Here is a 55863-nt window from a genome sequence, read left to right on the forward strand (position 1 = left end):
CGGGGCTCCTGGGGACGCGCTTCGTTGACCGTCAGGTTGCGGCCATCAAAACTCTTGCCGTTGAGGGCAGAAATGGCGGCCTGCGCCTCTTGATCAGAACCCATTTCGACAAAGCCGAAACCCTTGGAGCGGCCGGTTTCGCGGTCCATGATCACCTGGGCAGAAGCCACGGTGCCGAACTCGCCAAAAATCTCTTCCAGACGACTCTTATCCACGCTGTAGGCCAGATTGCCCACGTAAAGCTTAGTACCCAATTGACGCGCTCCATGAAATAAAGGCGGCCATGAGAAGGTCCGCGCCTAGACACAATAGCAAGGCATTTCGCGCACGTCGAATGTTTTTGTAATGCACCAGAATGGGGTAATACCGCATCGTTCAAGCCCGCAGGAAAACGGATCCATCGCACCTTCGTTGTGCAGGCGCGCACCCTTCCGTCAGCCCCCCAGGGCAGCCGAAACGAGGATCAGCGCAGGCACCACCACAAAGTACAGGCGCATGGCCAGCCGCAGTCGTGAGCCCGGCTCGGTCAGCCCCATGTAGTACCGGATCACCAGCAAGCCCTTGACCCCGACGATCAGCGCCACGACGGCCGCCGTCAGTCCTGGGGGGAACACCCCCTCACCCAACCACGCGCTGCCCAGGGTCAGAGCGAGGAGCCCGAGCCACACGGTGGTCGCCCGGCTTTCGTCGGTATTCATCTTGGCACCCGGCTCAATGCAGGACATACAACAAGGGGAAGATCACGATCCACGCCAGGTCCGTCGCGTGCCAGTAAAGCACCGCGGCCTCGAGCCCTTCGTGGTCAGCCGCCCCGTAGGCGCCGAACTGCGCGCGCAGGATGGCCCAGATCAGGCCCATGCAGCCCCACACCACATGGACGAGGTGATTGAAGGTCAGGTAGTAGTACATGGCGACGAAGCTGTTGCCCGTCCCCACCACACCGTGTTCGATGTTCCACCTGAACTCGAAGGCCTTGATCAGCAGGAAGGTCAGGCCACCGAGCAGGGCGGCGACCAGCCAGTTACGTGCGGCAACCGCATTGTCACGCCGGATGGCCAGCAGGGCCCGCACTGCAAAATAGCCGCTGGTCAGCATGACTGCCGTATTGGCGACCCCCGCCCCGGCATTGAGCATGGCCGGGCCGGCGCGAAAATCCTCGGGATGCCCATGGCGGAACCATGCCCAGGCCAGGAACATCAGCGCGAACTCGCTCATCTCGCACAGGATGCCAACCCAGATTCCCCGGTTGCCCGGTACGGCGGGCGCGTCCACCGGGGCCACGTTTGCTGCGAGATCCATCGCTTCTTCTCCTGCCCGTGTCGAGACGCCGTTGACTCACCCGGGGCAGGGATCCGGACGGCACAGCGCACCCGCATTTCGGGCGACACAGCGTCTCTTTCAGGCTTGAGCCGGATCAATGCCCCGACACACGGCCCCTACTCTCAGCCCCCGGCCAGCAGGGCCTCGCAGGCTGCAATGTTGTCCAAGTGGGACACACGCATCTCCACAAGCATCTCCCGGGCGGCGTCATCCTTCAAATCGGGCAAGACCTGATCGATCTTTCTGACCACCCAGGCCTGCCCCTTGTTGAGGAACGCGAGGCGCGCGTCAAGGCCATCGACGGCCAGGGTCTTGTGCACGAAGGCCCCCGTGTCATGGGATGCCACGCCGCCGAGCCGGCAGATGGTCTTGTAGAGGCGCACCGCATTGGCCCCTTCGTCTTTTTGCAGGCGCTCCAGCAGCGGGCGCTGGGCCGATCGGGTATCCAGCCCGTCCCGCAGGATGGCCAGCACCTTGGCACCGGCACGCTCCGCTTCCAACAGGGCATTCAGGCCATCGATGACGACCTGACTGACCGCCTCGGCGCCCTCGCCGAAATAACCGGGAAACTCCGCCGCATAGCAGGGTGGCGAAGAACAGGCCGACGTTGGAGGAAGGTCCGCATCAGCGGGTTTGGATGGCATGTCGGGCCTCCTGATCAGTCCACATGACGAATGACAAACACCTCCGGGTCGTCCCCGTGCTCGAGCAGGATGCGACGCACCCGATCCTGCCACAGGCTGCCGAAGAGCCGCCGTTCATCCTCGTCCGCGGCACCCGCCAGGCAACGCTGCATCAGCGGCATCATGTGCGGATCGGCTGGCACTGCGCGCAGATTGACAGCCGCATCCACGCTGGCCCCATCATCGCACCGGGTGAAACGCAGCTCCCAGGCCTGCTCGACACCGAAGGCCAGCAACCCACGCCGCTCGAAGCGGCCGGCCAGGCCCTTGAAGCCGGTCTCGGCGCACGCTCCGGTCAGCAGGGACACGACACTGGCGACCACACCGGCCACCCCCACCGAGGCATCGTCCCGCAGCGTGGCCCGCACGCATCCGCGCTCGGCCATCGCGGCACCATACAGGGCACCAAGGGCCAGACGGGTCAGTCCATAGGCGCCCGCCACCGTCGGGCAGGAATGCCCGGCAAGGTGCACGGCATCAAGATAGCGATACTCAATGACGCCCCCCTCGATCGCGCCGAGAAACTCGGCGAGGGGGTCGCGCACACGCACGCGGGGTACGGCATCAAAAAACGGGGGGTAGTGCACGAGCGGCTCCTCCAACGGAATACAGGCATCTTCGATGCACCCTACGCCTGCTGAGGGGGTCGTTTCCTTGACCCGCGATAGGCCGATCAACCCGACCGCCTCTGCCCATCGTGCCCTTCAGTGCTCCCGACCGTCCATCCGCGGGGCCAGCAACCGTGGGGTCAGCCGAACACCCAGGATCGTGAAGGCAAGCAGCCACGCCCCTGCGGCCAGATGGATCCAGTGGGAGTAGGCAGCGGGAAACACTTGCGGCAGCACAATGCGCACCAGAAAGGCCAGCAGCATGATCCAGATCACCAGCCGGTCGCCCCTGTCGAACACCACCTTGCGCCCGGTATGCCCGAGGGAGATGCGCACCATCATGGCCGGGATGATCAAGCCCATCGCGCCGAAGGTAAACACATGCACCGACAGGCTGCCAATCCACCCCTGCACGCCAAGCAGCGCCAGGATCTCAAGGAGTAGCTGGAGCACGATGGCCAGATAGCCCAGGTACATGATCGCCAGTTCCAGGCGGTGGAAGCCCAGGTCCGGCCGCCACCAGGCAAACCGGTAGAACAACAGGGCGGCGAGAATCACCAGCAGCACCAGCGCCAGCGCGGGGGGCATCCATGCCTGGAAGACGAGCGTGGCGGCACCCAACTTGATCGCCAGGTCCAACCGCGGGCGGCGCAGGACGTCCACCTGGAACGCCCCCTTCATGAACTGGGTCAGGGTGCGCTCCAGCATGACCAGAAAGGCCATCCGGAACAGGCCGAGGCTCATGCTCGCGCCGGCAGCAAAATAGGCATCGGAGAGCAGCAGGAGCTTGGCCGCCAGGAAGGCCGGCAGCACCAGGAGAAAGAAGTAGTTGTCGGCAAAACTGTCCTGGCGGCGGTAACGCAGCAGCGTGACCAGCAACATGACGACGATGCTGCCGAGAAAGGCCAGGTTCGACACCCAGAACAGCGCCGTCGGCCAGCCGCCGCCCCAGGCCATGCCGATGCGCTCGACACACCAAGCCAGCGCCAGCCCGACCAGCGCCGCGCCGTGATAGCCCCGGACCTGCACCCAGTTCTTGGTGGCGGTCAACAGAAAGCCGCCCAGTACGGCCCAGCCAAAGCCGAAGAACATCTCGTGGGCATGCCACTGCACCGGGCTGAAACGCCCTGCCGGCGGCGCCAGCCCCCCGGAGAAGACCAAGGCCCAGAGCATGGGCAGAACCGCGCCGGCAGCGCAGGCGAGGATGAAGAAGGGGCGGAACCCGACGAGCCACAGGGGCTTGGCAGAGAGAGTCATGGCGGCGCTGCGGGAAAAGGAAGGACAGTATCGATCAGTTCTATCCTAGCGCTGCCGCCCCCGCGGCCGCCTTGATCGGCGACAGCTTGTGATGGCCCCCGCCGCCCGCGTCAGCCCCGCCGTCTCGGCGCAGCGGCCAGACGCTCCAGGATCACCGGCCCAAGCCGCTGGGCTGCCAGAAAGCCGGCGGCAATGAACACCTTGCGCGATGCAAAATCGGTGCTGGAGATGCGCCCCACATCCGGGCGGATCGCAATATCGGCAGTAGCCACCTCGTTGGTGCGCAGGGACTGGCTCATGATCTCGAAGGAGCGCTGCAGCAGTTCGAACAAGCCCCCCTGCTGATCGCCACCGGGATCGGCCCCCCCCACGTCCACGGCCACCACCACGTCCGCCCCCAGCTGGCGGGCAGTGCGCACCGGCACCGGGCTGATCAGCCCGCCATCCAGGTATTCCTGCCCTCCCTGGGCCGCCGGCACGAAGACCCCCGGGATGCTGCACGATGCCCGCACCGCAAACCCCGGGTCACCGCTGCGCAATACGGCCAGATCACCCGCCGGATAGCGGGTGGCAACTGCCGCGAAAGGCGTCGGAAAGCTCTCGATGGCACGGCCGCGCAGGGCCTGATTGACGAAATTCTGCAGGCTCTGCCCGGTCACCATGCCCCGGGGAGAATTTCCCTGCACCACATCGATGATCTCGCTGTCGCGCACCCGCAGGGCCAGCTCTTCCATGCGGTCGCCCGAAAAGCCCGCTGCCCAGAACGCCCCCACCAGACTCCCCGCGCTGCAGCCGACCACCAGATCAGGGCGGATGCCATGGGCCTCCAGCCCCTTCACCACGCCAATGTGGGCAAACCCCCGGGCCGAACCCCCGCCCAGCACCACCGCCAGACGCGGCTTTCGCGCCACCGGGCGTTCCGCCGGGGCCGCCCCCAGGGGCATGGCCATCGCCGCAAGCCCCCCAAACACCAGGGCCCTGCGCCTGGAGAAGCCGGACTCATTCTTCATCGCGCCTTGTCCTTCGCCAGAAACAGCTTGTCGAGTTCCGCCTTGAGCTTGCCGAAGGCTTCTTCAAACAGGCCGGGGGGCTCACCACGGGTCAGGTTGTCCACCTTCTCCTCAAGGATGATGATCTCGACCCGCCGGTTGAGACGCCGCCCCGCTTCCGAATCATTCGGTGCAATGGGCCGGGCATAGCCAAAGCCCACGGCGGTGATGCGGCCCTCGGGCACCTGGCGCTCCACCAGGGCCTGACGCACCGCGGTGGCGCGGGCAACGGACAGCACCAGATTGGCGTTCTCGGTACCGATGGAATCCGTGTGGCCCTCCAGCGACACGGACTTGGTGGTCTTCTCCTTGAGCAGCAGGGCAACACGGTCCATGTAGGGCGCCGACCGGACCGGGTCGAGAGTGGCCTTGCCGAAATCAAAGAGGATGTTGTCGGGCAACCATACGAGGACGCCACGATCCGTCTGGCCAACGGCGAGCTTGACAGGGGGTTCCTTAGCGGGGGGACTGGCACACGCGCCCAGGACAAGGGCGGCGCAGGCGCTACACAGCAGGGCGGACATCCGCCCGATCATTGGGGACATGTCGTCGATTCCATTCGAATGATGATGCCCGGCAAGGCCCTGACACGGGCACCGGCAAGATCTCAATGACTGAATGCCTAAAGATAACGCAAGTCCCCTGCATTCTCACACCCTCCGGCAACAACGGGCGCTCACCGCAACAAATCATGATTTTCGTGAGGCGGAGACAGACTGCACGCGGTATGTTCAGCCCCCTCGGGCCACCGCCCGGACCAGAACAAGACATTGGAGACAGTGAACATGCCGCCCCGCTTCACCCTGCACCCCCTCGCCTTCGCCCTTTCCGCCGCCCTTGGCAGCATCAGTCCGGCCCAGGCTGCCGACAAGGCCAGCCTCACCCTCAACCCGGTGGTGGTCACCGGCAGCCGCGCCGAAGCGGCCAGCTTCGACATGCCGGCCGCCATCGACGTCCTCGACCGTGAGCAGATCACCGCCGGCCAGCCCCGGGTGAATGCCTCCGAAGCCCTCATCGCCGTGCCCGGCGTGGTGGCCAACAACCGCCAGAACTACGCCCAGGACCTGCAGATATCCACCCGCGGCTTCGGTGCCCGCTCCGCCTTTGGCGTGCGCGGCGTGAAGCTGATCGCCGACGGCATCCCCGCGAGCATGCCCGACGGCCAGGGCCAGGCGGCCACCTTCAACCTGGACGTGGCCGAACGCATGGAAGTGCTGCGCGGCCCCTACTCCGCCGTGTATGGCAACCACTCGGGCGGTGTGATCCAGCTATTCACCCGCGAACCCGAAGACCGCCCCAGTGTGGAAGGTGGCTTCGCGGCCGGCAGCTATGGCACCACCAAGGCCGACCTGGGCGCCCAGGGCAAGGCCGGTGGGCTGGGCTATGTGTTCAGTGCCTCGCGCTTCGACACCAACGGCTACCGCGACCACTCCGCCGCCACCCGCGACCAGGCCTTCCTCAAGCTCACCGGCAAGCCCGATGACGTCAGCAAGCTGACCTTCACCGTCAACGGCATGTGGCAGCACAACACCCAGGATCCGCTAGGCCTGTCCTGGAGCGCCTACAAGAGCAATCCGCGGGGCGTCGATCAGGCTGCGCTGGACTACAACACCCGCAAGAGCATCGACCACCTTCAGGCCGGCGTCGCCTACGAGCGCCGCATCGGCCGCGACACCCTGCAACTGTCCGCCTACAGCGGCCAGCGTAGCGTGATCCAGTATCAATCCATCCCCCGCAACGTGCAGGCCAATGTCCGCCACTCCGGCGGCATCATCGACTTCGACCGCAGCTTCTACGGCATCGGTGCCCGCTACATCGCCGTTGGCGATCTGGCCGGCGGCAGACTCACCACCACCTTCGGCGTGGACCTGGACACCAGCACCGACGTGCGCAAGGGCTACGAAAACTTCGTGGGCACCACCCTGGGTGTCAAGGGCCGCCTGCGCCGCAACGAGACCGACAGCGTCGAAAGCCTCGACCCCTACGTGCAGACCGAATGGGCGCGGGGCGACTGGGCGCTGACCGCCGGCGTGCGCCACAGTCGCGTGAAGTTCAAGGTGGACGACCAGTACATCGTCGGCGTCAATGGCGACGACAGCGGCCGCAAGGACTACAGCAAAACGACGCCGGTGCTGGGCGTGGTCTACAAGCTCAACCCGGCAGTCAATCTCTACGCCAGCGCCGGCCGCGGCTTCGAGACCCCGACCCTCAACGAGATGTTCTACTCGGGCACGGGCGGCAGCTTCAACTTCGGCCTCAACCCGTCGAAGAGCGAGCACTACGAGATCGGCGCCAAGGCCTTCGTGGGCAACAGCAGCCGCCTGAACCTGGCCCTCTTCCAGATCAACACCGAAGACGAGCTGGTGGTGGATGCCGCCACTGGCGGCCGCACCAGCTACAAGAACGCCGGCAAGACCCTGCGCCAGGGCGTCGAAGCCTCCTTCGACACCGCCTGGCGACGTGACCTGAGCAGCCGCTTTGCGGTGTCCCACCTGCGCGCCATTTACGATGAAGACTTCCGCACCGGCAACGCCAACACCCTGGTGTCGGCTGGCAAGCTGATGCCCGGCATCCCCCGCACCACGGTGTTCGGTGACCTGGCCTGGAAAGTCACCCCATCCATCACCGGCACGGTAGAAGGTGTGTATCGCAGCAAGATGTACGTGGAGGACACCAACGGCCAGCTGCCAGCCCCGTCCTACTTCATCGCCAACCTGCGCCTCACCGCCCAGCAGCAGGCCGGCGCCTGGCGCTTCACCGAGTTTGCCCGCCTCGACAACCTCTTCGACCGCAACTACGTGGGCTCGGTGGTGGTCGGCGACGCCAACGGCCGCTACTACGAGCCTGCCCCGGGCCGTAACTGGATGGCCGGGGTGAATGCCCGCTACACCTGGTAAAGCGGGCGTTTCGTGGGGTCGAATTCATTGGCTATGTTCGCGTTAGGTGTGGAAAGCGCTTCCCGCATTTTTCACGAACGTAGTCAGTTCACTCCCTTCGACCTTGAACCGGTGAGCCCTTACGGACGGCTTTCCGTTGTACTACGTCACATTGGCCGGGGACTCGCCCCCGCCGGGCGACCTTCTTTCTTGTTGTACGACAAGAAAGAAGGCAAAGAAACGTACCCCGCTGTCGCGCCCCCTTCGGGGGTTCCCTCCTTCCGGCAATGCCGGGCGGGGTCTTCGCAAACTCGCCCTGCGGGCTCAAACATGCGAAGCCCTTTTTCCGCCCGTCATCACCTCCAGTCGGCACGCCAGAGGGGAGAGGAAATGCAGGTGATCAACGGCCAGTACCCGTCCCCATTTCCGTAGAGGCTCGGTGCGTCCGAAAAGCCCGTTCCGACCCCGCCGAGCAGCGCAGCAGCGGGCGGGGAAGTCCGGTGCGGCTGTCTGAGCCGGCGTAGCCGGCGAGTTCCGCGCCGGCCGCCTGCTGCGAGCAGCGCAGGGCAGTCGGCCGAAGGCCGACCGGGGGTGGCGGGTCGCCTTCTTTGCCTTCTTTCTTGGCGAAGCAAGAAAGAAGGTCGCCCGCCGGGGCGAACACCCGGCCAACGTCACGCCAAACAACGGAAAGCCAGCCAGTAACGGCCACCCCACCGGGCATCGAGATGCCTTACCTGCCGAGGGTGAAAACGCTTTCCATATTTAACGTGAACATCGTCAATGAATTCGACCACCCGCGCGCTCTAATAACCACACGGAAGGATGAGGCCTTTCGTATTGCACGCTACAGAATATACAAAGCCATTTTTATTGGTTTGGTGCGCTGCGGTGCCTCCTTAGACTCGGAGTCCATTCGAAAAAGGAGATCCCCATGTCGCCGATTCGCGCCACGCTTCGTCCCATCCTTGCCATCCTCGCCGGTTTTACCGTACTGCAGGCGGCGCCGGCTTCCGCCGACACGACGCTGCTCAATGTGTCCTACGACGTGTCGCGGGAGCTCTACAAGGACATCAACCCGGCCTTTGCCGCGCGCTGGCAGCGTTCGGCCGGTGAAAAGCTGACTGTCAATCAGTCCCACGGGGGCTCCAGCAAGCAGGTGGGCTCGGTGGTGGCGGGGCTGGAAGCTGATGTGGTGACCATGAACCAGGCGCCGGACATCGAGATGCTGGCCAGGAGCGGCCTGGTGAGCGCCGACTGGCGCAAGGCCTTCCCCCACGGGGCGGCACCCTACACGAGCACGACGATCTTCCTGGTGCGCAAGGGCAACCCCAAGGGCATCAAGGACTGGTCCGACCTCATCCGCCCGGGTCTGCAGGTGATCGTGCCCAACCCCAAGACCTCCGGCAACGGCCGCTACACCTATCTCGCAGCCTGGGGCTATGCCCTGCAGAAAACCGGCAATGACGCCGGCGCCCGGGATTTCGTCAGCAAGTTGTTCGCCAATGTGCCGGTGCTGGATGGCGGCGGGCGTGGCGCCACCACCACCTTCACCCAGCGTGACATCGGCGATGTGCTGATCACCTTCGAGAACGAGGCTACCCTGATCGATCAGGAAGTGGGCGGTGACAAGTTCGACGTGGTTTACCCGTCCCTGTCCATCGAGGCGGCAGCTCCGGTGGCGGTGGTGGGCAAGGTGGTGGACAAGCGTGGCACCCGCAAGGCGGCCGAGGCCTACCTCAGCTTCCTGTTCTCGCCGGAAGGGCAGGAGATCATCGCCAGGCACCATTTCCGCCCGCGGGATGCAAGCGTGCTGAAGAAGTACGCGGGCCGCTTCCCCGCCGTGAAGACCTTCACCGTCGAGGAGAGGCTGGGGGGCTGGGATGCGGTGCAGAAGACGCACTTCTCCGACGGCGGCGTGTATGACCAGATCGTGGTGAAACGCTGATGGCGTCGTCCACTTCCTTTCGCGTATTGCCCGGCTTCGGGCTGAGCCTGGGCTACACCCTCGGCTACCTGTCGCTGATCGTGCTGATTCCGCTGGCCGCGGTGTTCTTCAAGGCCGGCTCCCTCGGCTTCGACCATTTCTGGGCCGCCGCCACCTCGCCGCGGGTGCTGGCCTCCTACCGCCTGTCCTTCGGCGCATCCCTGATCGCCGCTGGCATCAATGCGGTCTTCGGGCTGATGCTGGCCTGGGTGTTGGTGCGCTATTCCTTCCCCGGAAAGCGCCTGGTGGATGCCCTGGTGGACCTGCCCTTCGCGCTGCCCACGGCGGTGGCCGGCATTGCCCTGACCGCCCTGTATGCCAAGAACGGCTGGATCGGCAGCCTGCTCGAGCCTCTGGGCATCAAGGTCGCCTTCACCCCGCTGGGGGTGCTGGTGGCGTTGGTGTTCATCGGCCTGCCCTTTGTGGTGCGCACGGTGCAGCCCATCCTCGAAGACCTGGACACGGAATACGAGGAAGCGGCGGTGAGCCTCGGCGCCAACCGCTGGCAGGCTTTCCTCCACGTGGTCTTTCCGACCCTTTTTCCGGCCTTGCTGACCGGCTTTGCGCTGGCCTTTGCCCGGGCTGTGGGTGAGTACGGTTCGGTGATCTTCATTGCCGGCAACATCCCCATGGTGTCGGAAATCACCCCGCTGATGATCATCACCAAGCTCGAGCAATACGACTACGCCGGTGCCACGGCGGTGGCCGTCGTGATGCTGATCTTCTCCTTCCTGCTGCTGCTGATCATCAACGGTCTGCAGGCATGGACTGCCAAACGTACCGGGAGGGCTCGCTGATGGCTGGCGCTGCTGCTGTGCTGCACGGGTCGGCGGATCACGCCGCCCGCTTTGAATCGAAGGCCGCGACCCGCGAGCCGGGGCTGGTCAAGTGGGGGCTGATCGCCATCTCCCTGAGCTTCTTTGCCTTCTTCCTGCTGCTGCCCCTGGTGGCGGTGTTCGTCGAGGCCTTCCGCAAGGGCTGGGAAACCTACTTCAACGCACTGGTCGATCCGGACGCGGTCTCCGCGATCAAGCTGACCCTGCTGGCTGCGGCGATCTCGGTGCCCTTGAACCTGGTCTTCGGCGTGGCGGCAGCCTGGTCGATCACCAAGTTCGATTTCCGCGGCAAACACTTCCTCATCACCCTGATCGATCTGCCCTTTTCGGTGTCGCCGGTGGTGTCGGGCCTGATCTACGTCCTGGTCTTCGGCGCCCAGGGCTGGTTCGGGCCATGGTTGTCGGACAACGACGTCAAGGTGATCTTTGCCGTGCCGGGGATCGTGCTGGCCACCGTGTTCGTGACCTTTCCCTTCGTCGCCCGGGAGCTGATCCCGCTGATGGAAGCCCAGGGCAAGGAAGAGGAAGAGGCGGCCGTGGTGCTGGGTGCCAAGGGCTGGCAGACCTTCTGGCACGTGACCCTGCCCAACATCAAATGGGGCCTGATGTATGGGGTGATCCTGTGCAACGCCCGCGCCATGGGCGAGTTCGGGGCGGTCAGCGTGGTGTCGGGCCATATCCGTGGCTACACCAACACCATGCCCCTGCACGTGGAGATTCTCTACAACGAATATCAGTTCGCCGCAGCCTTTGCCGTGGCTTCCGTGCTGGCGCTGCTGGCCATCGTGACCCTGGTCATCAAGGTGTGGGTCGAACGCCAGGCCGGCAAGGCCGCAACCGTATCCGAGGACGAATGAGATGAGCATTGAAGTCAAGAACATCCACAAGCAGTTTGGCAGCTTCACGGCGCTGCAGGACGTCTCCCTGGATTTCCCCACCGGTGAACTGGTGGCCCTGCTGGGGCCGTCGGGCTGCGGCAAGACCACCTTGCTGCGCATCATCGCCGGCCTGGAGTCGGCCGATTCGGGCCAGGTGCTGCTGGAAGGGCAGGACGCCTCCGACACCCACGTGCGCGAGCGCCAGGTGGGTTTCGTGTTCCAGCATTACGCATTGTTCCGCCACATGACCGTCTTCGACAACGTGGCCTTTGGCATGCGCATGAAGCCGCGCAGCGTGCGGCCTTCCGAGAAGGCCATCAAGGCCAAGGTGACGGAGCTGCTCAAGCTCGTGCAGCTCGACTGGGTGGCCGATCGCTTCCCGGCCCAGCTCTCGGGTGGTCAGCGCCAGCGTATCGCCCTGGCCCGGGCTTTGGCGGTGGAGCCGCGGGTGCTGCTGCTCGACGAGCCCTTCGGCGCTCTTGATGCCAAGGTGCGCAAGGAGCTGCGGCGCTGGCTGCGGCGCCTCCATGACGAGCTGCATATCACCTCGATCTTCGTCACCCACGACCAGGAAGAAGCCCTGGAAGTGGCCGACCGGGTGGTGCTGATGGACCACGGTAAGGTGGAGCAGGTGGGTACGCCGGAAGAGGTCTATCGCCATCCCGCGTCTCCCTTCGTCTACGGCTTCCTCGGGTCCGTGAACCTGTTCCATGGACGGGTGGATGGCGGCGTCGTGCATGTGGGCGACGATCGTCTGGCCACCGGCAAGGTGGATCTGGCCCATGGTTCCGAAGTTTTCGCCTTCGCCCGTCCCCACGAGCTCACCATCGTGGTCGACTCCCGGGAAGCGGGTGGGGTGGCGGCACGCATCAGCCGCATCCTGGCCTTTGGTGTCACGGCGCGCATCGAGCTGGATGGGCTGAATGGCTCCACCGGGCAGCTCTTCGAGGTGGAGATCACCCGGGACGAGGTGCAGCGGCTGGGTCTGGAAGAGGGGCAGACCGTGCGTCTGGTACCCTCGCGCCTCAGGGTCTTTGAACGTAATGCAGCAGCAAGTGGCGCCAGCCAGGCGCCAAACTGGGTGATCTGATGAATTTCCAGCAACTGCGCATCATCCACGAGACGGTGCGTCGCAATTTCAACCTGACCGAGGTGGCCAATGCCTTGTTCACTTCCCAGTCAGGGGTATCCAAGCACATCAAGGATCTGGAGGACGAGCTCGGCCTGGAGCTCTTCATCCGCAAGGGCAAGCGCCTGCTCGGCCTCACCGAGCCGGGCCAGGAGCTGGTGCACATCGTGGACCGCATGCTCATGGATGCCCGCAACATCAAGAGCATCGCCGAGCAGTTCAGCAACAAGGACCACGGCCAGCTCACCGTGGTGACCACCCACACCCAGGCGCGCTACGCCTTGCCCCGGGTGGTCACCCAGTTCAAGCAGGCCTTCCCCAAGGTGCATTTGGTGTTGCACCAGGCCAGCCCGACGGAGATCGTGTCCATGCTGCAGGACGGGCGGGCCGACATCGGCATCGCCACCGAATCCCTCGCTGGCGTGACCGACTTCGTGTCGTTTCCCTACTACGGCTGGCATCACTCGGTGATCGTGCCGGCAGGGCATGCTCTGGAGTCGGTCGAGCCGCTGACCCTCGAGGCCGTGGCTGACCATCCTGTGATCACCTACCACGAGGGCTTCACCGGCCGCGCACGCATCGATGAGACCTTCGCCAAGGCGGGCCTGACGTCCGACATCGTCATGTCGGCGCTGGATGCGGACGTGATCAAGGCTTACGTGGAGCTGGGATTGGGGGTGGGCATCGTGGCCTCGATGGCCTATGACCCGAACCGCGACCAGGGCTTGCGCATGCTGGCCAGCAGCCATCTGTTCGAGGAGAACGTGACCCGCATCGCTGTTCGCAAGGGGCACTTCCTGCGCGGCTTTGCTTACCGTTTCATTGAGCTGTGCTCGGCGGAGCTCTCCGAAACCGTGGTCCGGGCAGCCCTGCGCCCGGATGCCGAGGGCGATTCATCCTATTGAGAGGGGGGCGGGATCTGCTTTACTCCCGAGATGCTCTGACGGCCGCTGGAAAAACTGTGGGGGCGACTTCAGTCGCCCATCCGCGCGTTGATCACAGGCATGCCGTTGATTGAAGTCCGCGGGCGACTGAAGTCGCCCCTACGGGAGATGTCGCATCTGTTTACAGACGATGCGGCACGCTTCGGCATTCAGGATGAATTCGATCCCACCGCGGCGCCTCAGCGGCGCCGCTGGGCGCCGGGGTGCTTGTGCCATGGCGCCGGGCGGCGGCGTTCGTCCTCGTCCACCTTGGGCTTGGGCATCAGCAGGTTCTTGCCCGGGGCCTTGGCCTGGGCACGCTGGGCCAGTACCGCAGCATCCACCCGGGCGGTGTCCAGGCTGATCGACGGGTGTTCGGCGCGGCCCGGATGGGCGGACAGCTTCTCCCGTACAAAGAACACGCGCTGGGCGGTGTCGCCGCGCTTGGGCAGGGCCGACATGAGCAGTTGCCCCTCGGCGCTCAGGGCCAGGCCGCCGTCCACCTCGCACAGCAGGCCGTGGGCCGACAGGCGCTGGATGCTGTCGATCAGGCGGCCGGTGGAGGGCACCGGCTCCTGCAGCAGGTCGAAGGCGGCGATGACCTCCACCAGCTCGGCCGGGCGGCGCTTGGTGGCCAGCGTGGCGGCCAGCATGAGGAGGGCATCTGCATCGTGAGTCGGGTACATCTCTAAACCTCTTGAAGACCGGCAGGACGTTGATCGTCCGTTCGTGGGACCGGCAGTGTAAGGGTTTCTCCGGCAAATCCCGATTTTTGTAGGGTATTCCGCCGGGCAAAGGGGGCAGATGGGCCTCGCCTGGGGGATAATCCCCGCGCAATCTCCTCTCAGGTGCATTCCGCGCCCGAATTCAGTCCGCTCTCTGCAGGTATCCCATGCGTTCAGAACACTTCATCACCGGCAAGGATGCCTCCCTTGACGTCGCCGCTTACCCCCTGATGCCCGAGGTGCGCGTCGCATGAGGACACCTGCCCGCATCGAACCCCTGGTGGCCGACGGCCTGGTGGATGGCGTGATCCGCCAGCTCATGAGCGGCAAGGAGGCCATGGTCTATGTCGTCCAGTGCGGCGACGAGGTGCGCTGCGCCAAAGTGTACAAGGAGGCCAACAAACGCGGCTTCCACACCGCCGTGGACTACATCGAGGGGCGCAAGGTCAAGAACAGCCGTCAGGCCCGGGCCATGGCCAAGGGTTCCCGCTACGGCCGCCAGGAGCAGGAGGCCGCCTGGCAGCACGCCGAGGTGGACGCCCTGCGCCGTCTGGCCGAGGCCGGGGTGCGGGTGCCCACGCCCTACCAGTTTCACGAGGGTGTGCTGCTGATGGAGCTGGTGGCCGACGCCGATGGCGAGCCGGCACCACGCCTCAATGACGTGGCGCTGGCGCCCGACGAGGCGCGCCGCTTCCATGCCGACCTGATCCGCCAGGTGGTGCGCATGCTGTGCGCGGGTATCGTCCATGGGGATCTGTCGGAGTACAACGTGCTCCTGGACGACAACGGCCCGGTGATCATCGACTTGCCCCAGGCCGTGGATGCCGCCGCCAACCAGAACGCCAGCGCCATGCTGGCACGGGATGTGAACAACCTGGCCACCTACTTCGGCCAGTTTGCTCCAGAGCTGCTCGAAACCCACTACGCGCCGGAGATCTGGGCCCTGTACGAATCGGGCAAGCTGCATCCGGACAGCGTGCTCACCGGCACCTGGACGCCCGATGACACCCCGGCCGATCTGGACGAGGTGATGCAGGTGATCGAGGCGGCAAAGACCGAAGACGCCATCCGTCAGGCCGGACGGGCCGCCGCCGCGGCCGCCGGGGAATGGCAGGCTGAGGAGTAGTCCCCCTCGGTGCCTGCTCAGGGGCTGGGTGAGATCCGGTAGATCAGGTTGTCGGACAGGGAGACGACGTAGAGCGCACCGTCGGGCCCCTGTTCGATGCTCGGGGTGATGCCGAAGCCCTTGCCGATCAGCAGGGTCTCGCTTTCCGTGCCCTCGAACTTCTGCGCACGGAACAGGTTGTCGGCCACCCGGTCGGCCAGGCGCAGGTCGGCGCTCAGATCCAGGTTCAGCCGGTCGGGCGTGAGGCGGAGGCGATACAGGCTGCCCCCGGTGCCACCGACCTGGGCGAAGGATCGGGCCGATCCGATCCACAGGCTGCCGGCGTAGGCGGCGCCCAGGGCCGTGCCATTGACGAAGGCGGTGCCGGAGGGGCCGATCTCATAGCGCCAGCTCAGCTCCGGGTCTTTGTAGACCGCGCCGGGGAGCATCATCAGGCGCGCCTGGGCCAGGGCGGGTGAATAAGCTGCCCGGGTGGGCGGGTAGCGCACCTGCTGCAGGGTCTGGTTGAACTGGGTGGTCTCGATGGTCTTCCAGTCCCGTACACGGCTAATCGGGCCGGCGAACTGGATCCAGCCTCCGTTCATGCCCGGTACCACCCGGTTCACTTCGGAATAGGCGTCGTCCGCGTTTTCCGTCTCCCACAGGTAGCCGGTCTGCGCATCAAAGGCCATGCCGAAGCCGTTGCGGTGGCCGTAGGAATAGATCTTCTGGATGTTCTGGCCCACTTCGCCGCCGAGGCCTGCACCTGCGGCATAGAAGGGGTTGTCCACGGGGGTGGAGCCGTCGTCATTCACGCGCAGGATGACACCGGCCAGGTGGGCATTGTCGGGGGCCGGGCCGCCGAAGGTGTCGTCCACCTGCGGGGCGGTCAGGAAGGGGCCGTTCGCCAGATTCTGCAGCCAGCCGCGCCGGCCCTGATCGCCCATGAACACATACAGCTTGCCATCCGGGCCGAAGCGCATCACCCCGCCATTGTGGTTGCCGGCTTCGTTGGCGTTGTTGGTGCCGGGGTGGCCGGATGTGGCGATGTTGTCGGTTTGGCGGGCACGCAGCCGCATCAGGTTCATGTCGAAGGACAGGGTGCTGCCATCCCAGGTGAAGCGGTCCACCCGGTTGCCGAGCAGTGGGACATCGGCCACCGCGCTCGAATCGACGCCACTCAAGCTTTCGGTCCAGCGTACATAAACATAGGGCTGGGTTGGAAAGTTCGGGTGCAGCACCACACTGAGCAGCCCCCGTTCGGAGGCTGAATTGACGGCAAGATCCAGCACTGGCATCGCCTGGACGACGCCGTTGATCACCCGCTTGATCTGCCCCGAGGACTTCTCGGGCACCAGAAAGTCGTTCCGGCCCAGGAACACGATGCCCATGGGCTGGGTGAGTCCGCTGCTGACCACCGTACTGACCTGCAGGGCTGGATCGAGCAGTTGCACAGGAATGCTGTCGGCCTGGGCGCTGCCTGACCACGTCAGCGTGGCCCCGAAGAGGGCCAGGGCGGTGAGCAGGCCGCTACGGCCGCGACGATACCGGGAGACGGACCGAGTGTGTTTCATCGAGACCTCCACTTGAACGACGGGGCGCGTCGGGCAGTGAGCGCGCCGGGGGAAAGGGCCGGGGAACGCGCCGGAGGCTAGCTGCGCCGGGTGACGGCCAGCGCACCCAGGGCACCGACGAGCAGCAGCACGGATGCGGGTTCCGGCACCGGGTTACCCTGGACCTCAATGCGCACGCTGTCCACGCCCAGCTGGAACACATCGAGGTTGTCGGTCTCTGCAAAGCGCAGGCGCAGGGTTTCGCCGTTGTGGGCGGCGAGCAGGGCGGTGATGTCCTGAGTGACGGTGGTGTAGCCGGAAACGGGCGTATCCCCGACCTGGGTCTGGTAAAGGGTCATCAGGATGTCGCCGGAATCCACGCTGAAGGCATCGGCACCGGCCTTGAGGATGTCGACGCGGGCCTGCTGGTTGATGGCCGTGGTGGCGAAATCCAGGGTGGCAGGGGTGTAGAAATCGTTGGCCCGGTTGCCGATGAAGAGCTCGAAGCTGAGGGTCGCGCCGACCGCGCTGGCCACGAAGTCCTGGTACAGCACGTGGGCCCCGGGGCCGCCCAGTCCGGAATCGCTCATGGCCGCCTGGCTGCCCTCGGGGGGGGCGGCCACGGTGAAGCCGGTGGTCGGGCTGGTGGTGCCGCTCTGCAGGTAGAAGGTGCCTTCGCTGCCGGTCTGGTCCAGGGTGGTCCAGTTGGCGAAGCCCGACTCGAAGCCGCCGTTCATGATGGCTGGTGCAGCATGGGCTGCGGGCAGGGCGCTCAGGCCGAGCAGCACCGACAGCAGGGAAGTGACGAGGCGGGGTCTGATCTGCATGGCGGGGCTCCAGGGCAGGTTTCGTCATGGGGACGAAGGTAACGGATGTAGTGCAGTTGCAAAATTCAAGCCCAAGGCCAAGTTTGTCGTGATGTCAATAAAGTCACCTTTGTTTTCAGTGGCTTGGAAGCGATCGGCCATCAAGGGGGGCATCCAGTTGCGAAATGGATTCCACCATGTGTAAATTTTCCCGACGCGCCCGCAGGGTCAGGCTATCTCCCGGCGGGGCAGCGGGAGGCTGTCACTGCGCCGGGAGCGGCAGGTGATGGTGCCAAGGGGCAGGTCGCCCTGCGCAGCCTGCAGCGCCTTGAAGAGCGCCAGGCCCCGGGGCCAGGCCCCGGGGCCAGGGGCCGTGGCCGGAATCCACGTTTATATGCCCGGCGGCGCCGATGTTCACAAGCTGGCTGCCCCAGCACTGGGCCCAATAGGCCGCCGACGACAGGCGCACCCATGGATCGTTGGTGCTGGCCACCACCAGGCTGGGCGCCCCCAGAGGGCTGCGTGGAATCCAGCGTGCCAGGCTGGGCTGCTCTGGCGCGGTGCGGGCGCCACGCAAGCCCTGGGGCGTGAAACGCTCCGGGTCGGCCGGCGCCACCAGCAGTAGCCCGGCCACTTGCTCCGGTCGGCTGCTTGCCGCCAGAACCGCCGCCAGGCAGCCGAAGCTGTGGGCCACCAGCCATACCGGCCCCGGCGCGTGGTCGATGCCGTCGCGCACGGCCTGGGCCCAGTGGGGCAGCACGGGCTGCTCCCAGTCGATACCCGAGACGCGACGTGTCCCGGGCACCTGCGCTTCGAACCAGCTCTGCCAGTGGGCCGGCCCACTGCCGTGAAAGCCGGGGACGATCAAGGTGGTGTGCTGCATGCTGCGGCCTCCGGGGCGCTGCGGGGGAGGCCTGAGTGTAGGCGCGCAACGCGGCTTACCGAACCAATTAATGTTGCGAAGCTAATTCGTAGGATGGGGCGAAGTGAATCACTTCATATCGTTCTGTCATCAGCCTGGCTAGAGTTATGCCATTTGAGCCGATTGGTATGCCTCCTCATGCGGTGGAGAGCGGCATTGCGATGGCCATTTCTGTTGAAAGGGGGTGCCAGAATGAAGGTGTTGAACAGCAGACGTGCCGCGGAGATTGTCGTCTTGATCGGCGCAGTCCTCATGGCTTCGTGTGGCGGTGGAGGTAGTGGTGGGGGCAGTGGTGAGGCTCCGGCTATCCAACGAGGTTTGTCTGTCGTGACCGGTGATCCGGAGTCCGAGCGAGGACAGATGTTGTCAAAGTCGCAAGACCAGTACTTCACGACAATGACGGTGGCCCCATCGGGTGTGCTGTACCTGGCCTACGACTGTGCAATCAGGCGTGTCGGCCCCGACGGGCTTGTGCAGGACTTTGTGGGTGGCACCTGCGGTTACAGCGATGGCAGCGGGTCGGCGGCCCGTTTCAACAGGATTTACGGGGTGGCGTCGGACGGGGATGGAAACCTGTTCGTGAGCGATACGGGCAATGCGGTCATCAGGAAGGTGAGTCGGTCAGGCGATGTCACCACCGTATCCGGGGCTGCGGGCCAGGCGGCGGTGGTCGACGGCCCGGCCAACTCGGTACGCTGGATGGCGCCCCGCGAGCTTGCGCTAGACCGCGGCGGGAACGTCTTCGTCGTGGACAGCCTAGACGCTCACATAACGAGCGGTCGACAAGTTCGCAAACTGCTGACCTCAGGAGAGGTGCAGAGCGTTGCTGGCGGCTCCCTGGACGAGTATTCCATTCCTGGTCGAATGGCTGTCGACTCGGTGGGGTCGCTCTACCTTACAGTAAAGAAAGGCGGTCTCATGGTGTGCATCGACCAGTGTCGCGGGTTTTTCAACAGCTCTTCAGTGCTTAAGATTGACACCGCTGGCCATGCTTCTACCCTGGCAGGATCAACGACAGTCGGTGCCATCGGTGCAGTGGACGGGCTGGCCAACGGGGCACGGTTCAGGTATGCGCAAGGCATCGACGTGGACGGTGTCGGGAACGTCTACGTGTCGGACGTGTTCAACGAGGCCATCAGGAAGATCGGGCCCGACGGAAGCGTCAGTACTGTGATCGGTGTGCTGCCCGAGAACGTGCCGGATACGAGCGTATCGAGTTTCAGCGCCTACGTCATCGGCGGGACTGTCGCAACCGGGGCATTGCCCGGTCGACTGCGACTGCCCGACGCGCTTGCGATAGGGCCAGACAACTCCTTGTATATCTCAGTGGCTCGATGGAAAAGCTACTATGAAGAGCCATTTTCCGGCGGCAAAGGCTTTGCGGTGCTTCGAGCGGTTTTTTGATAAACAGCGTTGAGCAAGGCACGCAAACATCTGCCCGCAAACAACGGGGGCAGACCGGAATGGCATTCTGCCGCCGTCGCCCAGCCGTCTTCGGCAACCGGGTGCACGGCAACGGCCTTTGACGGCTTTCCCGTGGGCAGCATTGCCCTGATCCGACGTGGCGACTGTACCTTCCCGGTGGAGGCTCGGAACGCCCACCTTGCAGGTGCGAGCGGAGTCGTGATCTACAACAATGTGGCGGGGGAGCTCAGGATCAACCTGCTGGAAGACTTCACCCCGAACATCCCGGTCGTATCGACCTCGCAGGAGGACGGCGAGCGTCTGGCCCGAACGGCCGGGCTCAGGATGCGGCTGGAGGCGCAGACCGTCCGTGGAAACATCCGCACGAGCAATGTGATCGCCGAGTTTGCCGGCTCCAACCCGGGGGGGGTCGTGGTGCTGGGTGGCCATCTTGATTCGGTGAATGCCGGGCCGGGTATCAACGACAACGGGAGCGGCGTGGCGGCGCTGCTTGAAGTCGCAGCGCAGGTGGTCAAGTCGAGGCCTTACGACACCGTCCGTATCGCGCTCTGGGGGGCCGAAGAGCTGGGTGACCTGGGATCGCAGTTCTACGTCGGGGCGCTTTCGCCCGCGCAGAAGGAGGCCCTGGCGCTCTACTTGAACTTTGACATGATCGGGTCGCCCAACGCCGGGTTCTTCGTCTACGACGGCGATGGATCAGGGGGGGGGTGCCGGGCCGTCGGGCTCTGGCGAGATCGAGCGCGTTCTCGAAGACTACTACCGCAGGCACGGGGTTCAGCCGCGTAGCGTGGATTTGAAGCTGTCGACAGACCATCTTTCGTTTGTGTCGGCCGGAATTCCCGTCGGCGGCATCTTCTCAGGCCACGACGGCATCAAATCGGCAGAACAGGCTGCACTCTGGGGCGGAACCAGCGGTGCGGCCTACGACCCTTGCTATCACAAGAGCTGCGATGTTCTCGCCAACGCCGACAACAGCGCGTTCCGCTTCAACGTGCCAGCGGTGCTTGCAGCCTCATGGCACTTCGCCATGAGACCCGATCTGTCCCTGGCGAGCGTGCAGATGGCGGCCGCGCATACCGCAAGCGCTGCCCGCCTGTCTCCTGTGCTTGTCCGCGAAAGGCATGGGCTTGCAGAAGGTACAAGCGTCCAATAGAAGCCCATCCCGGCCGCACGTGTCGCCGCATCGACGGCCAGCGTCCCCGCTTACAACAACCGAAACGCCAGCCCCGCCACCAGCGTCGGGGCAATGGCTGCTGCGAGCAACCCCAGCGGATTCACCGCCTCTTCGCTGAAGCTCCCCTTGAGGATGGACACGCCGGCCGGGTTGGGGGCGTTGGCGATGATGGTGAGGCCGCCGCCTGTCACCGCGCCGGCGACCAGGGCGTACTTGAAGTCGTCGGAGAGGCCTTCGACCAGAGAGCCCAGATAGGTCAGGGCGGCGTTGTCGGTGAAGGCGGTGAGGGCGGTGGCGCCAATGAAGACGGCGTCGCTGCTCATGCTCATCAGCAGGGGTTGCAGCCACCATTGCTGCTGGCCACCCAGCACCACCAGCCCGGCCAGGAAGAAGGCCACCAGCAGGCCTTCCTTGAGAATCAGGCGGTCCTGGTGGCGGGTATAGGCGTGGGCGACGCCGAGGAAGAACAGGAACAGGCCCATGAAGATGGCGGGGTGGTGCGCAAACACCACCACGCCGATCAGGAACACGATGTGCACCAGGGTCAGCACGACGGGCACGCGGGGCGTGGCGTCATTGGTGCTGGCGGGGGCGAGGGCGCCCAGTTCCCGGTGGAACAGCAGGGTTGCCGCCAGGGCGTTGATACCCACCCCGATGGCGGCCTTCCAGCCGAAGTTTGCCAGCATGAAGGCCGTGTTCCAGTCCCACTTGGCGGCCACCATCAGCACCGGTGGCGCAGCGAAGGGCGTCAGGGTGCCACCGATGGAGATGTTGACGAAGAGCACGCCGAGGGTGGCGTACATCAGTCGGGTGGAGAGGCCGCGGGTGAAGAACTGGTCGCGCAGGATCAGGGCGGCCAGGGTCATGGCGGCCGGCTCGGTGATGAAGGAGCCGAGCAGGGGCACGAAGGACAGCACGGTGAAATAGACGGCGACAGAACCGGGCAGGGGAATCGCCCGGGCGAGGAGGCGTACCGCTGCGGAGGCGGCGTGCAGGATGGGCCGCGTGCCGGCGATGACCATGATGGCGAAGACGAACATGGGTTCGGTGAAGTTGCGCGACTCGATGTAGTCGATGGCCGGGGCGGAACCCAGCAGGGCGAACATGGCGATCATCAGCACCATGGCCCAGAAGCCGAACACCACCTCGATCTCGCCCAGCAGGTGCCACAGGCCCGCATGCCGGGGCCCGGCGTGGGCCAGGCGCTCGAAGAACTTGGTGGCGAAGGTGTGCAGGATGGCGATGGCGAAGAGCGCAGCGCCAATGATCTCGATGGGGGTCGCAGTCACGCGGGGCTCCTGGGTGATGGGTGGGGCAGGGAAGTCTTACTCCTGACTCGCCCGTGAAGGGCAAGTTCCAGGCCGGGCGGCTGGATCAGGGCTTCTGCAGCAGGAACTTCTCGACGAACTCCCGGCGTTGCTGGCGCTGGGTCTCGGTCCCCTGACCACGCATCAGGGATTCACTGATCATGTAGCTGTAAAGCACGAAGGCACGCATGCCCGCCTCCTGGAAGTTGAAGCCCAGGGCCACGAAGCACTGGGACACATAGGAGAGGCGTTTGGCGTCCACTTCATCCACGACCTGGCGGGCCATGTCGTCACGACGCGCCCAGGCCCGGATTGCCAGTTCGATGGAGGCCGAGTTGAAGGCGGCCGTGCCGCGGAAGGGAAGGGAGGCGAGCTCCCGCACAAGGGCTTCCGGGTCGGCGCCACTGCGTTCGAAGCGATTGATGATCTGTTCGGTGGCGGCGTCACGCCAGGACTTGAGCAGTTGCTTCAGCAGGTCATCCCGATCCTGGAAGTGCCAGTAGAAACTGCCGCGGGTGACCTTCAACCCCTTGGCCAGCACGTCGACGCGCACGGCGTCGATGCTCTTGTCCACCAGCACTTCAGTGGCGGCCTTGATCCAGTCGGCGGGGGTGAGCTGCACCTTTCCGGGCGTTGTTGAGGGGGAAGCGGGAGGGGCAGGAGAGTCGGTTACTGACATGGGGAAAGGGGGGACAGCGGATGGCGGATTGTATCAGCTTCCTTGTGCATTTCCGGCCTGGCGCAGGGTCGGCCGGCGTTGTCCGGGGGGGGCTGCAGGGGTGATTTTTTGATGTTTATATCAATACAAATGTGTACGGAAGTAATTTGGCTCAAGTTTATCTATGGATGAGTAAGCATTGTTTATGTACGTAAGTTATTGAAAAACAGCCTATAAACTATAAATCTGGTGCTTCCGACTTTTGATCTGGATCAAAAGTGCTTGCCATCTGGGAAAATATCCTTACCATACACATACACATGTGTATTGAACGCGGAGACAAAATGGACAAGCACCCCGGCATTGGCAAGAACCTTCTTGCCGCAGAGCACCAGACCAATTACCTGGAAGAGGGCAGCGGCAAGCCTCTCTTTCTGCTCCATGGTTCCGGCCCCGGCGTCTCCGCCTGGACCAACTGGGGCAAGGTCATGCCCGACCTGGCGCCCCACTTCCGGGTCATTGCTCCGGACATCGCGGGCTTTGGCTTCACCGAATTCAAGGCCGACAGCAAGTACGACATCAAGCTGTGGGTTCGCCATCTCACCGGGATCATGGATGCCCTGGGGATCGACAAGGCCTCCTTCGTCGGCAACTCCTTTGGTGGTGCGCTTTCCATCGGCCTGGCCCTGTTTGCCCCCCAGCGGGTGGACAAGCTGGTGCTTCTCGGCACCCCGGCCGGCGAGTTCGTGCAGACCCCGGGCCTGCGTTCGGCCTGGGAGTACGAGCCGTCCATGGAGAACATGGAAAAGACCATGCGTCTCTTCCCGTTCAACCAGGACATCATCACCGAGGAAATGATCCGTACCCGCTACGAGGCCAGCGCCCGTCCCGGCGCCCAGGATGCCCTGCGCAAGCTGATCCCCAAGCCCAACAGCGACGGCCCCACCCTCGTCAAGGGCTTCCCCGAAGCCTCCGTTGCCAAGATCGAAGCGCCCACCCTGGTCCTGCACGGCCGTGAGGACGGCGTGGTCCCGCCCGAGTGCGGCTTCCTGCTGGCCCGGGCGATTCCCAAGACCGAGCTGCACCTGTTCGGTCAGTGCGGCCACTGGGTGCAGACCGAGCATCGCACCCGCTTCCTGCAACTGGTGCGCGACTTCTGCGCCTGACCCGGAGCTGCCCATGAGCCGCAATGTGCTGGAAAAGCTGATGCACCAGTTGTGCGTTGATCGCGCCGTCAAGCAGCGCTTCAAGGAAGACCCGGAAGGCCTGCTGGCCCGCTATGCCCTCAGTGACGAGGAGCGGGCCATGGTCACCGGCTTTGATGTGGCTGCGATGCAGAAGCACGGGGTCAACGCCATGCTGACCCTCGGCTTCTGGACCGAGAACGCCCCCAATCGTCACCCCGCGGCCTACATGAAGGCCCTGCGCGGTGTTGCCTCCGAAGGCCAGGTGTTCTCGGCCGGCCTCAAGCAATAAGAACTCAGGAGTTTCCCGTGGGAAAAATCGTAGGCGGCTTTCTTGTGCCGCATGACCCGGTGATGTTCGTTGCGCCCGAAGCGCCGGCAGAAGACATTCGCAAGCGCATGTGGGGCGCGTACGACTCCTGTGCCGAGCGTCTGGCCGGGCTCAATGCCACCAGCGCGGTGATCATCGGTGCCGACCACTATTTCAACTTCGGCACCGGCTGCCTGCCCCAGTACCTGATCGGTACCGGTGATGTGGATGGCCCCCTGGACGTGCTGCCCGGCCTCAAGCGCCAGATCATTCCTGCCAGTGAAAAGCTGGCCGGGTTCATCGCCGATCACGGCCACGCCAACGGCTTCGACTGGGCGGTGGCGCGGGCTTTCACGGTGGATCACGCGGTGGCCATCCCTGATCGCCTGATCATCGATCCGGTGCGGGCCCGGGGCCAGTCCATCGGCACCATCCCGGTGTATATCGCGGCCGGTGTTGACCCCTTCATCAAGATGAAGCGGGCCATCGAGCTGGGCGGTGCCATCAAGGCGGCGGTGGAGGCCATGCCCGACGACGAGCGCGTCGTGGTGATCGGCAGCGGCGGCATCAGCCACTGGGTCGGTACCCCGGAGATGGGCAAGGTCAATGAGGCCTTCGACCGGGAAATCATGGATTACGCCTGCACCGGCAACCTGGCCGGGATTGGCGGCCTGTCCGACGAATACATCCTCGAGAACGGCGGCAACGGTGGCATGGAGATCCGCCAGTGGGCGGTCGCCATGGGGGCCATGCCCGGAGCCCGCGGCGAAGTGATCGACTACGCCCCGGTCCCCGAGTGGGTCACCGGTCTGGGCTTCGTGCAACTGTTTGCCTGAGAGTCGCCCATGTCCCAACCGATTTTGCTACTCAAACGTGCCGATCTCGAGCCCGGCAAGGTGCGCAAGTGCGAGGTGGGGGGTGTGGCGCTCGCCGTCTACAACCTCAATGGCACCTTCTACGCCACCCAGGATGGGTGCACCCACGCCACTGCGTCCCTTTCCGAAGGCGACATCGTGGATGACGACTGCATCGCCTGTCCGGTGCACGACGGCACCTTCCATATCCCCACCGGCCAGCCCATGAGCTTTCCCTGCGAGCACCCCATCCGGACCTTCAAGGTCATTGATGAAGGTGAGGACGTGCTGGTGGATCTGGACCAGGAATCCGACGAAGCGGCCGACGCCGTCTAATCACAAAGAGGAGACACAAGACCATGTGCAATACCCAAGGTGACACGCCGATCCGCCTCAAGCGCCGGCCGATTGCCCAGTCGATCGAGAACCTCGATCAGCTCATGAACCTGGAAAAAGGCCGCATGTCCCGCGACCTGTTCTGGGACCGGGACATCTACGAGCAGGAGCTGGAGCGGATCTTCGCCCGTTGCTGGCTGTTTGTCGGGCACGAATCCCAGATCCCCAAGGCCGGCGACTACGTGTCCACCTACCTGGGCGAGGACAACGTGCTGATCGTCCGCCAGAAGGATGGCAGCGTGAAGGGCTTTCTCAACACCTGCCCGCACCGGGGCAACAAGGTGTGCTTTGCCGACCTGGGCAATGCCCGCCAGTTCGTGTGCAACTACCACGGCTGGGCCTTCGGCATCGATGGCGCCCTCAAGGGCATGCATGCCTCCGAGACCTACGAGGCGGCCGGCATGGACAAGAGCGAGCACGGCCTGCATCCGGTGGCCCATGTGGACAGCTACCGCGGCCTCATCTTCGCCACCCTCGACCCGGAAGCGCCGAGCCTCGCCGAATACCTGGGCGACATGCGCTACTACCTGGATGCCGTCTTCAACATGGACGAGGGCGGCACGGAGTTCATCGGCGGCTGCGTCAAGTCGGTGATCCAGTGCAACTGGAAGTACGCCTCCGAGAACTTTGTCGGCGACATCCTGCACGCCGGCTGGACCCACGATTCCGGCGCCAAGGCCATGGTCGGCGGCCCGGTGGCCGAGGTGCACAAGACGCCCGAACAGTCCTACCACGTGAATTTCAACGGCCATGGCTGGGAGTTCAACCAGGACATCGTCGGCAACTGCGCCACCCTGGGCGAGAAGGATCTGCTCAAGTACCTGTATGTGCTGCAGCCCAAGGTGGCGGAACGTCTGGGTGAGCTGCGCTCGAAGATGATCGGCGCCATCTCGTCCTGCACCCTGTTCCCCAACACCTCCTTCCTGCCCGGCCAGAACACCTTCCGTACCTGGCATCCCCGCGGCCCGGGGCAGATCGAATTGCACACCTGGACCTTCGTCAACAAGAGTGCTCCCCAGGAGATCAAGGACAAGTGGCGCAAGGGCACCATGATGACCTTCAGCCCCTCCGGCGTCTTCGAAATGGATGACGGCGAGAACTGGGAATACTCCACCCGCAGCAACGCCGGCTTCGTCACCCGCCAGCAGGATCTCTACCTGGGCCTGGGCCACGACACCCGTGTCGAGGACACCGACCTGCCCGGCAACGTCTTCCAGGGCCAGATCAATGAAGCCAACCAGCGCGCCTTCTACCAGCGCTGGCTCGACCTGATGAAGGCCGATAGCTGGAAGACCGTTCCCCAACGCGACGTGCCGAAGATGAAGGAGGGTGTATGAACGCCAAGACCGCCTTGCCCGAGATCGGGGTGGATGCCGAGACCCAGCGCCGGGTTGAACAGTTTCTGTACCGGGAGGCCCGCCTGCTCGACAACGAGCGCTGGGACGACTGGCTGGCCCTGATGGCCGAGGACATCCACTACTGGATGCCGACCATGGAAAACCGCCGCCGTGCCGACAAGAACGGCACTTACGCGGTGGACCGGGGCGCCCTCTACAACGACAACCTGCTCGACCTCACCCGTCGCGTCACCCGCTTCAAGCAGCCCACCGCCTGGGCCGAAGACCCGGCCACCCGGCATGCCCATGTGGTTGCCGGCATCGAGGTGTATCAGGGTGAGGCCCCCGGCGAGTTCATCGTGCATAGCACCTTCGTCAACTACCGCAGCCGTGTCGAGAAGGACAACGACCTGCTGGTGGGGCGTCGTGAGGACGTGCTGCGGGCCGAAGGGGACAGCTTCAGGCTGGCCCGTCGCAAGATCATCATCACCCAGTCGGTGCTGATGGCCAAGAACCTCAACACCTTCCTCTGAGGCGCGACCATGGGTTGGCTCAATGGCTACGTGGCACTGGTGACGGGGGGCGGCTCGGGGATCGGCCGCGCCGTCGTCAAACGCTACATCGCAGAGGGTTGTGCGGGTGTGGGTGTGATGGTGCGCAGCCATGAGCAGGCCGAAAGCCTGGTCGCCGAGTTCGGCGACCAGGTGGTCACCAGCCTTGGCGACGTGCGCTCCGGCTGGGACAACCAGGCCGCGGTGGACGCGACCGTGGCCCGCTTCGGCAAGCTCGACACCCTGGTGGGCAATGCCGGCGTGTGGGACTTCTTCACCCGGCTCGAGAAGATGAGCCTCGACCAACTGGATGAGAGCTTCGACGAGATCTTCGGCGTCAATGTGAAGGGCTACGTGCTGGCGGCCCGCGCCGCTGCGGCCGCCCTGCGCGAGAGCAAGGGCAGCATGATCTTCACCCTGTCCAACTCGGCCTTCTACGCTGGCGGTGGCGGCCCCCTCTACGTGGCCTCCAAGCACGCCGGGCTCGGGCTGATCAAGCAGCTGGCCTACGAGTTCGCCCCCGATGTGCGGGTCAACGGCGTGGCGCCGGGGGGCACGGTCACGCCCCTGCGCGGCCCCGAAAGCCTGGGCAAGGGCGAGCGGCGCCTGTCGGAGATCCCCAACTTCCAGGAGAACGTCGCCAGCTCGATGCCCCTGAAGATGATCGCCCAGCCCGAAGACCACGCCGGCCATTACGTGCTGCTGGCCTCCCGGGACAACAGCCGGGCCACCACTGCGACGGTGATCCAGAGCGACGGCGGATGGGAGATACGCCCCATGCGATGAGCCCGCCCCGCCCGCGCCAAAAAACATAAGAAACGACGCAGCAAAGAGCACCCAACGGAGGAAGAGATGAGCTTCACGCGTAGCCTGACTGCGCCGCAGCAGGACTTTGTCGACATCATCCAGCGCAGCACCCTGCCGCTGATGGCCGCACCGATGTTTCTGGTCTCGGGGCCCGAGCTGGTGATTGCCTGTGCCCGGGCCGGCATCATCGGCTCCTACCCCGCGGCCAACGCCCGCAACGTGGACACCCTGCGGGAGTGGATGACCCACACCCGCGACGCCATCCAGGCCGACCGCCCCGGCGCCCCGTGGTCCCTCAACATGATCGTGCACAGCAGCTACGACCGCTTCGACGCGGAACTGGCCCTGGTGCAGGAGTTTCAGCCCAAGATCGTGTCCACTGCCCTGGGCAGCCCGCGCCGGGTGCTCGACACCGTGCATGGCTACGGCGGCATCGTGATGGCCGACGTGATCAACCCGGCCCTGGCCCGCAAGGCTGCCGACGCCGGCGCCGACGTGCTGGTGCTGGTGACCCAGGGGGCAGGGGGGCACACCGGCCACTACCACCCCTTCGCCCTGCTCGCCGAAGTGCGCAAGTTCTGGTCGGGGCCCCTCGGCCTGGCCGGCGCCATCACCACAGGCACCGACATCCGCGCCGCCCAGCTGCTGGGTGCCGACTTCGTGCTTGCCGGCACGCGCTTCATCGCCACCCCGGAGAGTCTGGCCGAGCCCGCCTACCGGGATCTGATCGTCAGCAGCGGCCTGGAAGACCTGGTGGCCACCAAGGCGGTGTCCGGCGTGCTGGCCAACTGGCTCAAGCCCACCCTCGACAAGGCCGGCTTCACCCCCGAGCAGCTGCGCGAAGAGAAGAAGATCGACTTCTCCGGCGACATCGTCGACGCCCCCAGGGCCTGGAAGAGCGTGTGGTCCGCCGGCCACGGCGTAGGCGGCATCGAGGCCGTTGCCAGCACCGACGCCATCGTCCGCCAGCTGTACCGGGAATACGCCGCCTGCCTCGACGACGAGCTGGCCGACCTGACCCGGCTGCGCCAGCGCTACCCGGCCCTGTAACTCGGCGCGTCAAGACCGACCCTTTTCCAGAGAGCACATCATGAACCAGGACAAGATCCAGGCCGCCGCCGCGGCCCTGCGGCAGGCCCGCGCCACGCGCACGGCCATCCCCCGTATCTCCGAACAGTTCGGCATCCACGGCGCCGACCAGGCCTATGCCGTGGCCCGCTGCAACAGCGTGCTCGACATCGCCGAAGGCCGCCGCGTGGTGGGCAAGAAGATCGGCCTCACCTCCCAGGCGGTGCAGCAGCAACTGGGCGTGGGGCAGCCCGACTACGGCGTGCTATTTGCCGACATGGAGTTCCTGTCGGGCAGCGAGGTGCCGGCCAGCCGGCTGATCCAGCCCAAGGCCGAGGGTGAGATCGCCTTCGTGGTGGGGCGCGACCTGGACGGCGAGAACCTGAGCTGGGGGCGCTTCCTGCATGGGCTCGAGTACGCCCTGCCGGCCATCGAGATTGTCGACAGCGCCATCCAGGACTGGAAGCTGACCCTCGTGGATACGGTGGCCGACAACGCCTCCTGCGGGCTTTACGTGCTTGGCCTGGAACCCCGCGCCATCGGCACGGTGGATTTCGCCCTGGCCGGCATGGATTTCCGCAAGAACGGCCACACCGCGTCCGTGGGCAGCGGCGTGGCCTGCCTGGGTAACCCATTGCTCGCCGCCTACTGGCTGGCCGGCACCATGCAGCAGTTGGGCGACCCCCTCAAGGCCGGTGACGTGATCCTCTCCGGCGCCCTGGGGCCGATGTTCCCCTTCGTCGCCGGCGACCACCTGCACCTCTCCATCGCCGGCCTGGGCAGCGTGGACTGCCGCACTGCCTAGCGCACCGCAGCCCGCCAGATCACCTGTTGCACCCTGTTTATTGTTGTTACAAGACCAACCCTGAGGAGACGAACACCATGAACCGCCGCCACTTCCTTGCCACCTTGTCGTCCGCCCTGATGCTCGCCTTTGGTGGCGTCAGCCATGCCCAGGCCCAGACCGTCACCATCGGCGTGAGCGTCAGTTCCACCGGCCCGGCCGCGTCCCTGGGTATCGCCCAGAAGAACACCATCGAGCTGCTGCCCAAGACTCTGGGCGGCCTGCCGGTGAACTACGTCGTCCTCGACGATGCCTCCGACCCCACCGCCGCCGGCAAGAACGCCCGCCGCTTTGCCGATGCCGACAAGGTGGACGCCATCATCGGCTCCACCACCGTCCCGACCTCCCTGGCTGTCGCCGAGGTGGCCGGTGAGGCGAAGATCCCGCAGATCGCCCTGGCCCCGTTCCCGCCCAAGCAGATCCAGTGGGTGTTTCCGCTGCCCCATGGCGTGGGCGTGATGTCCGCCGCCCTGTTCGAAGAGATGAAGAAGCGCGACACCAAGAGCATCGCCTTCATCGGCTTCAGCGACGCCTACGGCGAAGCCTGGCTGAAGGACGTGGAGAAGCGCGCTGAAGCCAGCGGCATCAAGCTGGTGGCGGTCGAGCGTTATGCCCGTACCGACCAGTCGGTGACCGCCCAGGCCCTCAAGCTGGTCGGCCAGAAGCCGGACGCCATCTTCATCGCGGCCAGCGGCACCCCGGCAGCGCTGCCCATGCGCGCGCTGCGCGAGCGCGGTTTCAAGGGCCAGTTCTACCAGACCCACGGCGCCGCCAACAACGACTTCCTGCGTGTCGCCGGCAATACGGATGAAGGCCTGATCCTGCCCACCGGACTGGTGCTGGTGGCCGAGCAGCTGCCCGACAGCAACCCCAGCAAGAAGGTCGCCCTGGGCTACCTCAAGGCCTACGAGGGCAAGTATGGCGCCGGTTCCCGCAACCCCTTCGGTGCCTATGCCCATGACGCCTACCTGCTCCTCGACAAGGCCGTGGCCACCGTCGGCAAGAAGGCTGCCCCGGGTACGCCGGAATTCCGTGCCGCCCTGCGCGATGCCCTCGAGAAGACCAGCAACCTGCCCTTGACCCATGGTATCAACACCATGTCGCCCACCGATCACTCCGGTCTGGGTGACGGTGCCCGCGTGCTGATCACCATCGATCAGAACAACTGGAAGCTGTTGAAGTAAGCGGAGGCTGCCATGAGCTTTTTTGATAACCCCGGCATGCTGGCCCCGCCCAGGGTGACCCGCATCGACCTCTCGAGGGGGGGCTTCATCCTGGCCTGTTCCGACCCCCTGGAAGAGGTCACCCGCTGCATCGGTGACTGGCTCGAATACTGGGCTGCCCGCACCCCCAACGCCCTGTTCCTGGCGGAACGGGACGCGGAGGGCGAATGGGTGCGGATGACCTACGCCCAGGTCCGCGAACAGGTCGGCAAGCTGGCTCAGGGTCTGCTCGACCTGGGCATCGGCCCCACGGCGCCGGTGGTGTGCCTGTCCGACAACAGCCTTGACCAGGCCTTGCTGACCCTGGCCACCATGCACATCGGGCGGCCCTTCGCCACTGTGTCCAGCGCCTACTCGCGGCTCGCCAAGGACTACACCAAGGTTGCCACCATCCTGCAGGAGCTGGCTCCCGGTGCGGTGTATGCGGGCGACGGGGCGGTGTACGCCTCGGCGATCCGCGCCAGCGCCGTGTCCTGCCCGGTGATCCTGAGCACCAACGCCTACCAGCTCGATGGCAGCCTGTCCCTGGCGGAACTGATGCGCACCCGGGAAACCCCCGCAGTGATGGCCGAGTTCGCCAAGATCACCCCGGAGACCCACGCCAAGTACCTGCTCACCTCGGGCTCCACCGGGCGGCCGAAGATCGCCATCAACACCCACCGCATGCTCTGCGCCAACCAGAAGCAGATCCAGCAGAGCTGGCCCTTCCTCAAGGACGAGAAGCCGGTGATCGTGTCCTGGCTGCCCTGGAGCCACACCTTCGGTGCCAACCACAACTTCAACCTGGTGTTGTGCAACGGCGGCAGCTTCTACATCGACGAAGGCCGCCCGGTGCCCGGCCTGATGGAGAAGTCGGTGCGCAATCTGCGGGAAGTACAGCCCAATCTTTACTTCAACGTGCCCCGCGGCTTCGATGCGTTGATCGCCTTCCTGGAGCAGGACGAGTCCTTCGCCCGTGACTTCTTCGGGCGCCTGCGGGCAGTGTTTTACGCCGCGGCGGCCTTGCCCCAGTCCACCTGGGACCGCCTGGAGAGGTCTGCCCAGAAGGTGCTCGGCGAAAAGGTCTGGTTTACCTCCGCCTGGGGCGCCACCGAATCTTCCCCCTTGCTCACCAATGTGCACTGGCGCCTCGACGGGCCGGGCTGCATCGGCCTGCCGGTGGCCGGCACCTCCATCAAGTTCCTGCCCAATGGGGACAAGCTGGAGATGCGCGTCAAGGGGCCGCAGGTCTTCCCCGGCTACCTCAACAACCCGGAGAAGACCGCCGAAGCCTTCGATGAGGATGGCTATTACAAGATTGGTGATGCCGGCCTCTTGATCGACCCGGCCCGGCCGGAGAAGGGTATCGCCTTCAACGGGCGGGTGGCCGAGGACTTCAAGCTCACCACCGGCACCTGGGTGTCGGTGGGCACCCTGCGGGTCCGTGCGGTGACGGCCTTCGCGCCCTTTGCCCAGGACGTGGTCGTCACCGGCCATGACCGGGACGAGGTGGGCCTGCTGGTCTTCCCGACTCCGGCGGCCAAGGACGTGCCGACCGAGCAGCTCCATGCCCACGTGCGCGAGGGCTTGCGCAAGCTCAAGGCAGAGGGCGGTGGCGGATCGTCCCAGAGCCCGACCCGGGCCATGCTGCTGGACGAGCCGCCGAGCATGGACGCGGGCGAGATCACCGACAAGGGCTACATCAACCAGCGGGCGGTGCTGGCCCGCCGGGCCGATGAGGTCCTCAGCCTGCATACCTCACCCAAGCTCGACCGGGTGGTCTTCCTCAAATAAACCCATCCAGAAGGACGCAGCGCCCCGGGCCGAAGCCGGCCGGGACGCGCTCGGCCCGGATTTCCCCACGGGAGTAGTCATGAAAAAGAAACTGAAGGTGGCCATCGTCGGTTCCGGCAACATCGGCACCGACCTGATGATCAAGATCCTGCGCCACGGCGAGCACCTGGAAATGGGCGCCATGGTGGGCATCGATCCAGGCTCGGACGGCCTTGCCCGGGCGGCCCGGATGGGCGTCGCCACCACCCACGAAGGGGTGGAGGGGCTGACCCGCCTGCCGGTGTTCGGCGATATCGACATCGTCTTCGACGCCACCAGTGCCGGTGCCCACGTCAAGAACGATGCCTTCCTGCGCAGCCTCAAGCCCGCCATCCGCATGGTGGACCTGACCCCGGCAGCCATTGGTCCCTATTGCATCCCGGTGGTCAATGGCGCCCTTCATGACGACGCCCTCAACGTGAACATGTTCACCTGTGGCGGCCAGGCCACCATCCCCATGGTGGCGGCGGTGAGCCGCGTGGCCAAGGTGCATTACGGCGAGATCATCGCCTCGATTTCCAGCAAGTCGGCCGGGCCCGGCACCCGCGCCAACATCGACGAGTTCACCGAGACCACCTCCAAGGCCATCGAAGTGGTGGGCGGGGCGGCCAGGGGCAAGGCCATCATCATCCTCAACCCGGCCGAGCCGCCGCTGATGATGCGCGACACGGTGTACTGCCTGTCGGAGATGGCCGACGAGGACGAGATTGCCGCCTCGGTGGAGCGCATGGCTGCCGACGTGCAGAAGTACGTGGCCGGCTATCGCCTCAAGCAGAAGGTGCAGTTCGACATCATCCCGGCCTCGCGCCCCATCAACATCCCCGGCGTCGGCCCGCGCATGAGCGGCCTCAAGACCTCCGTCTTCCTCGAAGTGGAAGGTGCTGCCCACTACCTGCCGGCCTATGCCGGCAACCTGGACATCATGACTTCCGCCGCCAAGACCACCGCCGAACGCATGGCCGCCCGCATCCTGGCCACGGCCGCCACCGCAGCCTGAGGAGAACGCACATGAACCCCGACAAGAAGATCTACATCTCCGACGTGACCCTGCGCGACGGCTCCCACGCCATCCGCCACCAGTACAGCGTCGAGCAGGCCGTGCAGATTGCCCGTGCCCTGGACAAGGCCAAGGTGGATTCCATCGAGGTGGCCCACGGCGACGGCCTGCAGGGCTCCAGCTTCAACTACGGTTTTGGCGCCCACACCGACCTGGAGTGGATTGAAGCGGTGGCCGACACGGTGAAGCATGCCAAGGTGGCAACCCTGCTGCTGCCCGGCATCGGCACCGTGCATGACCTGAAGGCCGCCTACAGCGTCGGCGCCCGCATCGTCCGCGTGGCCACCCACTGCACCGAGGCCGACGTGTCGCGCCAGCACATCGAGGTGGCCCGGGAGCTGGGCATGGAGGCAGTCGGCTTTCTGATGATGAGCCACATGACCACGCCCCAGGCCCTGGCCCAGCAGGCCAAGCTGATGGAGAGCTACGGCGCCACCTGCTGCTACGTGGTGGATTCGGGCGGTGCCCTGTCCATGAACGACGTGCGTGAGCGCTTCAGGGCCTTCAAGGATGTGCTCAAGCCCGAGACCGAGACGGGCATCCACGCCCACCACAATCTGAGCCTGGGCGTGGCCAATTCCATCGTCGCGGTGGAGGAGGGCTGTGACCGGGTGGACGCCAGCCTGTCGGGCATGGGCGCCGGGGCCGGCAACGCCCCGCTGGAGGTCTTCATCGCCGCGGCCGACCGCATGGGCTGGAACCACGGCTGCAACCTGTACACCCTGATGGATGCCGCCGACGACATCGTGCGCCCCCTGCAGGACCGTCCGGTGCGGGTGGACCGGGAGACCCTGGCCCTGGGCTACGCCGGCGTGTATTCCAGCTTCCTGCGTCACTCCGAAGTGGCCGCCAAGAAGTATGGCCTGAAGGCGGTGGACATCCTCGTCGAACTGGGCCGCCGCCGCATGGTGGGCGGGCAGGAGGACATGATCGTGGACGTGGCTCTGGACCTGCTGAAGGGCCATGAGCACGAAGCCATGCATGCCATTCCCACCATGAGCGAAGCGGGCTGAGCGTCATGCGTACGAATCTCCTCGTCCGGCTGTCGCCCAACGGCGGCAGCTTTGAATGTGCGCCGGGCCAGACGGTGCTCGACGCCGCCCTGGCCGCCGGCTACTGGCTGCCCCATAGCTGCCGCACCGGCACCTGCAATAGCTGCCACCTGGGCCTGCTGGAAGGGGCGGTGGAACACGCCCCAACCCGTCCGGACGGCACCGACGTGCCGGCCGGCCAGTGCCGCACCTGCCAGGCCGTGCCCACCGCCGAGCTGCTGCTGGACGCGCCCAAGGTACCGGTCGAGCCCGGGCAGCGGGTGGTCACCACCGGTGCCAAGGTGGTGGACGTGAACCGCCCGTCCCACGACGTGGTGGTGATCCGCCTGCAGGTGCCATCGGCCGCCGGCTTCAGTTTCAAGGCCGGCCAGTACGCCAGCGTGATCCTCAAGGACGGGGCGAAGCGCAGCTACAGCATGGCCAACGATCCGGCGGAGGCGGGGGTCATCGAGTGGCACGTGCGCCGCATGGAAGGCGGGCGCTTCTCCACCCACGCCTACGACAAGCTCAAGGCCGGCGGCCTGCTGCGCATCGAAGGGCCCTATGGCGACTTCGTGCTGCAGCCGGGCGACGCGCCCATCGTGCTGTTGGCTTCGGGCACGGGCTACGCCCCCATCGCCGCGCTGCTCAAGACCCATGGTGCGGAGATGGCGCGCCGTGGGGCGGTGCTGTACTGGGGCGGCCGCCAGTGGGCCGACCTGTATGCGGTGGACAGCGTGGCTGCCTGGGAGGCGCAGTACCCGGGCATCCGCCTGGTGCCGGTGCTGTCGGAGGCCGGCCCGGAGTGGACCGGCCGGCGTGGATTCGTGCATGCGGCGGTGCTGGAGGATCTGCCGGACCTCTCCGCCCACGAGGTCTATGCCTGCGGCAACCCGCTGATGATCGACGCGGCACGCAGCAGCTTCACCGCCACGGCGGGGCTGCCGGCGGGGCGCTTCCTTGCCGACGCCTTCGTCGTCAATAACTGAACCGGGCCTGAGGAGACTTTCATGGATTTCGGTATCTTCGCGGTCCTGGCCCAGGACGGGGTCACCAACGGAGCGGTCTACGCCCTCCTGGCCATGGCCCTGGTGCTGGTGTTTTCGGTAACCCGCATCATCTTTCTGCCCCAGGGGGAGTTCATCGGTTTTGGTGCCCTCACCGTGGCGGCCCTGCAGAGCAGCCAGTTTCCCAAGCTGATCTGGCTGCTCATCGGCATCGGCGTGCTCACCTTCCTGGTGGAGCTGGGCTCGGCCCTGCGCCAGCGGCGCTACAAGCCGCTGCCGCGGCGCCTGCTCATGTGGAGTGTCATCGAGAACCTGATCTACCCCCAGTTCATCTGGCTGCTGGCCCATTCCCTCGACTGGCAGGGCATGCCGATGGCGGTGCAGATCCTGTTCACCCTGGCCATCACCGTGCCACTGGGCATCATGATCTATCGCGTCGCCTTCCAGCCCATGGCCGAGGCCTCGGTGCTGGTGCTGCTGATCGTCTCGGTGGGGGTGCACTTCGCCATGCTGGGCATGGGGCTGTTCATCTTCGGGCCGGAAGGGTCGACCACCCGCGCCTTTACCGAGTGGAGCACGTCCCTGGGCGAGATGCCCGTGTCCGGGCAGAGCGTGGTGGTGATGGCGGTGGCGGGCAGCCTGATCGGCCTGCTCTACCTGTTCTTCGACCGCACGCTGTATGGCAAGGCCCTGCGCGCCACCGCGGTCAACCGCAAGGGTGCGCAGCTCGTGGGCATCGGCACCAGCCAGGCCGGGCGCATGGCCTTCGGGCTGGCGGCGGGCCTGGGCACCCTGGCGGGCACCCTGATCGCGCCCCTCAACACCGTGGGTTACGACACCGGCTTCGTGGTGGCCCTGAAGGGCTTCGTGGCGGCCATCGTCGGCGGCCTGGCCAGCTACCCGCTGGCCGCGGCCGGTGCCCTGCTGGTCGGTCTGCTCGAGAGCTATTCCTCCTACTGGGCCAGCGCATACAAGGAGGTGATCGTGTTTACGCTGATCATCCCGGTGCTGGCCTGGCGTTCGCTGACTTCCGGCCATGGAGACGAAGAATGAAGATGTCCACCAAGAAGCTCCAGTGGCTGATGTTCGGCTGGTTTTTCGTGTTTCCCTTTCTGCCTGTACCGGGTTACTGGATCACCATCGGCAACTACATCGGCCTGTACTCCATCGTCGCCCTCGGCCTGGTGCTGCTCACCGGCATCGGCGGTCTGACTTCCTTCGGACAGGCGGCCTTTGTTGGTCTGGGGGCCTACACCACGGCCTACCTCAGCACCACCCTGGGCTGGTCGCCGTGGGTGGGCCTGGGGGCCGGGCTGGTGGTGTCGGGCCTGGCGGCGGCGCTGATCGGCAGCGTCACGGTGCGCCTGTCGGGCCACTTCCTGCCCCTCGCCACCATCGCCTGGGGGCTGTCCCTGTATTACCTGTTCGGGACCATCGAGTTCCTGGGCAAGTATGACGGCCTGTCGGGCATCCCCGCCCTGAGCGTGTTCGGTATCGACCTGTCTTCACCGCGGGTGATGTACGGGGTGATCTGGTTCTGCCTCGGTGGCTGCCTGATGCTGGTGCTCAACCTGCTCAACTCCCGCCCCGGCCGCGCCATCCGGGCCCTGGCCAAGGGCAAGACCATGCCCGAGGCCATGGGCATCCACACCGCCCAGTACAAGATCCTGATCTTCGTGCTGGCGGCGCTGATGGCGAGCCTGTCGGGCTGGCTTTACGCCCACCTGCAGCGCTCGGTGAGCGCCACGCCCTTCGGCCTGCACATGGGCATCGAGTACCTGTTCATGGCGGTGGTGGGGGGCGTCGGCCACGTCTGGGGGGCGATCCTCGGCGCGGTGGTGATGACCGGCCTGAAGAGCCAGCTACAGGATTGGCTGCCCCTCTTGCTGGGCAGCAACGGCAACTTCGAGATCGTGGTTTTCGGGGTGATGATCGTGCTGCTCCTGCTGTGGTCGCGGGATGGCCTGTGGCCCTGGGTGGCCGGCGTGTGGGCGAAGTTTCATCCGCCCGAGCCGGAGGTGGTGGCGCCAGCCATCGCCCCGGAAGGGTACAGCGACCTGCCGCGCCGGACCCGGCCCCAGGCCGGGGCGCTGATCCTCGAGGTCAACGAAGCCCGCAAGCAGTTCGGTGGCCTGGTGGCAGTGAAGGACATGGCCTTCGAGATCCGTGCCGGCGAGGTGGTCGGCCTGATCGGCCCCAATGGGGCGGGCAAGTCCACCATGTTCAATCTGGTGACCGGGGTGCTGCCTGCAACCAGCGGCGAGATCCGCTTCTGTGGCGAGCGCATCGACCAGCTGGATTCCCGGCGCATCGTGCGCATGGGCATCGGCCGCAGCTTCCAGCATGTGCACCTCATCCCGCACCTGTCGGTGCTGGAGAACGTGGCCATGGGGGCGCACCTGCGCGGGCGCAGCAGCCCGTTGGCGGCGGCCCTGCGCCTGGACCGCCACGAGGAAGCCCGGCTGCTCTTCCTGGCCGCCGAGCAGATCCGCCGGGTAGGCCTGGAGGAGCACATGCACACGCCGGCGGGCAGCCTGGCCCTGGGCCAGCAGCGCATCCTCGAGATCGCCCGCGCCCTGTGCACCGATCCGACGCTGCTGCTCCTCGACGAGCCCGCCGCCGGCCTGCGCCTGAAGGAGAAGGAGGCCCTGGCGGACCTGATACGCCAGCTCAAGGGCGAGGGCATGTCGGTGCTGCTGGTGGAGCACGACATGGACTTCGTGATGGGCCTGACCGACCGGCTGGTGGTGATGGAGTTCGGCAGCAAGATCGCCGAAGGCCTGCCCGCCGAGATCCAGAACAATGAAGCCGTGCTGGCGGCCTACCTGGGAGGTGTCGAATGAGCGCCGACAACAACAGCAAACCCGTTCTTGAAACCCGCAACCTGAGCGTGCGCTATGGCAAGGTCGAGGCCCTGCGGGGCACCTCGATCAGCCTGCGGGCCGGCGAGATCGTCACCGTCATCGGCCCCAACGGGGCGGGCAAGTCCTCGCTGCTCAACGCCATCATGGGGGCCTTGCCCAGCGAGGGGCAGGCCCAGGGCGAGGTGCTTTACCAGGGGCAGGACGTGTCCCACCATGCCATCGAGCTGCGTCTGGGCAAGGGCCTGGCCCTTGTACCCGAGAAGCGCGAGCTGTTCACCACCATGACCGTGGAGGACAACCTGGTGCTGGGCGCCTACCGGCGGCGCAAGGCGGGCTGGTCCTACCGGGACGGGCTGGAGGGCATCTACGCCGTCTTTCCGCGCCTCAAGGAGCGTCGCCACCAGCTGGCCGGCACCATGTCCGGCGGCGAGCGGCAGATGGTGGCCATCGGCCGGGCGCTGATGAGCGACCCCAAGGTGCTGATGCTCGACGAGCCCTCCCTGGGGCTGGCGCCGCGGGTGATGGCCGAGGTCTTCCAGGTGATCTCCCACCTGCGCGACACCGGCGTGGCGACCCTGCTGATTGAGCAGAACTCCCGCGCGGCGCTGAAAGTGTCGGACTATGGCTACGTGCTGGAGGTGGGTGACGTGACCCTGGAGGGCAAGGCCAGCGAGCTGGCCCAGAACCCGCGGGTGATCGAAGCCTACCTGGGGGCGAAGCACTGAGATGAGCATCCTGCGTACCGACCTCAGCGTGGACAGCCTCAACCGGGATGCGGCGGAGTGCCTGCCGGGCTTTCTGGGGGTCGAGTTCCTGAGCCTGGAGCAGGGGCGGGCGAGCAGTCGCATGCCCCTGCGACCCATGCACATGGCCCCCAACCAGCGCCTGCACGCGGCCAGCCTGATCGCCCTGGCGGACACCACCACCGGCCATGCGACCATGGCGCACCTGCCGGCCGGCGCGCGCTCCTTTGCCACCATCGAGCTGAAGAGCAACCACCTGGGCACCCTCACCGAGGGCGCCATTGCCTGTGTTGCCACCGCGGTGCACCTGGGGCGCACGACCCAGGTGTGGGACGCGGTGGTCACCGATGAGGCCACCGGCCGCCAGCTGGTGTTGTACCGTTGCACCCAGATGATCCTTTGACCTGCGCCCAAGGCGTCGGCAACAACAAGATGGAGTAACCCCCAATGAGTATCTGGTTTGCCCCCTTCACCCTGGAAGAAGTCAATGCCCGCGGCGCCACCTGTGCCAACGGCCACCTGGGCATGGAACTGATCGAGATCGGCGAGGACTTCCTGCGTGGCCGCATGCCCGTGGACCCGCGCACCCGCCAGCCCGCCGGGGCGCTGCACGGCGGCGTGTCGGTGGCCTTTGCTGAGACCCTGGCTTCCTGGTCTGCCGCCCACGTGGTGGACCCGGCCAAATACCACTGCGTCGGCCAGGAGATCAACGCCAACCACGTCCGTGCGGTGACCGGCGGCTGGGTCTACGGCGAAGCCCGGCCCCTGCACCTGGGGCGCACCACCCAGGTGTGGGAAGTGCGCATCACCAACGAGGAAGGCAAGCTGGTGTGCATCTCGCGCATGACCGCCGCCGTGCTCAGCAAGCCGAGCGAGTACAAGTAAGTAGAGGCGCCAGAACCCTCGCTGTAGCGTCGACTTGTAGGGGCGACTTCAGTCGCCCATCCCCGCATTGATCACCGGCATGCCCTTGATCGGAGTCCGCGGGCGACTGAAGTCGCCCCTACGGTCGCCCCCGACAGAGAGCCTGGTATATGCGTTTTTTCGAGGAGTGATTGATGCACCCCGCCCGTTCAGGACTGATCGATTTCCCCCGCCCCGATGGCAGCCTCTGCCAGGGCCACTTCGCCCACGCAGGCGCCGACCGCCCCGGGGTGGTTGTCCTCCAGGAGTGGTGGGGGCTCAACCCGCAGATCTGCAGTGTCGTCGATCGCTTCGCCGCGGACGGCTTCAATGCCCTGGCGCCGGATCTCTTCCAGGGTCGTGTGACCCAGGATCGGGATGAGGCCAGTCACCTGATGGATGGCCTGGATTTCGCAGGGGCCACCTTCCAGGATATCCGCGGCGCCGTGGCCCATCTGCAGAAGGTCGGCAGCGGGCCGGTGGCGGTGATGGGCTTCTGCATGGGGGGCGCGCTGACGGTAGCCAGTGCCGTGCATCTGCCGGAGGTGGCGGCGGCGGTGTGTTTCTATGGCATTCCGCCCAGGGATTTCGCCGATCCGGCGCAGATCCGCATTCCCTTCCAGGGGCACTTCGCCACCCGGGACACCTGGTGCTCCCCGGTGGCGGCCGGCGCGCTGGAGCAGGCGATGCTCGGCGCGGGCGCCCGTCCCGAGATCCATCACTACGAGGCGGCCCACGGTTTCTTCAACGCCACCCGGCCCCAGGTCTATGACCCGGCCCAGGCGGAGCTGGCCTGGGCCCGGACCCTGGCCTTCCTGGGGCGGCATCTGTAGAGTCTGGCCGATGCGTGATACCGGCACCTCCGAATACCTCGACATCCGCGGCCTGCGCCACCATGTGCGCCACTGGGGCCCGCGGGATGCACCCACCTTCTTCCTGCTCCATGGCTGGATGGATTCCTCGCCGACCTTCCAGTTTCTGGTGGAGGCCCTCGAACAGCCCTGGCACATCATTGCCCCGGACTGGCGCGGCTATGGCGCCAGCGAATGGCTGGACCGGCCGTACTGGTTCCCCGACTACTACGCCGATCTGGACGTGCTGCTCGATCGTTTCTCGCCGGATTGTCCGGCGACTCTGGTGGGCCACAGCATGGGGGCCAACATCGCTGCCACCTATGCGGCGGTGCGCCCGCAGCGGGTGGCGCGGCTGGCCATGCTGGACTTCCTGGGGCTGCGGCCGCCGCCGGAGGTGGATGCGCCGATGCAATTGTTGCAGTGGATGGATGCCGTGGCGGCGAGGCCGCAGGTGCGTCCGTATGTGGATGCGGCAGCCCTGGCCCGACGCCTGCGTATGGTTAATCCGCGTCTCACGCTCGAGCAGGCCGATTTTCTGTCCCGCGCGGTAAGCCGGCCCCGGCCGGACGGGCAGATCGAGATGGCCTGCGACCCCTGGCACCGGGTGCATGGGCCGTCCCTCTACCATATCGAGGATTCCCTTTCGGCCTGGCGCAAGATCCAGGTGCCGGTTCTGTTGCTGATCGCCGACAGGGGCTTCGTGGACGAGCGGATGGGTGACGATCCGACGGAGCTTGAGCGCCGCATCGGCTGTTTCCGCAATCGCCAGGTCGTGATCGTTACCGACTCGGGGCATAACGTTCAGCACGATCAGCCGGTCCAGGTGGCGCGGGCGCTGGAGGCCTTTCTCGCCGGGTGAGTGCCGTCCGCAGGCGCGGACGGTTTGTCCTGTGACGCTCAGGTGCGCAGCGGCGCCCTTATGATCAGGCGGGGGGCCTTGCGGCGGAGCCACATTCTCAGCCCGGCATAGATGAGGACCAGAGTGAACAGCCCGCCCAGGAGTACGCCGATCCGTCCGGGAAGGCCGAAGGCCGTGCCGGTATGGAGGGGCGTCTGCCAGTTGAGATAGCTGTCTCCCGGGCTGCTGCGGGTGGCATCCAGGCTGCGCAGGATCTCGCCGCCACGAACGGCCACCCAGACGGTGCTGCGACTGGTGGTGGGGCGTTGCACCTCGCCGGGCAGCAGAAAGCCGATGGCGTAGCTGTCGTCGGCGCTGCGCGGCAGCCCCACGCGTCGCAGTTCGCCGTCGGGGAAGACCCCGCGGGCGATGCGGACGGCTTCGTCGGCGTCGACGGGAGGGCGGTCGGACGGCGCGGCTTTTGGCGTCCTGCCCTCATCGAGCGGCGATAGGGCGGCGATCAGGGGGCGGACCTCGCCGGGCAGGGCCATGTAGACACCCGTCACGGCCAGGACCAGCAGTACCGGTGCACTGTAGAAACCGATGGCACGATGCAGGTCGAAATGCAGGCGGGCCGCGCCAGCCTGCCACTTGATCTGCAGGGCCAGGCCCAGCTTGTTGTGTCCCGGCCACCACAGGTAGAGCCCGACCAGGGTCGTCAGCGCCCAGAGCCCGCTGGCGATTCCCATGATCCAGAAGCCGGTCTTGCCGAGCAGCAGCTTGCCGTGGATCTCGCTGAGCAGGTGGATGAGGTTGCGGCGGTCAAGCTCGTGGCCGCTGCGGGAGCGGTCGCCCAGTACCCGGGCGGTGAAGGGGTCGACCAGTACCTGGTGGAAGCGGCTGCGGCCTTCTGCGTCCGGATCGGGGGCCTTGAAGAGCAGGGCGCCGACGCTCTTCTCACGCCGCGGTGGGAGCAGGGATACGGCCTGCCAGGGGCCGTCGTCCCGGGCCTGCTGGTGGGCGGTGGCGGCGGCCACGAGCTCGGCAAGGGGGCGGGGCCCGGTGTCGGGCGTCGGCGGCGTGGCGCTGAGGATGTCCGGGTTGAGCAGCCGGTCGATCTCCTGGCCGAAGACCAGCACGCTGCCGGTGAGCGCGGCGAGGAAGATGAAGCCCATCAGGCCGAGCCCGAGGTAGCGGTGGAGCAGGGCGATCAGGCGTCGTGGTCTCATGGCGCCCCCTTGGGGACCGGCGTGATCGCGCCGGTGAGCGGGTTGAAGCCGTCCGCCCGGTTCCAGTCCACCAGCAGCATGCGCCCGGCGGGGGTGCTGAAGCTGAACTGCCGGCGGCCTGCTACCGCGATGGCGCTCTCGCCGTGGGTGAAGTCCAGCTCCGGCTCGCTCCCTGTGCGGTTGATGACGACAAGCGGAATGCCGGTCTCGCGGGAGCGGCGCTCCCACACGTCGCCCGGCCCCATGCCGTCCACCGGTGGCCAGTTGGCCGGGACGATCAGGAGGGCCGCGCCCTGCTCACGCTGGCGGGCGGCGGGCTCGGGCGCATACGTGTCGGCGCAGATCAGCACCCCCACGGGCACGCCATCCACCACGAAGGGGTGGCCATCGGTGCCCGCCACGGACCAGCTCTCGGCGCCGCCATGGACGCGCTGCTTGCGGTAGGCGCCGAGGATCTTTCCCTCCCGGTCGATCACGGCGACGCTGTTGTGCAGCGTGTGATGGCGTGCATCCCGTTCGGCAAAGCCAATGAACAGGGCCACCTTGTTGTCCCGGGCAATGGCGGCGAGGGTGCTCATCCAGGTGTCCGGAAACGGTGCGATCCAGTCGGTGCCGATGCGTTTGGCGAAGTTGTAGCCGGTCTCCGCCAACTCGGGGGTGACTACCCAGTCGGCGCCCTGACGGACGGCTTCGCGGACGCCGGCTTCGATCTGCGCACGGTTGGCGGCGATGTCGCCCGGCGTCGGGTCCAGGTGGAGGAGGGCCAGGCGCAGGTGCCCGCTGGGCTTGGGCAGGGCCGACGGTGGGTCCGCAAAGCGCCGGCTGCCCGGCAGAAAGAAGCCGTTCTGCTTGCCCAGGGATTCGACCACCGCGCTGTAGGTGGCCTTGCCGATCAGCTCGCCGATGCGGCTGTGGCCGCCGGTGTAGCTGGCGGTGGGCGCACGGGTGCCCGAAACCACGATGATGCTGTCGGTGCCCGTGCCGGTGGCCTGCGCGCCGGGGGTGTAGGTGCTCTTCACCTGCAGATCCTCCAGGGCGGCGGTCTTGCCTTCGGTGACGGTGATCAGCGCCCGGGCCAGGGCCGCGTCAGTCAGGCGGACATTGCTGAGGACCAGAATGTTGATGGTGCCCGCGGGCTCGGCGCCTTCGATGTACCGGCCTTCATCCACGCCGGTGCGGATGGCGTTGCTCTTGGCGCCCGCCGTGGCCAGCACGGTGACGGTGAGCGGGCCATGGCTGCGGGTGACGATGGCCAGGTTGTCCATGTCGGCGGCCGTGGCCATGTGGGCGACATCGGCCTTTGTTAGCCCGAGGCGTGCGGCGGTGACGCCGAGCGTGTGGTCGGTGTAGGTCTTGCCGCCGCGTCCGTCCCGGCCATTGAAGCGCGTGGAAACACGTTTCCACAGCTCCGGGTGGGCGCCATGGTTGATGGCGGCACGGCTGTCCACGAGGCCGTCGCTGGTGGATAGGAGGCGGCGCGTCTCGGGAAAGGTGACGACCAGGGTCTTCTCCCACAATCCTTCCCGCTGGCTACGCTCCAGCCGCGCTTCGGCGGACACCGCGCCGGGAAGGGGGAGTGTTTCGGCTCGGGCGGCAGAGCTGAATACCATCAGCCCACCGAGGGCGAACAGGGTGCATCTTCGTTTGAGGGCGGGGCCAGCCCGCCGGCTCCATTTCAGCATTGCGTTTTCCTTTGCCGCGATCGCAGCAGGATGCCTGCGCCGACCAGCACGGTAAATCCCAGGAGCGCCGCATAGGCCACGGGCTGTGGCACGGCCTGGGAGAGGGGGTCTTTTTCCTTCATTTCGTAGCCCTGCACTACATCTTGCGGTGCGTCAGCTGTCGAGCTGCCTTCGGCCTTGGCCGGCGCTGCCGGGGATGTGGCCGGGTTTGCTGGGGCGCTCTGAGCGCCCGAGGCAGACCCGGCCGGGGGTGCCCCAACGGCTTGTCCGCCAGCGGGACGCCCGCCGGCACCCGGGGCCGGCATGGCCAGGGCATCGGCCATGGCGCGCTTGTCCTGGGCCCTGGCCAGTTCGGTGATCGCTTCGCTGCTGCATGAGTCGGCGTTGCAAGCCACACCGGCCTCCGCGATGAGCTCCCGGTTCACTTTGTCCAAATGCGCCTTCACCTCAACATCGGCCCGCCAGTAGCCCTTGTTGATGGCCACCAGCATCTTGTCCACGATGGCCTGGTAGGCCAGCAGGTTCTTTGCCTCACGGAAGCGGTCCTTGACGCCGAGGGCATTGCGGTCGGCCACGTAGGTCTCGTACATCTCCTGCCACTTGGCGCCATCCACCGCTTCAGGCACGGTCACCTGCCAGCCCCAGAGGTGTTCTGTAACCTTCATGATGAAACGGGCACCGCCGTAGCCTTCCTTGAGCATGGCCTTGACCCACTCGGGGTTGGTGTAGCGGGTGCGTATCTCCCGGCCCATGAACTTGTCCAGGGTTTCGTGCTTGCCGCTCTGACCGTCGGCCAGGTTGAGGATGTAGGTCTCGGGGGTGTGCCCATTGACCTGGCGGATGGCCATCGCCGTGGCTCCCAGGTACTGGAACACGTCGTCGTTGTCGAGGGTGCCGAATACGTTGCTGGCCCGGGAGTGGATGGCCGCTTTGGCGTCCTTCAGGGCCATCTTGAAGAGGTCCACGGCGAGTGCTGCGCCCCCGGGGCGCTCGCCCCAGTAGCCCTGGCCGAACAGGTGGCCGACCCGGTTGAAGTACACATCGGCGATTGCCTTTTCGTCCTTCCAGGTGTTGCTGGCCTGGATGACGTTGTCGACGCCGGTGCCGTAAGCCCCGGAGGGCTCGGTGAAGATGCGCACGGCGGCCAGACGGGCGGCATCCGGCGCCGGAATCCCCCGGGCCTCCAGCAGCTTGCGGGTGCGCTCCACATTGGCATGGACGGGGTTGTCATCCTCGGGCAAGGCCTTGACCTGGCTCACTGCCTCGTCGAGTAGTTGCATCAGGCCGGGCAGGGCGTCCCGGTACAGACCGGAAGGGACGATGGTTACATCCACTCTGGGGCGACCGAGTTCGCTGCGGGGAATCACGTCCACGCCATCGATCCGTCCGCGTTCGTCCCAGCGGGGGCGAACCCCCAGCAGGGCGAGGATCTCCGCCTCGGTCACGCCTTCATGGCGCATGGCTTCCGTGCTCCAGAGGTTGAATACGACCCGATCGGGAAAGCGGCCGTGACGTTGCCTGTAGTCGGAGATGAACTTCTCTGCCAGGTTCCGGCCCTGGTCCCAGGTGCCAGGGGTGGGTAGCCGCGACGGGTCGAAGCCATAGAGGTTGCGGCCGGTGGGCAGGGCTTCCGGATTGCGCAGGGGGTCATTGCCCGGACCCGCAGCCACGTGGCGGCCGGCCAGACCTGCCACCAGGGCGTCCAGTTCGGCCCGGGCGCTGCTTTCGATCAGGGCGGCCAGCTCGGCTTGCCGGCGTCTGCGCTCTGCATCGCCGAGCTTGCGGTCGAGGGACAGGATGGCCGCGGCGGTGGATTGCCGCAGTGCTTCGGACGGGGCCACGCCGAAGGTATGCAGGCCGAACGGGGCGTGCTGTTCAGAGACTTCCTTCAGATAGTGTTCAAGGTGCTCTACCTGTTCGGCGTTCTCCAGGCGGCTGAGGCCCACATCCTTGAGGATCCCGAGCTTGCCGGCCAGGGTGTTGATTTCTCCGAGCCGGGCGGCAGCGGCAGACTCGCTTTTCTGGGCGGCTACCCCGAAATCGTCGATGAGACCACGCAGGCTGACTAGTTCCGGGTTGAGGGTGGCCCGGTCGAAGGGCGGGGTGAGATGGGAGATGATGGTCGCCATGCCTCGCCGCTTGGCCTGCAGGCCCTCGCCGATGTCATCCATGATGTAGGGGTAGAGCTGCGGTACGTCGGCCACCATGGCTTCGCCCGGGTCTGCAGCGGTAAAGCCGACTTCCTTGCCCGACAGCCATTCGTGGGTGGCGTGGGTGCCCACGTGCACCATCGCGTGGGCCTTGAAACCCTTTTGCAGCCACAGGTAGAAGGCAAGGTACTGGTGGTGAGGGGGCAGGGCGACGTCGTGGTACATCTTCTTGGGGTCGCCCTCCCAGCCCCGGGAGGGCTGTGCGGCAAAGACCAGATTGCCGAAGCGCCGGGCGGGAAAGACGAAGTGCGGCGTGCCCCTGGGGTCGCGCCACAGCATCACGGTGGATTTCTCGGGTTCGCCCCAGGCTTTGACCATGGCTTCCCGCAGGGCCGCCGGCTGACGGTCGAACCAGCGCCGATACTCCGCGACCGGCATCAGGACCGCCTGGCCGCCCCGGGCCAGCTTCTCGAGTGCGCCAGGCGCCCAGTTGCCGATGTTGGTGCCGTGTTCACGCAGGGTTTCAAAGAGGGCGTCTTCGCTTATCGGGCGCCCATGGGTGTCATAGCCTTCCTGTTCCAGCCGACCGAGGATCTGCCACAGGGAGCGGGGGAGTACATTGAGGTAGGCCGCGCCGACGTTTTCCTTGCCCGGGGGGTAGTTGTAGTAGATCACTGCGACGCGCTTGAGGGAATTGAGCTCATAGCGCAGGCTCACCCACCTCCGTACCCTGTCGGCCAGGCGGTCGATGCGCTCCGGGATCGGCATTTCGGTGAGGTATTCGATGCCGGTCTCCTTGTCCTTCAACCGCTCTTTGCTGGCTACGACGGTGGGGGCAATGGCGCCGGCAAACTCGGCGCCGGACAGCTGCCAGGCCCGTTCCATCAGCGACAGGCCCAGGGGGGAGGCCTCCCACTCCTCGCGGGACTGGCTATATAGGGAGATGGCGTTGATGACGGGCACATCCAGGTGCTGCATGACCGGAATGGTCCTGGCGGGTACGTTGCCCATCTTGAGTGCCAGCCCGACGATGGCCACCACGCGTGCCCGGCCCCTGTCGTCCAGCAGGAAGCGCTCTGCCGGTATTTCCGACGGGTAGCCGAACACCGGGATCACGTTGAAGCCCCGTACCTCGATGGCCTTGATCATGGCATCAAGCAGCAGGGAGCTGCCGGCCTGGGCCGTGACCCGGTTGAAGACAAGGCCCACCCACTGGCGGTCGCTCCGGTCGGGGTGACGGCGGAGATAGGCGTCACGGAAGGATTCGAAGCGGTCGAACACTTCGCCGCTGCCGGGTGCCCAGATGCCGATGGCGGGAAAAGGGCGTGGGGGCACTGTTTGAAGGGGGAGGCCGAAGTCCCGGGCGAGCATGAGACGGATCATGGCCGCGTAGTTGTCGGCGCCGCCGGCCTGGGCGTACTCCCGCAGGGTTTCGTCCCGGGTCAGGCCGATGCGCTGTTCGCCCTCTTCATAGGGTGCTCCGACGGCATAGGCGTGGGCTTTGCGTTCACGCAGGCTGGCCACGGCGGGTTCAAGCGTATTGGCGAGTTCCCGGCCCATGTTGTAGATCAGGCCCACGTCGGCCCGGGCGAGCGCATCGATGTCGTCCTTGCCCGGGCTGCTGGATGAGACGATCCGGAAGCGCACATCCTTGAGGGCCTTGTCCTGCCGGAGTTGGCGGACCGCGTTCACCGCCGTCTGCATGGACGGGTCGCCGGGAAAGAGCACCACGGACAGGGGGCGGGCATCGACGGTGCCCGCGAGCAGGATCATCAGCGCGAACGCGGCACGGCAGAGGGGGGCGAGGAACTTAGTCGACGGGAACATAGACCACCCTCCCGTCCGGCAGCTTGTACGCGGTGCCCAGGCGTTCGCCCCGACCGGAGAGCTTCTCGTCGGTGACTTTCGATACCTTGATTTCCTTTCCGCGCTTGGTGACGATCTCCATTTCCCCCTTGGCGTTCTTCTTGACCATGGTCACCTCGGAGCTCGGGTCGAGCAGGTCCATCATGTTGTAGGCCATGAACAGGGCGATCATCATCGAGACGATGAAGACGATGCTGGCATCGAAGAGGTTGGCGACACCCGCGATGGGGTCTTCGAGGGCCTCACCGTCCAGGGCAAAGCGTCTACGGCGTTGCAGCAAGCGCATCGTCGGCTCCCTCCATCAGGTGAGGTGCTGGGGTGTCCGCCTGCTGGCCCGCAATGGTCAGCTCGGCGGCGTGGGCCATTTCGCGGACGTCTTCCCGCGCCCAGCGCTCCCGGGACAGGGCGATCAGATAGGCCAGCACACCCGCGCCCAGGCCGGCAACGGTGGCGGTGAAGGCAGTAACCATGCTACCTGCCATCTTGGGTATGTTGCCCTCGGCGAGGGCTGCCAGCGAAATGCCCATGGGGATGAGGGTGCCCATCAGCCCGAGGGCGGGGCCGACCTTGATCACGAAGCGGATCCGGTCGAGGCGGCGGGACAGGTTCAGTTCGTGGGCCTGGAGCAGACGCTCGACGTCGATGGCGAGGCGTCTGGCCGGATGGCCCGTCTTGCGCAGGCGGGACAGGTCGGTCAGAAAGGCCTGTCGTTCCATGAAGTGGCCGCGCCTGCGGAGCCAGCCGTCGTGCAGTGCAATGCCCAGTTGCAGTGGCATGTAGGCCACGAGGAGGGCGCAGCCGCCGATGACGGGCAGATAGAGCGCGGTGGACACTTCGTAGAGTGTCCGTTCGATCAGCGCGATGAGGTCCATGGGGAGTCTCCAGGTCGGCCCCGCGGTGGGCGAGGCCGGGTCGGTCAGAAGTCGAGACGGTAGGCGACGCGGCCGTTTCGTCCGGCCAGGGGGTAGCCACCCTTCTCCGAGTAATAGCGGTCGAACAAGTTGTCGATCAGCACGGAGACGGAGCTGTGGCGGTCGAAGCGGTAGCGCACGGACAGATCGGCAACCGCAAACGGCGCGTAGCGAATGATGCTGGCACTGTTGCCGTTCCAGTCGTTGTCCTGGAAGTGCCCCACATAACGCAGGCCAAATCGGCTGCTCCAGGCGCCGGACTGGTAGTCACCCGCCGCGCGCACCGTGTTGTTGGCGACGTTGCGGATCTCGCTCTGGATTCCGCCGATCTCCTCGGTTCGACGGAAATAATGGGTGCCGGCCAGACTCATTGTGAGGCTGTCGCTGGCCTTCCAGCGCCCGTTCCATTCCAGCCCTTCCATGCGGGCGCTGTTGGCGTTGGTGTAGGAGAAGTAGCGGTTGTCCGTGTCTTCGCCTACCTGGACGCGGGTGATGCGGTCCTTGACGCGGGTCCGGAATACGGTGAGGTCGGTGAAGAACGCACCGGCATGCCATTCAAGGCCCATGTCCCAGGTGACGCTGGACTCCGGACGCAGGCCTGCGTTGCCCGCCAGGACATCGTCCTTGCCGGCTTTGACGGTGAGTGCGGAGCCGGTGAGCTCCAGCGCTGAGGGTGGCACGAAGCCTTTGCCCACCGTGCCGTGCACCCGTATGCCACCTCCGAGCTTGTGGGTGAAGCCCAGGCTGGGGTTGTTGGTCGTGAAGTCGGCCTTGCCGGGGGTGAAGCTGTTCAGCAGGGGCGTGCTGAAGGTCTCGGTCTCAATGCGATCATGGCGCAGACCGAAATCGACGGTGGTGTTGCCCTGATTGAGGTAGAGCGTGTTCTGGGCATACACCCCCAGGCTGCGACGTTCATTGTTGGCACTGCTTGGGGCCTTGCGGGTGCCGTTGGCGTTGTAGCCGAAGGTCTTCTGCCGGACGCTCTCCTGATCCACGCCGACCACGGTCATAAGATGGTCGTTCCAGGTCCACTGGTCCTGGATCTGCCAGCCGCGGTAGTCCAGTTCCTCGGCGAAGCTGCGAAAAGGCAGGTAGGGCCGTTCGGCTGCTGTGGTGCTGGTCTTCTTGTACTGCTCATAGGACTGGGTGCCGAAGAAGGTCCGGGTCGTGATCTGGTGGCCGCCGATGCGACCGGTCAGTTTGAGGTCGGTGCCCTCACGGTCCATGTCCTTGTTGGTCTGGGAGTTGGTGCCGCTGGCAAGGTCGCCGGGAGTGGCAATGTCGCGCCCCCGATAGAGTTCGTTGTTGACCTGTATGCGCCAGTCATCGCTCAACTTGAGCCCCAGGCGCAGGGCGTGGTTCTGTTGGCTGTACGTGGTGTTGGGGCGTCGCGTTCCCTGTCCGGTCCGGAAGTCGGCGTTCTGTTCGAACAACGAGCCGGCATAGTCAAAATCGAGGCGTTCGCTCAGGCTGCCCCCGATGGCGGTGCGCAGCTCGTGGGTGTCGAAGCGTCCGGCGGCGATCTGCGCGTAGCCGCCGATAGGGCCACTGCGCTGGCGGGTGATCAGGTTCACCACGCCGCCCATTGCGGACGAGCCGTACAGGGCCGACGCGGGCCCCTTGAGAACTTCGATGCGTTCCACCTGATCCATGTTGACCAGGCTGAGGTTGGTGGCCATGGCCGGACGGCCGTCGATGAGCAGCAGGGAGCGCTTGTTGATGCCCGAGAACTCGGGCCGGAAGCCCCGGATGCCGATGCCGGAGAGGTTGCCGGGGTACTGGATGACATCAACGCTGGTGTGCTTCTTGAGCACGTCGGTCAGTTCCCGGGAGGGCGTGCGATCTATGTCCTCGGTGCTGACCAGTTCGATGCGCTGGGGGGTGTCGTCCAGGCGGGCTTCGGCCCGGCGCCCGGTGACGACAACGGTGTCTAGCTGGGTCGGATCCTGGGCCTGGGCCCAACCGGCGGCCAGGGAGGACGCGACGAGGGTGAGGGAAAGTGAACGGATTCCGTGCAAGGTCAAACTCCTGTTCGACTGCCTGCACGCTCTCTGGACGACATGAACGATCCCGGCGTGACCCGTGCGCGGGCCATGCCGTACCTGTCGCCATCCGCAACCCCGCAGACAGTCCATGGTCAAGCGCCACCACGCAGGGCGTGACGGCGAACTGGCGACAGGCCGGTCTCCGGGCTTGCAAGATTTGAAGCATCGCCTTCCCAGGCTGATCGCGCATGTCCGGGCGGACACCACGTTGCGGCCCAGTGACTGGTGGTTCGAGACCACCCAGATGTTTCCGTACTTGCTTACCGTTGCGGGGGCAGCCGGGGATTTGCGCCCTGAATGGGGCGCGCACCTCGTTCCCGTTTCACCCGGGGTGGAATTCCCCGGGCACCTGAAGCTCGGCGCGGATTATAGCGACAAATGCAGGCCGGCGGACATGCGTGGGGAAGCTGGGAAAGGCGTGGAAAGGGCTAGGCCATACCTCGGATGTTCTGCCTTCCAATGCAATAAGGGAGCCATGAAGGCTCCCTTATTGCATTGCCTCAGCCCGGATGACCGGGCCGGGGCGGCCGGCTTCAGGCGAAGTTGGCGGAGGCGAAATCCCAGTTGGCCAGGCTGGCCAGGAAGGTTTCCACGAACTTCGGACGCATGTTGCGGTAGTCGATGTAGTAGGCGTGTTCCCACACGTCGATGGTCAGCAGGGGCTTGCCTTCGCCGGTCTTCAGCGGGTTGCCGGCAGCGCCGGTGTTGACGATGTCGACGGTGCCGTCGGCCTTTTTCACCAGCCAGGTCCAGCCGGAGCCGAAGTTACCCACGGCGGAGGCCTGGAAGGCCTTCTTGAACTCGTCGAAGGAGCCCCACTTGGCGTTGATGGCGTCAGCCAGCGCGCCGCTGGGAGCACCACCACCGTTCGGCTTCATGCAGCTCCAGAAGAAGGTGTGGTTCCACACCTGGGCGGCATTGTTGTAGATGCCGCCAGCCGGTGCCTTGAGGAAAGTCTCTTCGATGGAGAGGTTTTCGTACTCGGTGCCGGGGATCAGGTTGTTCAGGTTGACCACGTAGGCGTTGTGGTGCTTCGCGTAGTGGTAGTCGAAGGTTTCTTCGGAAAGATGCGGAGCCAGGGCGTTCTTGGCGTAGGGCAGTTCGGGCAGGGTGTGAGCCATTTGATGTTCTCCGGGGTTTGGAAAATTGCCCGACTATTCTAGTCGGGATTCGCTCAAATGCACAATCCTGGAGGGGTTTTGTCTGGAGCGTCCAGGAGGTCTCCCTGTACCGGATCGACGGTGGCGGCCACGGTGCCGTCGAGGACTTCGATGTAGATGGCGGTTCCCGGAGAAAGACTGGTCACGCTGCGGGCGATCCGGCCGTCGGCATGGCGTGTGATGCTGTAGCCGCGGGCCAGAACGGCCCGCGGATCAAGGTGGGTGAGATGCTGCTGCAGGGCGGCCACGTGTGCCTGGTGACGTGCCAGCAGGCTCTGGGTGGCACGCTGCAGACGCTGACCCAGGGCATCCAGGTCGGCCAGTTTGCGGGTGGGGTCGGGGCGCCCTGCCTTGAGGCGTAGGCCCAGACCCGCGACGCGCGCCTGGCGGCTGGCCAGGTGGCGGGCCATGCTGGCGCGCAGACTCTGATCCAGGATGGCGAGGCGCAGACGGCTGCGTTCCAGCTGTTGGCGTGGGTGCGTCAGTCGTGATGCAGCACGGTCGAGGCGCTGGGCGGCGGCATCGATGCGTCGCTCCATACTCCGGCGCAATCGTGCTGTTAGCTGAGGGAGGCCCTCACGCAGCTCGAAATAGCCTGCACTGGCCAGTTCGGCGGCTGCGGTCGGCGTGGCGGCGCGCAGGTCGGCGCTGAAGTCGGCGATGCTGAAGTCGGTTTCGTGACCAACGCCCACGACCACGGGCAGCGGGCAGGCGCGTATGGCGCGGGCGACCCGTTCGTCGTTGAACGCTGCCAGGTCTTCGAGGCTGCCGCCGCCACGCACCAGCAGCAGCAGGTCGTTGCCGTCCAGGGTGGCGCGCGCGCCGACACGTTGGATTGCGGCGGCGATCTGGGCGGGTGCGGTTTCGCCCTGAACCGGGGTGGGGTAGAGCGTCAGGGGTATCTGGGGTGCCCGCCTTGCAAGGGCTGCCGTTACGTCACGCCAGGCCGCGGCCTGGGGCGAGGTGACAACAGCAATGCCCCGGGGAAAGCGGGGCAGAGGGCGCTTGACTGCCGCATCGAACAGCCCTTCCGCCTCCAGTCGGGCCTTCAGGCGCAGGAAGGCCTCGAAGAGATTGCCGACCCCCGCATGGCGAGCGCCTTCAACGCTGAGCTGGAAGTCACCGCGGGGCTCGAACAGGGTGACAAGGGCGCGCACTTCGACCCGCATGCCGTGTTCAAGGCGAAACGGAAGCAACTGGGCGCGGTTGCGCCACATGGTGCAGCGAACCTGGGCCTGATCGTCCTTGAGGGTGAAGTAGAGATGCCCGGACGCGGCGCGGGTGAGCGTGGATACCTCGCCGGCAACCCACATCAGGGGGAAGCTGCCCTCCAAGGCTTCCCGGGCCGCACGGTTCAGCCAAGACACGGAAACCACGTCGGGCGCGTCTTTCCCGGGATTTGTCAGGGGCGGATTCATGGTGCGCGATTCTACCGGAATCCACATTCATGCCAGAACTGTCAAAAAAAATCCCGGATGCGGGCTTGACTTGCGGGAAAATACGTAAGTTGTTGATTTTAAAAGAGTGTTTTTGCTGCTCATTTTTTGATCCGAGGACTAAAAAGCCTTATGGACTGCGGGTTTAGGGGCATCACCAGCCTTTAATCCACAAAGTTATCCACAGATTCTGTGGATTGTCTCGAAGGTAAAGCCTGTTGCCTAGGGGATGTTCGCCGGGTTACATTCATGCGCTTGATTGGATTCCCAGGAGTGCTCGAGTGTTCGCCATCATCCAGGCTGCAGGCTGGCCCATCTGGCCCTTGTTGTTTGCTTCCGTCGTGGCCGTGGCCTTGATCATCGAGCGGCTCATCACCCTGCGCCGCAGCAAGATCCTGCCGGACGGGCTCCTTGAGAAGGTGGTTGTGGAATTGCGCCAGGGCGGTGCCACGCCTGAGATGATCAATCGCGTTGCCCTCAGCT

General features: G+C 65.7%; 54 protein-coding genes and 1 riboswitch (1 of these 55 only partly in view). Of the genes, 32 read left to right on the plus strand and 22 right to left on the minus strand.

Features of this window, described 5'->3' with window-relative positions; all coding sequences use genetic code 11:
* From J0L98_RS02200 to J0L98_RS02235, 8 genes are all read right to left on the minus strand, one after another.
* The coding region (locus J0L98_RS02200; RefSeq protein ID WP_296409775.1) for an RNA-binding protein at positions 1 to 254 on the minus strand (254 nt) is incomplete at its 3' end.
* 180 nt (positions 255 to 434) lie between these two features.
* Positions 435 to 698: a cytochrome C oxidase subunit IV family protein gene (locus J0L98_RS02205; protein WP_296409776.1), complete on the minus strand. Its 264-nt coding sequence runs from the start codon at positions 696 to 698 to the stop codon at positions 435 to 437.
* Positions 699 to 711: 13 nt separating this feature from the next.
* Complete coding sequence (locus J0L98_RS02210; protein ID WP_296409777.1) at positions 712 to 1299, minus strand: cytochrome c oxidase subunit 3 family protein; 588 nt, start codon at positions 1297 to 1299, stop codon at positions 712 to 714.
* 143 nt (positions 1300 to 1442) lie between these two features.
* Complete coding sequence (locus tag J0L98_RS02215; protein WP_296409779.1) at positions 1443 to 1964, minus strand: DUF6306 domain-containing protein; 522 nt, start codon at positions 1962 to 1964, stop codon at positions 1443 to 1445.
* Positions 1965 to 1978: 14 nt separating this feature from the next.
* Positions 1979 to 2590, minus strand: coding sequence for a hypothetical protein (locus J0L98_RS02220; protein WP_296409781.1), 612 nt, complete (start codon positions 2588 to 2590; stop codon positions 1979 to 1981).
* Positions 2591 to 2707: 117 nt separating this feature from the next.
* Positions 2708 to 3868: an NnrS family protein gene (locus J0L98_RS02225; protein ID WP_296409782.1), complete on the minus strand. Its 1161-nt coding sequence runs from the start codon at positions 3866 to 3868 to the stop codon at positions 2708 to 2710.
* A 110-nt stretch (positions 3869 to 3978) separates the two neighbouring features.
* Complete coding sequence (locus J0L98_RS02230) at positions 3979 to 4878, minus strand: patatin-like phospholipase family protein (RefSeq protein WP_296409783.1); 900 nt, start codon at positions 4876 to 4878, stop codon at positions 3979 to 3981.
* Positions 4875 to 5462, minus strand: coding sequence for an OmpA family protein (locus J0L98_RS02235; protein ID WP_296409784.1), 588 nt, complete (start codon positions 5460 to 5462; stop codon positions 4875 to 4877). Before J0L98_RS02235 ends, J0L98_RS02230 begins: the two co-directional genes overlap by 4 nt.
* A gap of 240 nt (positions 5463 to 5702) precedes the next feature.
* On the opposite strand from J0L98_RS02235, the gene J0L98_RS02240 reads away from it, so the two are divergent.
* From J0L98_RS02240 to J0L98_RS02265, 6 genes are all read left to right on the plus strand, one after another.
* Positions 5703 to 7814: a TonB-dependent receptor gene (locus tag J0L98_RS02240; protein ID WP_296409785.1), complete on the plus strand. Its 2112-nt coding sequence runs from the start codon at positions 5703 to 5705 to the stop codon at positions 7812 to 7814.
* Between the two features lie 910 nt (positions 7815 to 8724).
* Entirely contained in the window at positions 8725 to 9738 is a 1014-nt protein-coding gene (locus J0L98_RS02245; protein ID WP_296409788.1) for a sulfate ABC transporter substrate-binding protein, read from the plus strand.
* Positions 9738 to 10574 carry a sulfate ABC transporter permease subunit CysT gene (gene cysT / locus J0L98_RS02250; protein WP_296409790.1) on the plus strand — a complete coding sequence of 279 codons (837 nt, stop codon included), beginning with the start codon at positions 9738 to 9740 and terminating at the stop codon, positions 10572 to 10574. Before J0L98_RS02245 ends, cysT begins: the two co-directional genes overlap by 1 nt.
* Complete coding sequence (gene cysW, locus J0L98_RS02255) at positions 10574 to 11470, plus strand: sulfate ABC transporter permease subunit CysW (protein WP_296409940.1); 897 nt, start codon at positions 10574 to 10576, stop codon at positions 11468 to 11470. The genes cysT and cysW overlap by 1 nt, the downstream gene beginning before the upstream one ends.
* A gap of 1 nt (position 11471) precedes the next feature.
* The gene (locus tag J0L98_RS02260) at positions 11472 to 12581 is read left to right on the plus strand and encodes a sulfate ABC transporter ATP-binding protein (protein WP_296409792.1); all 1110 of its coding nucleotides are present in this window, start codon (positions 11472 to 11474) and stop codon (positions 12579 to 12581) included.
* Positions 12581 to 13525, plus strand: coding sequence for a CysB family HTH-type transcriptional regulator (locus J0L98_RS02265; protein ID WP_296409793.1), 945 nt, complete (start codon positions 12581 to 12583; stop codon positions 13523 to 13525). Before J0L98_RS02260 ends, J0L98_RS02265 begins: the two co-directional genes overlap by 1 nt.
* A 218-nt stretch (positions 13526 to 13743) precedes the next feature.
* Here J0L98_RS02265 and J0L98_RS02270 read toward each other — a convergent pair whose 3' ends face one another.
* Entirely contained in the window at positions 13744 to 14229 is a 486-nt protein-coding gene (locus J0L98_RS02270) for a hypothetical protein (RefSeq protein WP_296409795.1), read from the minus strand.
* A 289-nt stretch (positions 14230 to 14518) separates the two neighbouring features.
* Here J0L98_RS02270 and J0L98_RS02275 point away from each other — a divergent pair, with 289 nt between their 5' ends.
* The gene (locus J0L98_RS02275; protein ID WP_296409797.1) at positions 14519 to 15394 is read left to right on the plus strand and encodes a PA4780 family RIO1-like protein kinase; all 876 of its coding nucleotides are present in this window, start codon (positions 14519 to 14521) and stop codon (positions 15392 to 15394) included.
* 17 nt (positions 15395 to 15411) lie between these two features.
* On the opposite strand, the gene J0L98_RS02280 is transcribed toward J0L98_RS02275, so the two are convergent.
* The 3 genes from J0L98_RS02280 to J0L98_RS02290 form a co-directional block, all read right to left on the minus strand.
* Positions 15412 to 16947, minus strand: a complete 1536-nt coding sequence (locus J0L98_RS02280) for a PQQ-dependent sugar dehydrogenase (protein ID WP_296409798.1) — start codon at positions 16945 to 16947, stop codon at positions 15412 to 15414.
* A 77-nt stretch (positions 16948 to 17024) separates the two neighbouring features.
* Positions 17025 to 17753: a PEP-CTERM sorting domain-containing protein gene (locus J0L98_RS02285; protein WP_296409799.1), complete on the minus strand. Its 729-nt coding sequence runs from the start codon at positions 17751 to 17753 to the stop codon at positions 17025 to 17027.
* A 241-nt stretch (positions 17754 to 17994) separates the two neighbouring features.
* Positions 17995 to 18615, minus strand: a complete 621-nt coding sequence (locus J0L98_RS02290) for an alpha/beta hydrolase (RefSeq protein ID WP_296409801.1) — start codon at positions 18613 to 18615, stop codon at positions 17995 to 17997.
* A gap of 231 nt (positions 18616 to 18846) precedes the next feature.
* On the opposite strand from J0L98_RS02290, the gene J0L98_RS02295 reads away from it, so the two are divergent.
* The 3 genes from J0L98_RS02295 to J0L98_RS02305 are packed head-to-tail and all read left to right on the plus strand — an operon-like array spanning position 18847 to position 21232.
* Positions 18847 to 20058, plus strand: coding sequence for a hypothetical protein (locus tag J0L98_RS02295; protein ID WP_296409802.1), 1212 nt, complete (start codon positions 18847 to 18849; stop codon positions 20056 to 20058).
* A 9-nt stretch (positions 20059 to 20067) separates the two neighbouring features.
* Complete coding sequence (locus tag J0L98_RS02300; protein WP_296409803.1) at positions 20068 to 20865, plus strand: M28 family peptidase; 798 nt, start codon at positions 20068 to 20070, stop codon at positions 20863 to 20865.
* Entirely contained in the window at positions 20771 to 21232 is a 462-nt protein-coding gene (locus J0L98_RS02305) for a M28 family peptidase (RefSeq protein ID WP_296409804.1), read from the plus strand. Before J0L98_RS02300 ends, J0L98_RS02305 begins: the two co-directional genes overlap by 95 nt.
* 50 nt (positions 21233 to 21282) lie before the next feature.
* Here the strand turns inward: J0L98_RS02305 and J0L98_RS02310 are convergent, their stop codons facing one another.
* Together J0L98_RS02310 and J0L98_RS02315 are read right to left on the minus strand one after the other, a co-directional pair.
* Entirely contained in the window at positions 21283 to 22542 is a 1260-nt protein-coding gene (locus tag J0L98_RS02310; RefSeq protein WP_296409805.1) for a putative Na+/H+ antiporter, read from the minus strand.
* Between the two features lie 85 nt (positions 22543 to 22627).
* Positions 22628 to 23239, minus strand: coding sequence for a TetR/AcrR family transcriptional regulator (locus J0L98_RS02315; protein ID WP_296409806.1), 612 nt, complete (start codon positions 23237 to 23239; stop codon positions 22628 to 22630).
* 323 nt (positions 23240 to 23562) lie between these two features.
* Here J0L98_RS02315 and J0L98_RS02320 point away from each other — a divergent pair, with 323 nt between their 5' ends.
* The 21 genes from J0L98_RS02320 (at position 23563) to J0L98_RS02420 (ending at position 42922) form a co-directional block, all read left to right on the plus strand.
* Positions 23563 to 24384, plus strand: coding sequence for an alpha/beta hydrolase (locus J0L98_RS02320; protein ID WP_296409807.1), 822 nt, complete (start codon positions 23563 to 23565; stop codon positions 24382 to 24384).
* A gap of 13 nt (positions 24385 to 24397) precedes the next feature.
* Positions 24398 to 24694 carry a hypothetical protein gene (locus J0L98_RS02325; protein WP_296409809.1) on the plus strand — a complete coding sequence of 99 codons (297 nt, stop codon included), beginning with the start codon at positions 24398 to 24400 and terminating at the stop codon, positions 24692 to 24694.
* Positions 24695 to 24711: 17 nt separating this feature from the next.
* Positions 24712 to 25548: a protocatechuate 3,4-dioxygenase gene (locus J0L98_RS02330; RefSeq protein WP_296409814.1), complete on the plus strand. Its 837-nt coding sequence runs from the start codon at positions 24712 to 24714 to the stop codon at positions 25546 to 25548.
* Positions 25549 to 25557: 9 nt separating this feature from the next.
* The gene (locus J0L98_RS02335; RefSeq protein WP_296402667.1) at positions 25558 to 25902 is read left to right on the plus strand and encodes a non-heme iron oxygenase ferredoxin subunit; all 345 of its coding nucleotides are present in this window, start codon (positions 25558 to 25560) and stop codon (positions 25900 to 25902) included.
* Between the two features lie 23 nt (positions 25903 to 25925).
* Positions 25926 to 27299 (plus strand): SRPBCC family protein, encoded by a 1374-nt coding sequence (locus J0L98_RS02340; protein ID WP_296409817.1) that lies wholly within the window; start codon positions 25926 to 25928, stop codon positions 27297 to 27299.
* The gene (locus J0L98_RS02345) at positions 27296 to 27832 is read left to right on the plus strand and encodes a 3-phenylpropionate/cinnamic acid dioxygenase subunit beta (RefSeq protein ID WP_296409819.1); all 537 of its coding nucleotides are present in this window, start codon (positions 27296 to 27298) and stop codon (positions 27830 to 27832) included. The genes J0L98_RS02340 and J0L98_RS02345 overlap by 4 nt, the downstream gene beginning before the upstream one ends.
* A 9-nt stretch (positions 27833 to 27841) precedes the next feature.
* Complete coding sequence (gene hcaB, locus J0L98_RS02350; protein WP_296409821.1) at positions 27842 to 28636, plus strand: 3-(cis-5,6-dihydroxycyclohexa-1,3-dien-1-yl)propanoate dehydrogenase; 795 nt, start codon at positions 27842 to 27844, stop codon at positions 28634 to 28636.
* A gap of 66 nt (positions 28637 to 28702) precedes the next feature.
* Entirely contained in the window at positions 28703 to 29707 is a 1005-nt protein-coding gene (locus J0L98_RS02355) for a nitronate monooxygenase (RefSeq protein WP_296409822.1), read from the plus strand.
* A 40-nt stretch (positions 29708 to 29747) separates the two neighbouring features.
* Positions 29748 to 30530 (plus strand): fumarylacetoacetate hydrolase family protein, encoded by a 783-nt coding sequence (locus tag J0L98_RS02360; protein ID WP_296409823.1) that lies wholly within the window; start codon positions 29748 to 29750, stop codon positions 30528 to 30530.
* 77 nt (positions 30531 to 30607) lie between these two features.
* Entirely contained in the window at positions 30608 to 31753 is a 1146-nt protein-coding gene (locus J0L98_RS02365) for an ABC transporter substrate-binding protein (protein WP_296402680.1), read from the plus strand.
* Between the two features lie 12 nt (positions 31754 to 31765).
* On the plus strand, positions 31766 to 33565 hold the full coding sequence (locus J0L98_RS02370; RefSeq protein ID WP_296409825.1) for a feruloyl-CoA synthase: 1800 nt from the start codon (positions 31766 to 31768) through the stop codon (positions 33563 to 33565).
* Between the two features lie 79 nt (positions 33566 to 33644).
* Complete coding sequence (locus tag J0L98_RS02375; RefSeq protein ID WP_296409826.1) at positions 33645 to 34601, plus strand: acetaldehyde dehydrogenase (acetylating); 957 nt, start codon at positions 33645 to 33647, stop codon at positions 34599 to 34601.
* An 11-nt stretch (positions 34602 to 34612) separates the two neighbouring features.
* A complete protein-coding gene (gene dmpG / locus J0L98_RS02380) occupies positions 34613 to 35674 on the plus strand; it encodes a 4-hydroxy-2-oxovalerate aldolase (RefSeq protein ID WP_296409827.1) in 1062 nt (353 codons plus the stop codon).
* Positions 35675 to 35679: 5 nt separating this feature from the next.
* Positions 35680 to 36681, plus strand: coding sequence for an FAD-binding oxidoreductase (locus J0L98_RS02385; protein WP_296409829.1), 1002 nt, complete (start codon positions 35680 to 35682; stop codon positions 36679 to 36681).
* Between the two features lie 21 nt (positions 36682 to 36702).
* A complete protein-coding gene (locus J0L98_RS02390; RefSeq protein ID WP_296409832.1) occupies positions 36703 to 37752 on the plus strand; it encodes a branched-chain amino acid ABC transporter permease in 1050 nt (349 codons plus the stop codon).
* A gap of 29 nt (positions 37753 to 37781) precedes the next feature.
* Positions 37782 to 39542: a branched-chain amino acid ABC transporter ATP-binding protein/permease gene (locus J0L98_RS02395; protein WP_296409942.1), complete on the plus strand. Its 1761-nt coding sequence runs from the start codon at positions 37782 to 37784 to the stop codon at positions 39540 to 39542.
* Positions 39539 to 40288, plus strand: coding sequence for an ABC transporter ATP-binding protein (locus J0L98_RS02400; protein WP_296409833.1), 750 nt, complete (start codon positions 39539 to 39541; stop codon positions 40286 to 40288). Before J0L98_RS02395 ends, J0L98_RS02400 begins: the two co-directional genes overlap by 4 nt.
* Before the next feature lies 1 nt (position 40289).
* Positions 40290 to 40709, plus strand: coding sequence for a PaaI family thioesterase (locus J0L98_RS02405; protein ID WP_296409835.1), 420 nt, complete (start codon positions 40290 to 40292; stop codon positions 40707 to 40709).
* 44 nt (positions 40710 to 40753) lie between these two features.
* Positions 40754 to 41191 (plus strand): hotdog fold thioesterase, encoded by a 438-nt coding sequence (locus J0L98_RS02410; RefSeq protein ID WP_296409838.1) that lies wholly within the window; start codon positions 40754 to 40756, stop codon positions 41189 to 41191.
* A gap of 173 nt (positions 41192 to 41364) precedes the next feature.
* Positions 41365 to 42042, plus strand: coding sequence for a dienelactone hydrolase family protein (locus tag J0L98_RS02415; protein ID WP_296409841.1), 678 nt, complete (start codon positions 41365 to 41367; stop codon positions 42040 to 42042).
* 10 nt (positions 42043 to 42052) lie between these two features.
* The gene (locus J0L98_RS02420) at positions 42053 to 42922 is read left to right on the plus strand and encodes an alpha/beta hydrolase (protein ID WP_296409844.1); all 870 of its coding nucleotides are present in this window, start codon (positions 42053 to 42055) and stop codon (positions 42920 to 42922) included.
* Between the two features lie 38 nt (positions 42923 to 42960).
* Here the strand turns inward: J0L98_RS02420 and J0L98_RS02425 are convergent, their stop codons facing one another.
* The 8 genes from J0L98_RS02425 to xseA all read right to left on the minus strand — a co-directional run bounded on the left by J0L98_RS02425 (position 42961) and on the right by xseA (position 55362).
* A complete protein-coding gene (locus J0L98_RS02425) occupies positions 42961 to 44130 on the minus strand; it encodes a PepSY-associated TM helix domain-containing protein (protein ID WP_296409846.1) in 1170 nt (389 codons plus the stop codon).
* A complete protein-coding gene (locus tag J0L98_RS02430; protein ID WP_296409848.1) occupies positions 44127 to 45812 on the minus strand; it encodes an adenosylcobinamide amidohydrolase in 1686 nt (561 codons plus the stop codon). The genes J0L98_RS02425 and J0L98_RS02430 overlap by 4 nt, the downstream gene beginning before the upstream one ends.
* Positions 45806 to 49789 (minus strand): cobaltochelatase subunit CobN, encoded by a 3984-nt coding sequence (locus J0L98_RS02435; RefSeq protein WP_296409850.1) that lies wholly within the window; start codon positions 49787 to 49789, stop codon positions 45806 to 45808. The genes J0L98_RS02430 and J0L98_RS02435 overlap by 7 nt, the downstream gene beginning before the upstream one ends.
* Entirely contained in the window at positions 49773 to 50114 is a 342-nt protein-coding gene (locus J0L98_RS02440; protein ID WP_296409853.1) for a DUF2149 domain-containing protein, read from the minus strand. The genes J0L98_RS02435 and J0L98_RS02440 overlap by 17 nt, the downstream gene beginning before the upstream one ends.
* Positions 50092 to 50700, minus strand: a complete 609-nt coding sequence (locus J0L98_RS02445; protein ID WP_296409856.1) for a MotA/TolQ/ExbB proton channel family protein — start codon at positions 50698 to 50700, stop codon at positions 50092 to 50094. Before J0L98_RS02445 ends, J0L98_RS02440 begins: the two co-directional genes overlap by 23 nt.
* 44 nt (positions 50701 to 50744) lie before the next feature.
* Entirely contained in the window at positions 50745 to 52757 is a 2013-nt protein-coding gene (locus J0L98_RS02450; protein WP_296409857.1) for a TonB-dependent receptor, read from the minus strand.
* A gap of 142 nt (positions 52758 to 52899) precedes the next feature.
* Positions 52900 to 53152: riboswitch (cobalamin riboswitch) on the minus strand.
* Positions 53153 to 53317: 165 nt separating this feature from the next.
* The gene (locus tag J0L98_RS02455) at positions 53318 to 53905 is read right to left on the minus strand and encodes a Fe-Mn family superoxide dismutase (RefSeq protein ID WP_296409858.1); all 588 of its coding nucleotides are present in this window, start codon (positions 53903 to 53905) and stop codon (positions 53318 to 53320) included.
* 53 nt (positions 53906 to 53958) lie between these two features.
* Positions 53959 to 55362 carry an exodeoxyribonuclease VII large subunit gene (gene xseA / locus J0L98_RS02460; RefSeq protein ID WP_296409859.1) on the minus strand — a complete coding sequence of 468 codons (1404 nt, stop codon included), beginning with the start codon at positions 55360 to 55362 and terminating at the stop codon, positions 53959 to 53961.
* Between the two features lie 299 nt (positions 55363 to 55661).
* Here xseA and J0L98_RS02465 point away from each other — a divergent pair, with 299 nt between their 5' ends.
* Positions 55662 to 55863 carry the 5' end (the start) of a MotA/TolQ/ExbB proton channel family protein gene (locus J0L98_RS02465; RefSeq protein ID WP_296409860.1) on the plus strand. It continues 404 nt past the right edge of the window, so only the first 202 of its 606 coding nucleotides appear in the window; the start codon lies at positions 55662 to 55664; the stop codon falls past the right edge of the window.

Origin of the sequence: Zoogloea sp. (genome assembly GCF_017302315.1) — a bacterium.
Classification (GTDB): Bacteria; Pseudomonadota; Gammaproteobacteria; order Burkholderiales; family Rhodocyclaceae; genus Zoogloea.

What these genes read in the sequence shown, in the direction of transcription:
- J0L98_RS02205 (WP_296409776.1), bottom strand. Translation starts at nt 698, where the DNA reads ATGAATACCGACGAAAGCCGGGCGACCACCGTGTGGCTCGGGCTCCTC.
- J0L98_RS02210 (WP_296409777.1), bottom strand. Translation starts at nt 1,299, where the DNA reads ATGGATCTCGCAGCAAACGTGGCCCCGGTGGACGCGCCCGCCGTACCG.
- J0L98_RS02215 (WP_296409779.1), bottom strand. Translation starts at nt 1,964, where the DNA reads ATGCCATCCAAACCCGCTGATGCGGACCTTCCTCCAACGTCGGCCTGT.
- J0L98_RS02225 (WP_296409782.1), bottom strand. Translation starts at nt 3,868, where the DNA reads ATGACTCTCTCTGCCAAGCCCCTGTGGCTCGTCGGGTTCCGCCCCTTC.
- J0L98_RS02230 (WP_296409783.1), bottom strand. Translation starts at nt 4,878, where the DNA reads ATGAAGAATGAGTCCGGCTTCTCCAGGCGCAGGGCCCTGGTGTTTGGG.
- J0L98_RS02235 (WP_296409784.1), bottom strand. Translation starts at nt 5,462, where the DNA reads ATGTCCCCAATGATCGGGCGGATGTCCGCCCTGCTGTGTAGCGCCTGC.
- J0L98_RS02240 (WP_296409785.1), top strand. Translation starts at nt 5,703, where the DNA reads ATGCCGCCCCGCTTCACCCTGCACCCCCTCGCCTTCGCCCTTTCCGCC.
- J0L98_RS02245 (WP_296409788.1), top strand. Translation starts at nt 8,725, where the DNA reads ATGTCGCCGATTCGCGCCACGCTTCGTCCCATCCTTGCCATCCTCGCC.
- cysT (WP_296409790.1), top strand. Translation starts at nt 9,738, where the DNA reads ATGGCGTCGTCCACTTCCTTTCGCGTATTGCCCGGCTTCGGGCTGAGC.
- cysW (WP_296409940.1), top strand. Translation starts at nt 10,574, where the DNA reads ATGGCTGGCGCTGCTGCTGTGCTGCACGGGTCGGCGGATCACGCCGCC.
- J0L98_RS02260 (WP_296409792.1), top strand. Translation starts at nt 11,472, where the DNA reads ATGAGCATTGAAGTCAAGAACATCCACAAGCAGTTTGGCAGCTTCACG.
- J0L98_RS02265 (WP_296409793.1), top strand. Translation starts at nt 12,581, where the DNA reads ATGAATTTCCAGCAACTGCGCATCATCCACGAGACGGTGCGTCGCAAT.
- J0L98_RS02270 (WP_296409795.1), bottom strand. Translation starts at nt 14,229, where the DNA reads ATGTACCCGACTCACGATGCAGATGCCCTCCTCATGCTGGCCGCCACG.
- J0L98_RS02275 (WP_296409797.1), top strand. Translation starts at nt 14,519, where the DNA reads ATGAGGACACCTGCCCGCATCGAACCCCTGGTGGCCGACGGCCTGGTG.
- J0L98_RS02280 (WP_296409798.1), bottom strand. Translation starts at nt 16,947, where the DNA reads ATGAAACACACTCGGTCCGTCTCCCGGTATCGTCGCGGCCGTAGCGGC.
- J0L98_RS02285 (WP_296409799.1), bottom strand. Translation starts at nt 17,753, where the DNA reads ATGCAGATCAGACCCCGCCTCGTCACTTCCCTGCTGTCGGTGCTGCTC.
- J0L98_RS02290 (WP_296409801.1), bottom strand. Translation starts at nt 18,615, where the DNA reads ATGCAGCACACCACCTTGATCGTCCCCGGCTTTCACGGCAGTGGGCCG.
- J0L98_RS02295 (WP_296409802.1), top strand. Translation starts at nt 18,847, where the DNA reads ATGAAGGTGTTGAACAGCAGACGTGCCGCGGAGATTGTCGTCTTGATC.
- J0L98_RS02305 (WP_296409804.1), top strand. Translation starts at nt 20,771, where the DNA reads ATGGATCAGGGGGGGGGTGCCGGGCCGTCGGGCTCTGGCGAGATCGAG.
- J0L98_RS02315 (WP_296409806.1), bottom strand. Translation starts at nt 23,239, where the DNA reads ATGTCAGTAACCGACTCTCCTGCCCCTCCCGCTTCCCCCTCAACAACG.
- J0L98_RS02320 (WP_296409807.1), top strand. Translation starts at nt 23,563, where the DNA reads ATGGACAAGCACCCCGGCATTGGCAAGAACCTTCTTGCCGCAGAGCAC.
- J0L98_RS02325 (WP_296409809.1), top strand. Translation starts at nt 24,398, where the DNA reads ATGAGCCGCAATGTGCTGGAAAAGCTGATGCACCAGTTGTGCGTTGAT.
- J0L98_RS02335 (WP_296402667.1), top strand. Translation starts at nt 25,558, where the DNA reads ATGTCCCAACCGATTTTGCTACTCAAACGTGCCGATCTCGAGCCCGGC.
- J0L98_RS02340 (WP_296409817.1), top strand. Translation starts at nt 25,926, where the DNA reads ATGTGCAATACCCAAGGTGACACGCCGATCCGCCTCAAGCGCCGGCCG.
- J0L98_RS02345 (WP_296409819.1), top strand. Translation starts at nt 27,296, where the DNA reads ATGAACGCCAAGACCGCCTTGCCCGAGATCGGGGTGGATGCCGAGACC.
- hcaB (WP_296409821.1), top strand. Translation starts at nt 27,842, where the DNA reads ATGGGTTGGCTCAATGGCTACGTGGCACTGGTGACGGGGGGCGGCTCG.
- J0L98_RS02355 (WP_296409822.1), top strand. Translation starts at nt 28,703, where the DNA reads ATGAGCTTCACGCGTAGCCTGACTGCGCCGCAGCAGGACTTTGTCGAC.
- J0L98_RS02360 (WP_296409823.1), top strand. Translation starts at nt 29,748, where the DNA reads ATGAACCAGGACAAGATCCAGGCCGCCGCCGCGGCCCTGCGGCAGGCC.
- J0L98_RS02365 (WP_296402680.1), top strand. Translation starts at nt 30,608, where the DNA reads ATGAACCGCCGCCACTTCCTTGCCACCTTGTCGTCCGCCCTGATGCTC.
- J0L98_RS02370 (WP_296409825.1), top strand. Translation starts at nt 31,766, where the DNA reads ATGAGCTTTTTTGATAACCCCGGCATGCTGGCCCCGCCCAGGGTGACC.
- J0L98_RS02375 (WP_296409826.1), top strand. Translation starts at nt 33,645, where the DNA reads ATGAAAAAGAAACTGAAGGTGGCCATCGTCGGTTCCGGCAACATCGGC.
- dmpG (WP_296409827.1), top strand. Translation starts at nt 34,613, where the DNA reads ATGAACCCCGACAAGAAGATCTACATCTCCGACGTGACCCTGCGCGAC.
- J0L98_RS02385 (WP_296409829.1), top strand. Translation starts at nt 35,680, where the DNA reads ATGCGTACGAATCTCCTCGTCCGGCTGTCGCCCAACGGCGGCAGCTTT.
- J0L98_RS02390 (WP_296409832.1), top strand. Translation starts at nt 36,703, where the DNA reads ATGGATTTCGGTATCTTCGCGGTCCTGGCCCAGGACGGGGTCACCAAC.
- J0L98_RS02395 (WP_296409942.1), top strand. Translation starts at nt 37,782, where the DNA reads ATGTTCGGCTGGTTTTTCGTGTTTCCCTTTCTGCCTGTACCGGGTTAC.
- J0L98_RS02400 (WP_296409833.1), top strand. Translation starts at nt 39,539, where the DNA reads ATGAGCGCCGACAACAACAGCAAACCCGTTCTTGAAACCCGCAACCTG.
- J0L98_RS02405 (WP_296409835.1), top strand. Translation starts at nt 40,290, where the DNA reads ATGAGCATCCTGCGTACCGACCTCAGCGTGGACAGCCTCAACCGGGAT.
- J0L98_RS02410 (WP_296409838.1), top strand. Translation starts at nt 40,754, where the DNA reads ATGAGTATCTGGTTTGCCCCCTTCACCCTGGAAGAAGTCAATGCCCGC.
- J0L98_RS02415 (WP_296409841.1), top strand. Translation starts at nt 41,365, where the DNA reads ATGCACCCCGCCCGTTCAGGACTGATCGATTTCCCCCGCCCCGATGGC.
- J0L98_RS02420 (WP_296409844.1), top strand. Translation starts at nt 42,053, where the DNA reads ATGCGTGATACCGGCACCTCCGAATACCTCGACATCCGCGGCCTGCGC.
- J0L98_RS02425 (WP_296409846.1), bottom strand. Translation starts at nt 44,130, where the DNA reads ATGAGACCACGACGCCTGATCGCCCTGCTCCACCGCTACCTCGGGCTC.
- J0L98_RS02430 (WP_296409848.1), bottom strand. Translation starts at nt 45,812, where the DNA reads ATGCTGAAATGGAGCCGGCGGGCTGGCCCCGCCCTCAAACGAAGATGC.
- J0L98_RS02435 (WP_296409850.1), bottom strand. Translation starts at nt 49,789, where the DNA reads ATGTTCCCGTCGACTAAGTTCCTCGCCCCCCTCTGCCGTGCCGCGTTC.
- J0L98_RS02440 (WP_296409853.1), bottom strand. Translation starts at nt 50,114, where the DNA reads ATGCGCTTGCTGCAACGCCGTAGACGCTTTGCCCTGGACGGTGAGGCC.
- J0L98_RS02445 (WP_296409856.1), bottom strand. Translation starts at nt 50,700, where the DNA reads ATGGACCTCATCGCGCTGATCGAACGGACACTCTACGAAGTGTCCACC.
- J0L98_RS02455 (WP_296409858.1), bottom strand. Translation starts at nt 53,905, where the DNA reads ATGGCTCACACCCTGCCCGAACTGCCCTACGCCAAGAACGCCCTGGCT.
- xseA (WP_296409859.1), bottom strand. Translation starts at nt 55,362, where the DNA reads ATGAATCCGCCCCTGACAAATCCCGGGAAAGACGCGCCCGACGTGGTT.